Genomic DNA, 57,152 nt, shown 5'->3' with positions numbered 1-57,152 from the left:
ATACGATGCAATCGATTCAAAATGCTTGGGTACCGCTGTCTGCATTTGTCACTTCGCGGATGCGGTCATTTCAAGGAACTGCTCAATATCGGCAATCACCAGATTGGCAGCATTTTGCCAGAAGTCAGGCTGTGTCAGATCTGTACCCAGATGTTTCTGTGCAAGTTCTTCCACGGTCATTCGCCCGGTATCTCTCAGCAAATCATCATATTTATCCGCGAAGGCTGTACCTTCCTGCTGTGCTCTGGCGTATATGCCCGCACTGAACATGTAGCCAAAGGTGTATGGGAAGTTGTAGAAAGGCACACCGGTCAGATAGAAGTGCAGTTTGGAAGCCCAGAAGTGAGGATGATCCGATGCAAGAACGCCACAGAAGGCTTCCTGCTGAGCTTCAACCATCAACTTGGATAACTCATCTGCATTCACCAAGCCCTTTTTGCGCTGTTCATAGAAGCGGTTCTCAAACAGGAAACGGGCATGGATATTCATGAAGAAGGCAACGCTGCGCTGAATCTTATCTTCCAAAAGAGCAAGCTTCTCCTGTTCATCCGTCGCTGACTGTACCAATGCATCGGCCACAATCAGCTCGGCAAATGTAGAGGCCGTCTCTGCGACATTCATGGCATAACGTTGATTCAGTGCAGGAAGCTCTTCCATAATATGCTGATGGTAGCCATGACCCAGTTCATGCGCAAGTGTAGACACGTTGGATGGCGTTCCGGAGAACGTCATGAATATGCGGGTAGCTTTGCTCAGCGGCAAAGAAGTACAGAATCCGCCTGGACGTTTGCCTGGGCGATCTTCGGCTTCAATCCAGCGTTTCTCAAACGCCATCTCTGCAAATTTTGAGAGCTTAGGGCTGAATTTGGCAAATTGTTCAACGATATTGATTGCAGCTTCATCATAAGTCACTTTACCACCCGACTTGCCTACAGGTGCATCGATATCGCTCCAGCTGAGTTTATCCACACCCAAAAGCTCCGCCTTACGTTCCAGATACTTCACCAGTGCCGGTTTGGCTCCATTAATGACGTCCCACATCGTATCAAGCGTTTGGCGAGACATCCGGTTGATGGCCAGTGGTTCTTTCAGTATGTCGTCCCAGCCACGATTCTCATATAACTTGAGACGGAACCCGGCTAAATGGTTTAATGTATCGGCACAGAAGTCTTCCACGTCCGTCCATGCCTTCTCCCAGCTGGCAAAAACTGTTTCACGCACATTGCGATCGCTGTCGCTCAGCTTGTTGGCAGCCTGTCCGGCAGACAGCATGATCGTTTCACCATTTTGTTCAAATGGAATGTTCACCTTGCTGACGATTGTATTATAGAACTTGCCCCAACCATGGTAGCCATCCACGCCCAAGTCCAGCGCAAGACCTTCCAATTCAGGGGACAGCTTCTCACGAGCCTGTGTACGGCTCTCGTTCAACACAAAAGCCAGAGGCTTGATATCTTCGCGAGCTACCCACTTCTCCCATACGTCATCTGCTGTCTGGCTGAGGAGGTTGTCAAAACGGGACTTGCTGCTGTTCAGCATGGCCGAGAGAGAACTGATGGACCCTTGCAGCTGGGTAGCCTTCTTGTCCTTCTGATTTTGCGACGAAAGACAAGATACAAACGCAGAACCTTCCGAAATCCGAATGTAACAGCTTTGCAGTAATTCCAAGATAGCGTCGAAAGCATATGTTTCTTCAAGTGTCTTAGGTGCAGCAGTTTCAATCAACAGGGTTTGGAGTTTGCGTACATCCTGCTCCAGCCGGGCCAAGTACGCAGCGAATGATTCGGAGGAAGAACCCCCACTAAAAATGGACTCCAGATCCCATACGGGTTTTAATGGTGTTTTCATTTAATAAAGCACCTCTCTTTTTGGGATTCAAGGATTCGAGCTAAAATACTTCAATTAAAAACTGGTTTTATGAGTGCTCTATCTCTATACTAGAGAAATAGTTTAAGCCACTTTTTTTCAGGAGGTAAATGTGATGAAACCTTTACAAATATCGGCTGACACAGCCGTCAAATTAGCAGAATCCCTTGGCGTACCGCTTGAGCATCTGATGCACATGCCCCAGCACATCCTGCTGCAGAAGATTGCAGAGTTGGCCAAAGAAGAAGCATCCAAACCAGCCCCTTCGGAAGGCGAGCAGGAATGATCCCTTTTGAAAACAGCTGGCCCTATGATATTGTCATGGGGGACATCTATGTACAGCAATGCCCGTTCTGCCAAGCAAGCAATGTGCTGCTGCCCCTCAAACCGAGAGAGCTTGTACGCATTCGTGAAGGCAAAAAGAAATTGCTGGTCTTTCCTTGTTGCAATGGAAGCATGACCGTTATTGATAACGACAGTGATTATCTGCTCTCCAGTAAACCTGTACGCAAATAATCGAAATTCACCTAGATGGGGCTGCGCTTAGCAGCCTCTTTATCTACTTCAATCATTTCTTCAGGCAGTTCCATCTTGCCGGAGATCATCTGTTCCCTCAGCACGGCCCACTGCTCTCTGGATGCCCGAATCATGGCCGCATCCGTGATCCGTTTATCGTGAATCACACGCCCGAACCATTTGACTGCCTCGTGGAAGTGGCCTGTTCTGCGATTCAGCTCACCAAGCAGGTACAGCAGCCTTGCTTCATTGCTGCCCGCGCCTTCCCGCTCGAACACTCTCACATAAGCTTCCAGACTGAATTCCAGAAACCGCCGTTCCTGCTCATGATCTTCCCGGTAACGATACAACCAGGCGATATGGTGCAGCAGTCCTGCTACGACGCGATCCTTCTCCTGGATCACCTGAGCACATAACAGCCCGAGCTTGTACGTAGCCAGGGCCTGATCCAATGTCCGCGCACCGCTGTAGTCCCGTTTCTCCCAGCGATTGCCGATCTGTTCCTTGAACGCAAGCCGCTGTTTGTCGCTTAGTTTGTCTGTTGAATTTTCTGTTGAAGCAAATCCGCATTCAGGACAGATTCGCACAACATAGAAATCCGGATTCTCCAGCTTATAGTAGGCACAAAAATCGGAATCTGTCCGATAGGGCCGCTTCAAGCTCGGTCTGACTCTGGAGGTTTCAAACTCGGTTTCGCAATAATGACATGTTATTTTTACCTTATATAGAGGCTCTAATTCCACTCGTTTCCATCCCTCTCCCGTTTACCTGTATTCGGAGTTACGGCGTATTCACAAAATGATGTGCCGGCCCCGACAAACGCTGCAGGATAAAAGAATGCAACGGCTCTTCCACACCGATCTGTGTCAACGCTTGATCCATGCATGCCAGCCAGGCATGTGCCCGTTCAACGGTCACTTCAAAATGCATATGGCGGGCACGCATCATCGGGTGACCATACGCCTCAGAGAACAACGCAGGTCCACCGAAAAACTGAGACAAAAACATGTATTGCTTGTCCATAACCGGCTGTAAATCTTCCGGAAATAGAGGAGCCAGTTGTTCATTTTGCTGGACGATAGGGTAAAAGGCTTCAACTAATGCCCGAACACCCTGCTCTCCGCCCAGATTTTCATAAATACTCAGATTGGGATTCATTCATCTAACCCTCACTAGTCATGTCGAATTTTGGCACATCTTACACATCAATGCTTAAATGTGAAAACAAAATTGAGATCAGGTTGCCATCACCTTTATCTTCATTCTATCAAAAAAATCCCAAAAGTCCTATCTAACATCGGCAAGTCAAGATGTCTTCGATCCTTTTTCTCTAGAGCCTCTTCACTTCGGAAGACACAAAAAAAGCACCAATCGCAAGATTGGCGCACCATATATTCCATTAATAACTTCGCCAGTCCTCTTCTTCAGAGCGTACAAGCGAGGCACGTATCACATAGACAAAAGCACAGACCAGGATTCCGGTGACAAGACTCATAATCATCACTCCATCCGATTTGAATTTCACCTTATTGGACAAATAGGTGACGTTCAGGCGTTTTTATCATTTTAGCATACATCGTTTAAAAATACAGCCATTTTTGCAAGCGCTTTCCGGATATTAATTTGTACTGTTTGTCCGCTTTTATTCATATATTGATGGCACAAGCGACACGCACTGCAGCAAAGCTTATCGACCATTATAAAATAAAGGAGAGGTATGCATGGCTGCTTCATACAAACTTACCCATGTCCTGATTACACTCGCTCTCCTGGTTCTCTGTTTTCTTATGGTCCTGTTCCCTGCAGAGACCTGGCATGCAAGTGTAAGAGGGCTCTCCATCTGGTGGGATGTGTTATTCCCCTCTCTATTTCCCTTTCTGGTTCTTTCCGAGCTGCTGCTTGGTTTCGGCATTGTCCATTTTCTTGGGACCCTACTAAATCCACTCATGCGTCCCCTGTTTCGGGTTCCGGGAAGCGGCGGTTTTGTATTCGCGGTCAGCTGCGCTTCAGGCTATCCGACAGGAGCGAAATTAACCGCCCAATTGTGGGATCAAAAGCTGGTTACGCGGGAAGAGGGTGAGCGGCTCGTGGCCTTCACCACCTCATCAGATCCGATCTTCATGATCGGTGCAGTTTCCGTCGGTTTTTTCCACAATGTAGCCATTGCACCCGTTCTGGTCGCTTCCCACTACGCCGCTGCCTTCATCGTTGGACTGCTCATGCGCTTCCATGGAAGGGCAGCTAGCTCATCTTCTCCATCCGCTACGCCTTCAACCACATCCGAGAAGTCCGGACGCAGCAGACTCATTCAGGCTATCCATGCCATGCATGAGGCACGAATGGCGGATGGACGGGCATTTGGAGAACTACTGCGTCAGGCTGTCTCCTCATCCCTTCGCCTTATTATTATCGTAGGTGGGCTTGTTGTATTCTTCTCTGTCATGATGGAGCTGCTCGTTCAGACCGGATCGCTTGGCCTGTTATATCAAATGACCGAACAACTGCTCACATTCATGAACCTGCCGCCGGCTTTATCGCAGAGTCTTGTAGGCGGTTTATTCGAAGTAACGCTTGGAGCCAAAGAAGCCGGAGGAGCAGGCACAGCCGTTCCCCTTGTTTATAAGGCTGCTGCTGCTGCATTTGTTTTGTCCTGGGGAGGATTGTCGGTACATGCCCAGATTATGAGTATCCTCAGCAATACACCGATGAGATATGGACCGTTTCTGTTTGCGAGAGCCATACATGCTCTAATCGCACCTGTACTTGTTTTATTACTTTGGGTACCTTTAATGGGTCAATCCGCATGGCCTGCCATGAGTGAGACCAGTGCTTCACCTGTAGCTACAGCTATATACTCACCAGATGCAGGACAAATTATATTTTTTGGATTCATGATACTTGGAAGCGTACTGCTCATGCTGCTGTTCTTTTCCCTGCTTCGTGCCCTGCTCTTCCCTGGAGGGATCCGAAAATAAGCCCCGATGGTTGTCTATATTTCAAATGAAAATCAATCCAACGTTGTGTTCTGCTCTGGAATTGATTATCATCGGTAATATAATGACCACAAAGGAGCTTTCATCTTGAGATACTATGTTCAAGACCGCGGAGACCAGTTATCGATTGATCTGAGTCAGCAGTTTCATGCGCTGGCGAAGGAAGAAGGGTTCAAGCTGGATGCAGAATCGCCGGAGATCGTCATCTCCATCGGAGGCGATGGTACAATGCTGCAGGCATTTCACAATTTCATCGACCGGATCCCGGACATTGCTTTTGTTGGGGTTCATACAGGCCATCTCGGCTTCTATGCCGATTGGAAGAAGGACGAATTGCAGGAACTGGTAAGATTGATGAGCGGCAAAGGAGATCCCGAACGCCTCAAACCCCGGATTGTAGAGTACCCGCTGCTGGAGCTTGAGATTCGTAAAAAATCGGGTAACACCTCCTATATTGCCTTGAATGAATTTACGTTAAAAGGTGTGGACGGTACGGTCGTAGCTCAAGTCGACATTAATGACGTGACCTTCGAGATGTTCCGGGGGGACGGGATCTGCGTATCCACGCCTTCAGGCAGTACAGCCTATAATAAGGCCCTGGGTGGAGCCATGGTGCATCCGACCATTGAGGCAATTCAGATTGCTGAAATTGCTTCGATCAATAACCGTGTCTATCGGACACTTGGTTCACCGGTTATTTTGCCCAAGCACCATCACTGTGACATTTTCTCGCGGAAGGATCAAAGGCTACTGCTCACAATCGATCATGTGAATGTCATGGTGGAGGATCTGATCTCCGTCCGTTGTCAGGTAGCACGTCACAAGGTAAGCTTTGCCCGTTATCGTCCCTATCCGTTTTGGAATCGGGTTCGCACCGCTTTTTTGGACTAGCCTGGTTTGGAAACAAGCTAATTTGCATGCACAAAGAGTACACACGGATATAATAACGCACAAAAAAAAGCGGCCCTTCTCAGGAGCCGCTTTTTGCTTTGGCTTGGGGCTGCTCTTTGCTCTTCTGAAGAACAAAGTAAGCACAGCCAAAGTTGCAATATTCATTGATATAATCCACCATGCTTGAGATGGTGGAATCTTTCGTGGCTTTGGGATGGTTGTCTCGATAAAAGCCTTTGAGCCGCAGCTGACTGTAGCCCCAATCCCCGATAATGTAATCGTAGCGTTCCAGGACTTCACTGTAACGGTCGCGGAAGACTTCCGGATTCCAGCCCTCTTTATGATTCTGCACGATCTCATAATTTTTCCCGTTTACCTGAACGATCACTTTTTCCTGTACTTTTTCTTGTGGTTTATCCTGAGGCTGGTCCTGGACCGTGTCCTGAACCTGCTCAGTGCTATTTTCTTCTTCCAATCCAGTGTCCTCCATTATGCGTGTGTTGCCGCCTGTTCCGCATGTTTTGCAGCCGATTTCACCTGTTCATGCGCATGGTAGGAGCTGCGCACCATCGGGCCGGATTCGACGTGGCTGAATCCACGCTTCAGTCCTTCCTGCTTCAATGCAGCGAACTCTTCTGGCGGATAATACTTCTCAACAAACAGATGTTTCTCCGACGGCTGCAGGTATTGACCAATGGTCATGATATCACAATCCACAGCACGCAGATCATCCATGGTTTGCAGAATTTCCTGATATTCCTCACCTACACCCAGCATAATGCTGGATTTGGTCGGAATGTTGGGCTGCATCTCTTTGGCACGAGCAAGCAGTTCAAGCGAACGCTTGTATTTGGCCTTGGCTCTAACTTTGTCTGACAGTCGTTCCACCGTCTCAATGTTGTGATTGAGAATGTCAGGTTTGGCATCCATCACAATTTTCAGGGAATCCCGGTCACCCAGGAAGTCTGGAATCAACACTTCTACACTGCATAAAGGCAAGCGGCGACGAACCGCCTTCACCGTCTCTGCAAAGATGGTCGCTCCTCCATCCTTCAAATCGTCACGAGCCACGCTTGTAATAACACAGTGCTGCAGGTTCATCTGCTCCGCTGCTTCTGCAACGCGTTCTGGCTCCTGCAAATCAAGTTCCGTCGGCAAGCCGGTATTCACCGCGCAAAAGCGGCATGCCCTTGTGCAAATGTCGCCCAAAATCATAAAAGTAGCTGTTCGATTGGCCCAGCATTCATAAATATTCGGGCATCTTGCTTCCTCACATACTGTATGCAGCGTTTTGGAACGCATCATCGTTTTCATTTCCTGATAGTTATCGCCGGTTGTCAATTTGATCCGAATCCAGTCCGGTTTCGGTTCCTTAACACGTTTAGCCAATGCGTAAACCCTCTTTCTAATGAAGTTAGGCTGTTGCTCGGAACATATTATACCATGAAAGCGATGGAAAAACCCCCATTTATCACATCTTGTGCAATCCTGCCTTACACGGATAAATTAAAGACTTTTGAAGAACGCTACGTTATAGCTTGGTTCACCGGGCACTCTGTGCATCATCTCAACGGAAAGGGGGCTGCTTCCCTGTGCAAGATCGCAATAGAACGCGTTTCACTCACTCTTTTTGGATTAAAACCCTACTCGCAGGCACATTGCTTCTCCCATCCTTGCCTGTTGATGTTCATGGTGAATCCTCCGCTGTACCGTCCAAAACCGAACCTGCCGAAATGAAACCTGCGGAGATTTTAAAAGCACGCCGAAGTTTATATGAAAGCATTGAACAGATTACCGGCATCCCCTGGTTCAGACTCGCAGCCATCGATCAATATGAACGGACGCTGACGCGTGCTCACCCCAAAGACCGCAAGCACCCCGAGCGATTGACCGGGATTTTCATGACGTCTCCCGCCTGGAGAGGCTGGCTTAACCCGGATGAGACGGATCAACAGCCGGGGTCCATCGCTTTTTTTAATGGATACGGCCGTGATGGTTCGGGAGATGGATTGGCGGATGCCAACAATGATCTGGATGTGCTATACAGCATGGCGAACGTGATTCAGAGATTCGGGACCCGTCAGGAGGACTTCAGCATTGCCCTGTGGGAATATTATCATAATACCCGGGCCGTGCAGCGTGTTCAGCAGTTCGCGAAATTATATGAGCATTTTGACAGCATTGATTTGTTTGGTCACGCATTTCCCGTTCCGCTCGGAACCAATTATTCCTATCGCAGCACATGGGGGACCAAACGCAGCTGGGGAGGATATCGTATCCATGAGGGAACGGACATTTTTGCTCCTCAAGGACTTCCTGTGCGCAGTACCTGTTACGGAGTCGTGGAGATTAAGGGATGGAACCCATTTGGCGGCTGGCGGATCGGTATACGTGATTTGAACAACCACTATCACTACTATGCTCATCTATCCGGCTTTGATAAAAATGCCCATATTGGCGAAGTCGTAAGCCCCGGTCAAGTCGTGGGCTGGGTAGGCAGCTCGGGCTATGGTAAACCGGGCACACAGGGTAAATTCCCTCCTCATTTGCATTACGGAATCTACCGGGATACCGGACTGACGGAATGGTCGTTTGACCCATATCCGCTATTAAAGCATTGGGAACGGGAAGAACGCGAGCAGAAGAAGGCTAAGGCCAAAGCCAAAAGCAAATAAAGAAAGAAACGGGACCTCTTAGAAGAGGATCCCGTTTTTTGTTGACTGGTTTCTTCATTCGATTCAATGATTCACGTCTGTATCAAGTGGTGAACCACCGTTTTCACCTGAAAGATCAGGTTCAGGTTCCAGTTCCAGCTCCAGCTCATCTCCCTGCAGATGACCTCCTGGTGTCTGCTGCTGATTCTGCCCGGAAGGGTTCGGCGTCACCCCAGTACCCCCGGAAACGCCAGGCTGTCCTGATGGCAGCGCAATGGATGGTGCACTGCTGCCGTTGCTGCCTACAGGCTTGCCCTGGTTATCGTAATAATACATCGGCACATCCCCGACTACGAGCAGGTAGGATATCGGTATTTCGGTATCTACCGTCTCGGGCTCCATGTCGAAGGGAACCACGACAGCCACTTCGGCAATGATATGAATGTACACCTCAACCAGAATCATGTTAATTCCAGCATTCTGCTGCCTGGTGTTCAGATCCACCTTTACCGCTCCCTGAGGTTCGATACGAACGGGGATATTCGGGCCAAAGGATGCCAGTACAGGACTCCCCAAGGCCTGACCAAGGGGAATTTTTTCTTTTAACATATGCACATTCTGTAAAGTGGACTGCACAATATTCATCGTACTTGCGGTAATTCGCATGTGCTCATCATAGTTCAGCATGAAACCGGAGACCTTACCGGCAGTATCGGTTTTCCAGTCAATCAATCCTTCGGTCGATTTGCCTTCCGCTACCTGTGCGGTAATGGCCTTGTTGATCGCTTCCGTGGCAATCTGCTTTACCCGGATTTTGGCCAAATGCATAATTGGAGGCTTCATTTTTTTATCCACATAGGCAAAACCCTGCATCAAGCAAAATACCGCTACCAGTAAAATAATCAGCCACATCTTGCGTTTACCGCTTGGCGGCTTCCGTCGTCTTCGGCTCCGCCATTTTTTTCTCATCATCGGGTGTCCCTCCCCCTGCGGGATGAGCTATAGGGTTATATGTTATCCTTATGCACTGTTGCCCCGAAAAAGAAGGACAGCACCCGTGTGACAGGGACATCATCCGTTTATTAAATAGGATAGGCTCTGAATTAGCCATTTCTCCCTTCTTTCTTCATAAAAGAAAAAGCCCTCACCTGCAGATGGCTCTGCAAGGTGAAAGGCTATAATCCAATATATACTCTTATGCTTCATAAGCAAGATAAGTCTGCGCAAAATCATTTAGGAACAGTTTCCCAGTCCTTCAGGAAGCGCTCGATGCCACTGTCTGTCAGTGGATGTTTCCACAATGTCGGCAGGAGCGATCCAGGAATCGTCGCAATGTGCGCACCGGAAAGGGCAGCATCTTCAACGTGTTTGATATTGCGGATGCTTGCTGCAATGATCTCGGACGGCATATCATACATATCCAGGATCAGACGCAGATCACGAATCAGCTTCATGCCATCCACCGCAATATCATCCAGACGGCCAACGAACGGGCTGATGTAAGTCGCTCCAGCTTTCGCTGCCATCAGGCCTTGTGCTGCCGAGAAGATCAGGGTTACATTGGTTTTGATTCCTTTTTGCGTGAGCTCATGACAAGCATACAGCCCATCTTCGGTCATCGGTAGTTTAATGACTACATTCGGTGCCCATTCAGCAATTTCATAAGCTTCCTTCAACATATCTTCGGCTTTGAGACCGATGACTTCAGCACTGACCGGGCCTTTAACAACGCCACAGATCTCCTGAATCACTTCTTTAAATACTCGGCCCTCTTTGGCGATCAAAGAAGGGTTAGTCGTGACTCCATCCACCAGACCAAGACGTTCAATCCGTTTGATTTCCTCAACATTCCCTGTATCCAAGAAAAATTTCATGATATGTTCCCTCCACTTGATGAATTTTTAAACACGATGATATTCATTACCCGAACAACCTTATATGTTAACAGTTATATATGAACTTAATTTTTTTCTACAGCGTGGCCGCCAAATTCGTTACGCAGTGCTGCTACCACTTTACCTGTGAAGGTATCAGTCTCCAGGGAACGGTAACGCATCAGCAACGACAATGCGATAACCGGTGTAGCGGTTTGCAGGTCAAATGCCGTTTCCACCGTCCAGCGTCCTTCGCCGGAAGAGTGCATTACCCCTTTGATTTCATCGAGATTCGCGTCTTTGGAGAATGCACGCTCTGTCAGCTCCATCAGCCAAGAACGAATAACGGAACCGTTGTTCCATACGCGAGCCACTTTTTCGAAGTCGAAGTCGAAGCCGCTTTTCTCGAGTACGTCAAAGCCTTCACCGATGGATGCCATCATACCGTACTCGATACCGTTGTGCACCATTTTAAGGAAGTGACCGCTACCTGCTTTACCTGCATACAGATAACCGTTCTCTACTGCAGTGTCTTTGAATGCTGGCTCAACAATTGCCCAAGCTTCAGGATCTCCACCGATCATGTAACATGCACCGTTACGCGCGCCTTCCATACCGCCGGAAGTACCTGCATCCATGTAGTGGATACCGGATGGTTTCAATTCCTCGTAACGACGGATCGACTCTTTGTAGTGGGAGTTACCTGCTTCAATGATGATATCGCCTTTGGAGAGCAGCGGGCTTACTTCAGCCAGTACAGCATCTACCACATTGTGAGGAACCATGATCCAAAGTACACGTGGGGATTCCAGTGATTCAACCATTTCTTTATAAGAAGAAACGCCTTGTGCGCCGTATTCTTTCATTTCGTTTACTGCTTCAGCATTCAAGTCAAAAGCAACCACTTCATGTTTGTGGTCAATCAGGTTTCTGCCCAGGTTCAATCCCATTTTGCCCAATCCAATAAGTCCAAGTTTCATGATAAATCCTCCTGTTATGAACAATTATAAGTTTATCTATATCAAAAATTTTTACGGCCTTCCGGCGAGCACCGGAAGGACTTATGCAAAATTGGAACGGTATGTCTGGTTATTAGTTGTGCTTACCACCAACGGTAGCCATTCTCTGCAGTCAGACGATCTGCGGATGCAGGCCCTTGCGATCCTGCGCTGTACGTATCCAGCGGTACGCTGCCATCCTGGAAAGCTTCCAGAATCGGTTGTACCCACTTCCATGCCAGCTCCACTTCGTTCCAGTGAGCGAAGAATGTGGAATCTCCACGCATGGCGTCAAAGATCAGGTTTTCGTAAGCTTCCGGAATATTGCGTTTGCCTGATGCGAATGTCATGTTAATTGGCTCCACTTCACCGTGGTTCAATGGATTTTTCGCATTCAATTGCAGTGAGATGCTTTCCCCCGGACCAATTTCAATGGTCAACAGGTTAGGCTCTGTTGTATTTTCAGATTCATGACCTGTTTTGAGCGGTGCCTTGAACTCAACGACGATACGGGTGGATTTCTCGGCCAGGCGTTTACCTGTACGAATGTAAAAAGGAACCTCGCTCCAGAATGGATCATCGATCCACAATCTCGCCGCAACATACGTATCATTCTGGGAACCAGCCGGGATACCAGGCTCGTCCAGATAACCAACAACGGAATTCCCTTGCAGCTCACCTGCTCCGTATTGGGCACGAACCACTTCAGAAGCAATGTTTTCTTTTGTCAGTGGACGAAGAGCTTCAGCGATCTTTTGCTTTTTGAATTGAATTTCTTGCGGTGTGCAGCGTTTTGGCAAATGCAGGGCAATCATCATCAGTAATTGAAGCATATGATTCTGGAACATATCGCGAACTGCACCACTTTGGTCATAATACGCAGCACGTTCTTCAACGCCTACCGTTTCACTAGCCGTAATTTGTACATTGGCAATGTACCGGTTGGACCACAATGCCTGAATGACCGGATTCGCATAAGTGAGGGTTTCCATATTTTGAACCATCGGTTTGCCCAGGAAATGGTCAATGCGATAAATTTCTTCTTCAGCAAAGGTATTGCTGAGTTTCTCATTCAGTTCACGTGCAGATTGCAGATCGTGTCCGAATGGTTTTTCAATAATCAGCTTTTTCCAGCCTTTCGTGTTACCCAGGCCGCTTTCCTGAATGTTCAATGCGATTGGCTCAAAGAATTCTGGTGCAACCGACATGTAGAACATTCGATTTTCCGGAATGCTCAGTTCTTGTTCACGCTGCTCGACAATTTTCAGCAATTTGGTGTAATCTTCAAGCTTCGTATTGTTCAGAGAACAATAACGGAAAGCTCCAATGAAATCACGTACCTGGGATTCTTCTTCAGGCGTTTGCCGTGAGAATTCATGCAGTGACTTTTCGACATTCGCCTGGAAGTCAGCATCCGACAATTCACGCCGTCCAAGACCGATAACGGAGAAGGATTTAGGCATTTTTTGATCCATGTACAAATTATATAATGCAGGGTAAATCTTGCGTTTGGCTAAATCGCCTGTTGCCCCGAACAGGACAAATGTCATTGCGTCCATTGGAGTGCCTCCTGTGATCTGTGCAGTATAGTATATGATGGTGCAAAATGTTCAAATCCAAGCATGACAAAAGACGGAATAAGTGGGTGCGTTGACCCGCCTTGCCTCCGTTTATATAACATACCTGAATTTAACCATGGAACATTCCTTCTCTCCACAACCTTAAACCAAGGTTATAAATTGTAACCATTTGAATTAACGTTACCCATATTACACCTGTCGTCACAATTCGTCAACAATCGTGTCTAACGTGTGAACACCAGTGTTTACAGGGTTTTTATTTTATGTTAACGCTTTATGTGGTAAGATTATAAACAATTGGTATGTGATATTTTATACATAAGGCTTATAGACGGCCAGGTTACAATAAGTATACTAGTGCTATAATAAGCATAACTAATTCAAAGGAGTACAATTATGAGCGATGATGAGAATGCCAAGCAAATATGCGAAAAGGTGGAACAGTCTTATCAGATCATTGGCCGGAAGTGGGTTGCCCTCATTATTCATGCGTTGATGGAAGAGCCCAAACGATTCAGTGAAATTCACGCTTATATCCCTGACCTGAGCAAACGCGTCCTGAATGAACGAATGAAGGAACTGGAGGAAGAAGGTCTGGTCGTGCGCCACGTGGTTACAGAGCGACCAGTTCGGACAGAATATATGTTGTCCCGCAAAGGGACCGAGCTGGGAAGGGCATTAAGTGCCGTGGAGCGATGGGCGGATAAGTGGCTGTAATGCTTTTCGACAATTTGCGCCAAACTTGCAAATAACATTCCCTTTCGATCCCCGGAGGGCGTTTTCCTCGTTTAAGTGGGTTTGGCTATAACCGAGAATAGGATAAATTTTTTCACCAAAGCATATCATGTTGTTTAGTTAAGTCACATTACATGTCACTTATAATATTCCCAAATGTAAGATCAGGACATCCCTGAAGAGAACTTAAGTAGTCTATCTATTGTCCATAATCATGGTAGGTTAGATAACATATATGTATGGGTTACAGATCTAGAAAAAAAGATGCCGCCTCACTTTATCATGAGACCTTGGCATCTTTTTGCTAATCATTCCTTTTGCTAATCATTCCTTTATTCATTCGGATTCCAACTTGCTCCCAAGTGTAATACCCAAATCTTCGAAGTTCTCGACCGCCGTCTTCTTTTCGTAAAAGTGCACCGCATGCTGCATCATACCCTCACGTGTGTAGAACGCATCCCCTGATTCCAGAGGAAAGGTAACCTTCTCTCCCGTGCTCGCGGACTTATAGATCCCTACGATCAGTTCAAGTGTATTCCGCCCACTCCGTCCATCTACCAGTAGAGGTGATCCGATCTCGATGGCATTTAGCACATTCTCGACCTGACCAGCGTGACCGACATGAATGACGTCCGGCAATGCGTCGGCCTTGTTCTGTATCTGTTGTTCCAGTTCCGGATTCGGTTGCGGGAATCCATTACTGCGTGCTGTAGAGGCAACCACTTTCCATGGTGCAGATACCCGGGCCTCTTTGCCTTGAAAAATTAACTGCTGCTCCTCTCCGTGATGCACCACGGAACTGGTAATCATGCCGAGCGCTCCTTCGGGGAACCGGAGCATCGCCATTGATACATCCTCCACTTCAGCATTATCATGCGACGTATTAGCCATCATGGCCTGCAGCTCCACGGGTGGACCCATCATCCAGAGCATGGCATCAATATGATGCACTGCATGATTAAGCGTACAGCCGCCGCCTTCTTTTTCCCAAGTGCCACGCCACCACAGATCGTAATAGTTAAGTCCCCGCCACCAGAATGAATCCACTTGTACATGTACAATCGGACCCATAAGCTTACTATCCAGCACGCCCTTAAGCTTCATCATCGGTGTGGTAAACCGATTCTGGGCCACAATCGATAGAAGTTTCCCACTCTGTTCTGCTGCTTTCAGCATCTGGTCAGCTTCCTCTAGAGAGGAAGCCATCGGTTTTTCCACCAGTACATTGGTACCCGCATGCAAAAAGTCACACGCAATGGGAGCATGTGTATACGGCGGAGTACAGACAGAGACCACATCAATATTTTGGCTCAGCAATTCTTTGTAATCCGCTACTGCCCGTGCATTCTCCAGTCCATGTTCATTAATTCGTTTCTGGGCTTTCTCAGGATACATATCAACCACAGCTACAATCTGACATCGATCGGGAAATGCCAAATAGGCTGAGATATGCGCTCCACTGATTGCACCAGCTCCTATAATCGCCACTTTTAACATCTGAACATACCTCCCTTGTTTCCTACACAATACACAATTATTAAGCGCTTTTATGCGTGTATCTTGTGTTAAAATAAAAGGATCTTGCGCTCATGCTGAGGGAGGAAATGACGTTGTCCATGTTAGGCAAGGAGCAGTTCAACCTGGCTTGCCGCCGCACAGCCACCACGACTTTTCGTGAAGTATTTCATGCCCATTCCCAGATGGAAGTAACCTATATTCATGATGGGTATGGTCAGTTAATTACGGAAGGCCAGGCTTTCCCGCTTAAACCCGGAACGCTGATGATTTTCCGCCCTTTTCAATTGCATCAGGTACAGATTCAAGTTACGGATGAGCATCCTTTTGTCCGCAGTGTACTCATGTATGATCTGGAATTGCTGAAGGAATCCTGGCAGCATTTTAGCACTTCGCATCATTTTGTACAGGAACTGCTGGGACAGCAGTCACCTATTGCACCGTCCATCCTGCCTTCTTCTTCAATGCTGGTTCAATTTATGGAACAGTTTGGGCAGCATCATCCCAACATATTAGAGAGAGAAGCGGAAGAGGAGGCGATTCGGCTCTTTTTACTGAACCTGCTCGTTCAGATAAAATATGTATGGGAAGAAGGCAAGCAACGCCCCTCCCAATCCGTTCATCCAACTTCCACCAGTCTCCTTCATCCCCATGCCGAAGCCGTCATGCAGTGGATTGAAGAACATTACCAAGAACCTTTTCTTCTTAAAGATCTCGCTGCAGAGCTGCACATGTCTCTTTATCATCTGTCTCATGTATTCAAAAAGGCCACGGGAACGACCATTGTCGCATACACCCAAGCCACCCGTATTCGTCATGCTTGCGTATTACTTGCCCGTACATCTTACAGTGTCCCGGAAATAGGCCACCGTGTGGGCATGTCCACCCCATCCTACTTCTGCAAAGTATTTCGTAATGTAACCGGCACAACTCCGCATCAATACCGGTTGAACCTGCAAGGGAGGGGATGAATTCAGAATACGTTACATTGAAAAAAAGCGAAGGAACATGCCCTCCGCCTCCAACTATTTTGTATCTGAGTTAGTTTTATGTATTATTCCTACCTATAAGAAAAAAAGCTCATCCCTATCTCTTCACAGAAGTAGGAATAAGCCGAATTATGTCCTTTTGGAACCTTGTCCTATATGGTACTTGCATTCAGTTCAGCATAATGAGTACATCTTACACCATCCGCTGTCTCATCGCTTCAAACAAGAGGATGGTGGCCGCCATTGCGGCATTCAATGATTCTGCTTGTCCCTGCATCGGTATCGTAATCGCATCATCTACGAGCCTTGCCGTAGACTTGGATATCCCTTTGCCTTCATTGCCGATCACAAGCCAAACCGATTGTGTGAAATCATAGCTATAACATGAATACTCTGCCTGCAAAGAGGTACTTACGAGCTTCACGCCCGCTGCTTTTGCTTCCGGAAGCAAGGATTCCAACTGGCCTTCCACAATGGGCAAATGAAACAGAGATCCCATCGTTGAACGAATGGTCTTCGGATTATACACATCGGCAGAGCCTGCACCGAGCACTACACCGGCTGCTCCGGCTGCATCAGCACTGCGGATGATCGTCCCCACATTCCCTGGGTCCTGCACTCCATCGAGCACCACAACAAGCCCGCGTGCTCCAGATGTCAGAATTTCCAGTGACTCACGGCCTTTACGGACAATGGCAAAAACAGGCTGCGGTGTCATCGTATCTGTACATTTGGCAATCACAGCAGGAGATACGCTAATCCATTCTATACGTTGAAGTGGTCCTTCAAGTCCCGCCAGTTCAGCTGGCACACCTTGTTCCCCATCGTAGACAATGCATTCCAGATCAGCCTGTGCACGCAGTGCCTCCTGTACCAGGTGAATGCCTTCAATGATATATTTATGCTGACGGGTACGATGCTTTTTCTCCAGCAGCTGTGCCCATTCCTTCACGCGTGAATTTTGCGGTGATACTATATCCATCTTTCCATCCTTCCCGTCTGCCGTTCAATTTACTTCAGGTAACTCTGAAAGATCACTTCGGATAGGCGAGCTCCATTTTCGTCAAATGGTCTTTGTGACCCACAATGATCAACACATCCCCAGCTTCGATCCGATCCTCGGCATACGGAGAGATATTCATGGAATTCCCGCTGCGGATCGCCATGACGTTACAGCCGAAGCGTGCACGGATGTTGAGCTCCAACAGGTTTTTGCCAATCATTTGCTCGGAGGCTCTCATCTCCAAAATGCTGTAATCTTCAGACAGCTCAATGTAATCCAGTATGTTTGGGGAGGTCAAATGATGGGCTACCCGCAGCCCCATATCCCGCTCAGGATAGATGACCTTGTCCGCTCCAATTTTTTGCAGTACTTTACCATGAAGCTCATTTTGTGCTTTGACGATCAGAACAGGTACACCCATATCTTTCAAAATCAGGGTCGTCAAAATACTCGCCTGAATATCTTCACCGATTGCCACAACGACAACGTCGAAATTTCGTATACCCAGCGCTCGCAGCGCTTCTTCATCCGTTGAATCTGCCGATACAGCATGAGTCACCACATTGGACATTTCCTGGGTCCGCTGCTCGTCCGCATCAATAGCCAGCACATCGAATCCCATGCCACTCAGCGCATTAGCCACACTTGATCCGAACCGCCCCATGCCAATTACGGCATACTGTTTCTTAGCCATTAGGGTCTTAACCTCCCGCTGCACTTCAGCTCTTGCGCATCCTTTCGGATGTCAATGCTTACTTAAATATCCTTCGTAGTATACCACAAAGCCGGATAAACTTGAATGCGCTCACGCTTCCCAGGGAACAGTATAGGAGCAGCCGAATATACGAGGAGGGAATTGCGATGCCAATTACATTAAGCCTGCGTGAAGCGATTGTTCATAAAGTTCATGACAAGAGTGATGATCAGCTCCGGGAGATGATTGAAGGTTCTGTGGATGGACCGGAAGCTGCACTGCCAGGACTTGGCGCCATTTTTGAAATGATCTGGAAGAACACTGATTCTGCGAAGCAGGATGAGTTGATTCAAGTCGCGCAGGAGCATCTGCACACCATCCCCGTTCAACCGCTTCGCTAAATCGAGGTATGGAGAGGGATCGGTAACCGTCATCACGTTTGTTCTGTCTGCAAAAGAAAGCTTTCCCTTATTCGGCTGGATCATACCCGCCACATAAGTAAGGTGCGAAGCAAACAGATCCCCCCGCCAGACGGCGGAGGGATCTTTAACATTGGTGTATTAAGCCTTATACTGCTTCAAATTACGAGATTGCTCCGAGATGAGCCTCACTTATGGAGCTGTCTCGAGGAATTGGGCAGTCGGGTTTTTGTCGATTGCCGTTCTCATCGCATACTCGTTCTCGAACAGGACAACATAGTTCCCCTTTTTATCCCTCACCAAGGTAGAGTTAATCCGGAATTTGCTCGGATCCAGATTCTCGTCCACAATCCAGCGAGCAAACTGATAAGGCATGCGCTGCAACTGTACATCTACCCCATACTCGCCTTTCATCCGGTATTCGAATACCTCGAACTGGAGCTGACCTACAACACCGAGCAGTGTTTCATCGAAACTTACGGTGTTAAAGACCTGAATCGTTCCTTCTTCCGTCAACTGGTCGATACCCTTTTGGTACTGTTTATGTTTCAATGCATTTTTGACGGTTACTTTGGCAAAAATCTCTGGCGAGAAGGTTGGCATTTCATCAAATATAACCTCACTTCCCTGACTAAGCGAATCGCCAATCCGGAAAATACCCGGGTCAAATAATCCGATGATATCGCCAGCATATGCCTCTTCTACGATATCCCGGTCCTGAGCCAGAAATTGCTGTGGTCGGGACAGTTTAATCTCTTTCCCCACACGGTTATGCTTAACGCTCATCCCCCGTTGGAATTTACCAGACACGATCCGCAGGAACGCGATACGGTCACGGTGTGCCGGGTTCATGTTTGCCTGGATTTTAAATACATATCCGCTGAACTTCTCATTCGTCGGCTCGATCTCACCCGCGGTACTGTGACGCGGCTCAGGCTTAGGAGCCAGCTGCAGGAAGTTCTCCAGGAATGTCTGCACACCGAAGTTGTTGATGGCACTGCCGAAGAATACCGGTGTCAGCTCTCCACGTTGTACCTTCTCCATATCGAACTGATCTCCTGCAACATCCAGAAGCTCCAGATCCTGACACAGCTGATCATGAAGATATTCTCCCGCCATCTCGCGGATAATCGGATCTTCGTAGCCATCTACTTTTTGCACTTTAATCGTGGAGTGGTCGTCCCCTTGGAACAATTCCACCTGGTTTTTCATCCGGTCATACACGCCGCACAGATCGCGTCCTGTACCAATCGGCCAGTTCATCGGTACGGAGCGAATACCCAGTACGTTTTCGAGCTCTTCCATCAGATCAAACGGGCTTTGTCCTTCACGGTCCAGCTTGTTGATGAACGTGAAGATCGGAATGCCGCGCTTCGCACAAACCTGGAACAGCTTGATGGTTTGTGCCTCGACACCTTTGGCCACGTCAATCAACATGACTGCACTGTCTGCAGCCGTCAGTGTACGATAGGTATCTTCACTGAAGTCCTGGTGACCCGGCGTATCCAGAATGTTTACACGATGACCTAGGTAATCGAACTGCATGACGGAAGATGTAACCGAAATCCCCCGCTGTTTCTCAATTTCCATCCAGTCACTTGTAGCGTGCTTGCTTGCTTTCCGCGCTTTTACCGTACCGGCGAGACGAATCGCGCCCCCGAACAGCAACAGCTTCTCGGTCAATGTAGTTTTACCCGCATCCGGGTGAGAGATAATGGCAAACGTCCTGCGTTTGTCCACTTCCTGTTGAAGAATGTTATCTGTTTTGCTCATAGGTTCTATCCCTTTCGTCCGTTCATTCAACGTTAATTACCGGCCTGGCCGGTCTAATCTCAATCTTTTATGCAATCCGGCGATACCGGTTGATTGTTTCCTTCGATTTTTGCACATTAGGTTTAATTTTACACATTTACAACGGAGTTCATCCTCCCTATTCCTGTGCTGCTATAACAAACCGTTAACCTGCTTCTTACCCAACTCTCCTATTGTACCATAATCTTTACCGAAAATAACCGATTACCTGCAACGGATTCTTCACTTTTCCAATCGCAAAAAAAGAGCACCTTTCAGCCAATAGATTGGCATCCAGGTACTCCTAATTCACGTTCCTAGCTTACTTAGAATATCAATGCATCCAGCGCGTATTGTCCTCCACCAGTCAGAGCCAATGCCACACCGATCACCAGGATCGCGAGATTATACTCAAAACCGTTTTGTGTAGACCAGTATCCATTCGCACCATGAACTTTCACAATCGCTATCACCATGGTCAGTGCAATCAGAATGCCACCTACTGGAGTCAGCAGACCCAGAGCCAGCAGCAAGCCGCCACCGAATTCCGCCAAACCTGCCAGCAGTGCAACGAGAGCGCCAGGCTTCATCCCCATGGACTCAAACCATCCGCCTGTACCCTTGATCCCATAACCCCCGAACCAACCAAACAATTTCTGTGCACCATGAGCCATAAACGACAAACCGATCACCAAACGAATCAACAAAATTCCTACATCCAACATGTCCTTTTCCTCCATTCAAATAGTTACAAAATAGTATTCTTAGATTAAAGATATTATGCTAAAATGTTCCTTCATGAATGTCCTCGTAACCCCTTCACCTGGTTCAAATTTCATCTCATGAATAATCTATAGGTTCGAAGAACTCCTTAGAACTCCTTCGTCCGTTTTTCTTTTTGCGTAATTCTTTAACTCTTGAGTTGAGTATAAGTTATTCACTTACTTTTTGTCAACAACTTAATTTTACTTATTATTTCATCATCATTCTCTTCCCTCTCTGTCGCAAAAAAAAGCCCGGAAGAACGCGCACTCACGTCCTATCCAAGGCTTTTGACCACAAGATTTACTTGATTAGTTGTTCACTTGCCAAATAACACTATCTTCGTCCTGCCCATTTACAGGCCACCAGTGGAAACCATCCTGCTCCAGCAGCTTCCCTGTTGCTTCCGGTCCCCATGTGCCTGCTGGATACGTGTACAGCTCTCCATGATTCTCAGCCCATGCCGCAGCAATACGGTCGACAAAAGACCATGCCGTCGCCACTTCATCCCAACGGGTAAAATACGTGGAATCTCCTTCTGCCGCATCATGCAGCAGACGCTCGTACGCTTCTGGCGAGTTGATTCCGATCATGCAGCTCTGACAGAAGTCCATTGCAAGCGGCTGAATTTCGGAGTCGGAGCCCGGTTTCTTGGCATTGATTTTGATATAGATGCCTTCCATCGGATTCACTCGAATCACGAGCAGATTCGGTTCCAGTTTATATTTTTTGCCCAGATATACATTGTTCGGCATGGATTTGAATTCAACCACGATCTCAGTCGTCTTCACCGGGAGACGCTTGCCTGTCCGAATGTAGAAAGGTACACCTGCCCAGCGGAAATTATCCACAAATACACGTGCAGCAAAATAAGTCTCCGTATTCGACTCCGGATCAACCTTGTCCTCCTGACGGTACCCTGGAAGCTGTTTTCCCCGGTACTCGCCTTCCGTATACTGCCCACGCACAACGTTGCTGCTTACCTCTTCATCGGACGTGAATGGTCGCAAGGAACGCAGCACCTTAACCTTTTCATCCCGAATATCCTCGGGAAATAGGCGGCTTGGCGGCTCCATGGCAATCATCGTCAGCATCTGAAGCATATGATTCTGCCCCATATCGCGCAAGGCACCGGAATGATCGTAGTAACCCCCACGCTCTTCCACACCAACGGTCTCGCCAAGCGTAATCTGAACATTCGCAATATGCTTGTTATTCCAGAGTGGTTCAAAAAATGCATTACCAAACCGAATCACTTCAATATTCTGCACCATTTCCTTACCCAGATAATGGTCAATCCGATAAATTTCCTCTTCACGGAATACTTCACGGATCTGCTCATTTAACTGCTCTGCAGATTGCAGATCATACCCGAATGGTTTTTCAATGACAAGCCGGTTCCAACCGCGGCTTTCCAGCATCCCTCCATCACGCAAACTATAGGAGACACTGCCGAATAGCTCTGGTGCCAGGGCCAGATAGAACAGCCTGTTCCCGGGCGTTTTGAACTTCGCTTCCAAGCCTTCTGTTTGATCCCGCAGCTCTCTGAAGCCATCCACATTATTAATATCAAGAGATTTATACTCAAAATGTTCGACAAACGCATTCCACTCACCAGGTTCCCCTGCCGGATAGCGGCAGAACTCCTTAATAGATTCATGGATGTCTTCCCGGAATTGTTCTGGTGTCCTAGGACGTCTGGCTACACCAATAACCGCAAAGTCTTCGGCTAGCTTGCCTTCGCGGTATAGACTATAGATTGCCGGAAACAGCTTCCGTCGGGCCAAATCGCCCGTTGCTCCAAAAATGAAAAATACTGCGCCAGGCGTCTGCACCTCATCTTGCATTTGTTTTTCGACCATGGGCTCCTCTTCCTTCCGGGAAGACTCATTTCTTAGGCTCTTCCCGAGCTATGTAATGGTGTTATATATGCACAACATACAACCGACAATTACCAGCAACTTCCTCTTGGATGTGATGCCATTTTAGCATATTGCCTGAGTGGTTGCACTAATTTTCCTGATAAAGGTTCTCGTTATTCCTCCAAAATCCCCCCGGAAAATTCACCTATACATACTCATAATCAAGATGATATTTACACGTAAAATATCATCTCAATATTCGATCGTGATTACCGGAAATCCTAACGTAATACGATTGCTTCCTTTGTCATGATCCTGATGTACGGCGATCTGCATGTTCAGGACATCTGAGCCACTTTGGATTGCCGTCGGCAGCTCAGGTACTCTGTAGGATACACTTGCTGTGTTGTCGTCCGTGTAACGTTCTGCTGCATGCATACTCAGCCGCCCAGACAGCTTAACTTCCGTCTCTTCTAGTTGATGGCTGACAGATGCATCCGTTGTTCCTGTGCCTTGGACTGCAAGGTTCCATGTCGCTTCCACCTCAGATCTTGCAAGAAGCTGATCTACCTGTTCGTGCAGAGAAATGAGTTCACTTGATTCAGTTAAACGACTTCCCGCCAACTGTACAATGACATAGTATCCGTTTTCTCCAGTCACGACCGCATTCACCAATATTCCTACATGCTGCCCTTCAGCCTGAATCTCACTGCGATACACATCATGACCTGTCAGCCGACCCAGAACCGGTTGCGGCAGTCCCAATTGCTCCGACAACCGAGCTGCTTGTTCCTCTGCACTCCCTGTCCCTTGTCCCTGCCATTTGATAATCATGCGTTCCACCTGATCCATCGCCGCGTTTGAAGTATGTATTAGCTGTTCCAACTTGACGCCCTCTGACTCACTTTTCTCTGCATACACCTTAGTCATGCCTATAACAATAATAAGTGCCATGGCCACTATACCTGCAGTCATCCATCGGTTTAACATGCCATATCCTCCGCTCTCTCTTTCAATTCTATCAATCTATCAACAGCATGCCCCTTTTCCGTATTTGCTAAACTTCTTTAGACATCACAAAAAAGGCCCGTTCCACCATCACATGGTAGAGCAGGCCTTCCCACTTGCTTATTTATGTTCTCCGAACTCATTAAGTGCGGCTTTTTTGCTACATTATTTTGCTAGATGAAGTCGCTCATATACAGTTCTTCTTACTCTGCCAGACCATTTTTATAGGCATAGATGGCTGCCTGTGTACGGTCGTCCACGCCAAGTTTGGCAAGTATGTTCGTTACATGGAACTTAACTGTTTTGATTCCGATGATCAGATCATCGGCAATATCCTGATTGGATTTGCCCTTCGCCAGTAAACGAAGCACATCCATCTCCCGGTCAGTAAGGTCTTCATGCGCTGGCGCTGCTGCCTGTGGCTGCCGGAACCGATTCATCATTTTGGAAGCAACCTGCGATTCCAGAACCGATTGTCCGCGTGCCGCAGCACGAATGGCATCTGCCACTTCATTGGCTCTTGATGTCTTTAACAGATAACTGAAGGCTCCTGCCTCAATAACGGGATACATCTTTTCATCATCCAGGTAGCTGGTTAATACGATGACTTTGCATTCCGGATACATTTTGAGCAGCTGCCGGGTCGCTTCGATCCCGTCCATGCCTTCCATGACAAGGTCCATCAGAACGACATCCGGTTTATACTCCTGTGCCAGCCGAATGCCTTCCTCTCCACTTCCCGCTTCACCCACAACCTCAATCCCGTCCTCCGTATCGAGCACGGCTGCGAGGCCGATCCGTACCATTTCATGATCATCCACGAGCAACACTTTGATCGACGTTTCCGTCTCCGTTTCTACTTCCGGTTCCATTGACATGTTCTTCCTCACTTTCATCGCTCATCAAAGGTATCGTAATCTCAATACGTGTTCCCTTACCCGGTGCCGTTACGAATTGAATGGCTCCGCCGATTTCCGTAACGCGTTCCCGCATGTTGGCCAGACCATAGGAAGCCTGCTTCTGATCATCCAGATCAAAGCCCTGGCCATCATCACGAATAAGCACCCGAATCGCATCGGTCCGGCGCTGCAGCCGAATTTCCATTTTTTCTGCCTTGGCATGGCGCAATGTATTGGACATCGCCTCCTGAATAATACGGAACAGATGATTCTCAATGCCTTTGACCAGATGGATATCTTCATCCATCTCTAGCACAATGTCCATGGGTACTTTTGTTTTTAATTCCATGACAAGATCCTTCAGACCTTGTTCCAGATGTTTGCCTTCCAGATATACCGGCCGCAAATGCAGCAGCAACGCTCGCATCTCGGACTGGGCTACCGAAGCCATCTCCTCAATCAAAGCCACCTGCCGTTGGGCACGTGCGAAGTCCTTTTCCATTTTCCGACCAACCGCTGTGGCTGTCATCGAAATGGCGAACAACTGCTGCGACACGGCATCATGCAGCTCTCGTGCTAATCGCTGCCGCTCTTCCACAATTGCCGTTATTCGGGCTTGTTCCGCGAGCTGCGCGTTATTGGTCGATAATCGTTGCAGCGAGGTAACCTGGTCTTCCCACTTCTTGCCGATCCGCCCGAGCTGTTCGCTTAAACGGCCTACATCGTCGATCCCCAGATCGGGTACGGTGCGCGATAGAGATCCCTTTTCCCATTGTAAAAGGGTTTCCCGCAGCAATTCAAGCCTGCGCTTGACCCGGTAACTCTGATAAAAGCCAAAAGCCGCTCCAATGCCAATCAGCAATAACACTAGTGCTAAGCCAGACTGAATCAGATGCCTCCATCCAGCAAACGGAGCTAGATAACCATATGTATACAATACATACAAGATAACAGCGAGCACAATGAAAACAAGGAGGATCCCTTCACCCATACTTCGGGTTACCATGTCGGTATGTCGTTTTGTCTTCAACCGGGTCTCCTCCTTTTCTTCACTTATTAACTTATTACGGATTACGAATGCTTAGGTCGCCAACAATATAAGAAATAACAAATTTTGCTTTATGTTCACTGGTTTCATAACCAGGCGTTCTCCATATCAACTTGTTCATCATGCCACTGTCTTTTTCCCCATTTAGACTAATTCGTCCAAACATGACGGAAGCCTCAATCTCTACACCGTAATCTTCAGGCAGTGTCAGGCGAACATTCCCCATAACCCCTTGTAACAATACAATGGTCTGTTTTTCTTCCGGAATGGAGAGAGACAGATCTGCATTGACTTCACCAATAGCGTGCCATAGGCTCATGCTTCGTAACGTCCAAGGCACCTGATCCCAGTAGTAACGGGCCAAAAAATTCTGTTTGCGCATAACATCGTCATGCAGATGCATCTTTTTGTTTTTGGAATAAAAATAAGCTAGTGAAGCCAGTACAATTAAAAATACAATCATCAGGTTCCCCAGCAGCAGAAGACATCCACCAATCGCCAAATAGCGGTGACCTTTGTGCGTGTCTCCTTTGCGAACCTGGACCATTCCAATCGTTAACAGGATCAGTGCGGCAGCCGTCAGCAGATTAATATGCTGATTCAATAGCATGATTATACCGATAATAATGATCGCAAATGCAAGCCATTGTTCTTTTTTGTTCATCTCTGCCGCACCCCCTCTGCAAGTTGATTTTCCCTATTCGATGGAAAAGCCATACCAGGCGATAATGACCTGTATGGCTTAACCTTTGTTCTACAAACCGTTCTTTATTCACGATTTATAGAATATCATATTGTCTGCTGAGCGAACAGTTATTCTTTTGAAGTACCGCCCGTTTCATTTTTCGATCCGCTGCCCAGTTTGTTTTTCAGGGCTTGCAGTTGTTGATCTACCTTGAATTGTTTTTCAACATCTACAGGATTGGTATACGTAGATTGTGTGTTCCGGTAAGGTGCACGGGATACGTCTGCTTCTGCTTCCAGTTGCATGATTTTCTCTTCCATGCGATGGAATCCAAGCGATGCACTACCACTTTCAATTGAATGCAAGCTGTTGATGGAAGACATTTGCTTTTTGGCTTTGGCCATTTGGGCACGGGATACGAGCTCATTGCGTTTGTTACGCATTTTGTAGAACTCGTCTTTCATGTCATGGAGCTGTTGCAGCAAGTCTTTGGCTTGTGCTTCAGATTGTGCGTGCAGTTCACTGTACTCCGTAATTTTTTGATCAAAGTAGATTTTCTCTTCCAGCAATTTGCGGGCTACTTCTTCCTGACCATTAGCCAGAGCAGCTTCAGCTTGGGACTCGCGTTGTACCGATGTACGCTCTGCTTCGTCCAGACGTTGTTTCATGCGACGCTCGTTTGCCATTTGTTTGGCTACGGTTACTTCAGCCTCATGAATTTCGGCCTCCATGTCACGCAAATACTGGTTCAACATTACAATCGGGTCTTCTACTTTATCCAACATATCGTTTACCGACGCTTTAGTCATATCCTTAATCCGTTTAAATACTCCCATTTTACTTTTCTCCCTTCTCGTAACGAGATAATTTTTGGCGAAGCTCTTCAACTTCTTTTTTCAATGCTTTTTTCTCAATATCTTTCATCATGGAATCCAGTTCACTTTCTTGCGGTGCACCTGCTCCATAGCTGTTATTATCGTAAGAACGTGGACCCGAATGCGGTCTGTTATTGTATCCTGGGCCGGGACCGAAGCCACCTTGACCTTGATTATTCCCCCGGAAAGGGCCTCTGTTCGGATCATGGTCATAGCTGTTGTACCCTCTTCCATGACCGGGGCCAGGGCCGGGACCGTAACCGTAAGGGTCATAAGGCGGGAATGGTTCTTTCGGTACTACCAGGGCTGCGATAAAGTAGATTAACAACGCTGTGCCGCCTGTTACGAAGATACTGATGACGAAGATGATCCGCAACAGCGTGGAATCCATTCCAATGGATTCGGATATCCCGCCGATCAAACCTGTTAGCATCCGGTCACGCGTTGAGCGGTATAATTTGCTCATGTGCTTACTCCTTTCGTTTACTTATATCCTGTTACGGAATCGTATCCGTATGGATCTCCAGGATAGGGTTCCTTCGGCACCACTAATGCAGCGATGAAGTAGATCAGCAATGATGTACCTCCCGTAGCGAAAATACTGATGAAGAAGATAAGACGCAGCAGCATAGAACTTAATCCAAGATTCTCAGAGATGCCGCCGATCAAACCAGTCAGCCTTCGATTACGCGTTGAGCGGTATAATCTATTCATGTGACTACTCCTTTCTGTCATTGTTTAGCTTCTGCTTCAGGCGCTCCAGCTCTTTATCTAAGGCTGAGGAGGACATACTGCCTGCTGTTCCTGAACCATCCTGGCTCATGCGACGAATATCTCTCAGACTTTGTGCCTCATATTCAAGATCCGAAACCTGGTCGTCCAGACGATTGAACATCCGGGGTACATTCTGATTATTGTAGTGACCTCTTTGATTCATTCGTTGCTGCAACTGAATGGTTTGCATACGAGCGTAGTAGTATTGACGTTTGCTGTACACATTCTGATACTCCACTTTCAGTTGGTCAATCTGTTCATCAAGTTCCTGTAATGCTGCATTGCTTTGGGCATACAGTTCATTGTATTGTTCCATTTTTTCCTCATGGAGAATTTTCTCCTGCAGGGCCAGTTTCGCAAGATGCTCTTCTCCTGCTTTCAGAGCCATAGAGGCCTGCTCTTCACGTTTGTGCACCATACTTGCTGCCTGATCGGCTTGCTGCTTCATTTGTCTCGTATGGCTTGCATATTGATGACGAAGCTTCTCGGCTTCGCCAATGTCTTGGCGGGTCGAGACCAGAAACTGATCAATCAGTTTGACTGGATCCTGACTTTGCTCCAGATGTTCATTTAATGTAGCTACGGTAATATCCCGCATTCGACGAAATACACTCATTATGTTCTGTCCTCCTTTTCAAGATCGTGATAACTTAGTAGCGGCTACGACGACTGCGATTGTTGCTGAGCATTGAGACACCGAAGATGATTAATCCGATGGCGATAATTGGTCCGATTAACCAAGCCAGTTTACCCATCAATGACAGGATACCGATGATTAGGACGATCCAACCCAGCATCACATTTCCTCGTTTAACCCCGTAATAACCAAGTGCAATCATCAGAATCGGAATCAGATACCCCATCAGGTGCCCAAGAAGCGGAGTTAACTTTCCGAAAAGGATGAGAGCTCCCAGCGCGATCAGTACAATCGCCCAACCATTTCCCTTATTCCATCTCATAATTTTTTCACCACCCTTTCGGTTTGTATTTTGATTTGTTTATTTGCTCGTTTGTGTTTGTTGTTTCTTGTTCAACCTTATGTCTTTATTCTAGGGTAAACGGGGACTTTTCAAAACAGACCGCGGACGGTTTTTCATCCTAGACTCAGGTCGGGGATGGGGTTGGACCTCCGTCTGTCCTTGCATCAGACCTCTGTCGTCATATCATGAGCCTGAAATCGGGATACCTCATATTCCCGCTATCCAAACTAGTGCGATTTACCTTAGCTGAGCTAGTGCAACCGCTTTTGATACGATCTGCTCTTAACTCTTATGTACGTTTGCAACCGTCATTCGTTTCCCCAAGATCATGCACGTTGAACGAAGGGTTCTCACCAACCAAGAATCACATACTTTTTTATCCAGATAAACAAATTTATGTTGTTAATAATGTAAGCGTTTACTAAAATAGAAGCAGTACGATCCTAATTCAGAAGTTAGGAGTGGGGCTGTGCGATCCATCAGTTATCTTCATAAAATGATCTTGTTTGGCATTCTGCTCAGCACCTTGCCTATTCTGCTGGCCGGAATAGCAACAATTCTGTATTCCATGCATCAAACGGAGCTGCATCGCATGCAGGCGAATAAGCAACTTCTTTTACAAATGCAGTCGAGCGTCGAGCATAAGCTTAACACCGTCAGTTACATGCTGGATCATGCGACTCGCTCTCCAATTACACTTCAGTCCCTGTCGGCTACACTTCCAGGTACATTAACGACTGCGAACCAGCTTCAATCCGAATTTCAACATATGCGATCCTGGGAACCCTTAATGGATATTACGCTGGTTAACCAAACGCAGGATTGGCTGGTTGATTATGCGGGGCTGTATCTCAACACAGATTTCCCTTTGGCTCTTCCCATGCGGGATCTCTTGTCCAGGACCCTAACCTCTGGCTGGCAGCTGATTCCTTCATCTGTCTTTAAACATAATGAACAGGAATTACAGTCCGGATGTAACTATCACATTGTGCTCGGCAGATCCATCTCGATTATGAATGCACCCTCTGACTCGGCTTTAATTGGCGGAATTCCTGCATGCTCATTGCATCACTCAGTTGTACCTGAATCTGTTGACATGGATATGTCTGCTTCAGAATTGATTATCGTGAATCGGGAACAGCGCATTCTTGTTCACCCCGACCCTATGTATATTGGACAACCATTATCGGCCATAAACATTGAAGATATTGAATCTAAAGTGGACATGAGCGAGTTGCTCTCTCCAAATACGTATGCTGCACCAAAGGAATATCACGAAGTTCGGATCACGGGTACAGACTATGCCTTAACCTACACTAAGACACCGTTAAAGGGATGGACTTATATTTTGATTACACCCATGAATGTCTTGACCCAAGAGTATGTCGAGATTGCACTATACACCTTGACTATCGGCATCTTACTCCTTTTACTCTCCTTATTGTTTGCATGGTTAGGTTCAAGGCGCTTGCATGTCCCCATTCGAAATCTGCTATCACAGCTTGGGATCAGTGACAGAGTCTTGTCGAATCAGAATTCGCAACATTCCTTTTTACCAACTCAAGATGAATTTGAACAAATTAAGACCCGTATTACTCAGCTTTCAGCTTCTCGATCCCAGATGGAAAACAAATTGAACCAGTATGTGTTGCAGACACGCACCCAGTTTATGATGAATATACTTCAAGGCAAAAGCTCACTGGACACGCTGCAACATAGTTGGAGCGAACTAGGATACAGCGACCATCTTATTCAATGGCAACAAATGGCCGTACTAGCCCTGCAGACCGATTTGGCAAGTCAAACGAAGTATGATCATCACGATCTCGATCTCCTGCTATTTGCCGTCCAGAACATATTGGAGGAATTTATTGATAAAGAGCAACAAGTATCCCCCATTGTTTTGGACGAAACTGTAGTAACGATAATAGGAAGTGTAGAAACGGACAACAAGGTGTTTTCAAAAGAACTTTACAATATAACGGAGCGATTACATCATCAAATTGGTGAAGTTTTGAATCTTCAGATGAATATCCATTTCAGTCAACCGTACACTTCCATATCGGAGATACACCTGGCATATGGTGAAGCCATGAGGGCATTGCAGCAGCGGATGAAACCAGGGTTAGGCGTCAAGCAATATGAGGCAGAGGCAATTTATCCTTCCATTGGGACGCTACCATACCCTGACTCACTGGAAAATAGACTTATCCACTCCATTCAATCTGCAGATGAGGCTGAAACTTCCGTACTATTACAACACTTGCTACAGCATGTGTATCGTATGGAATGGACCGAGGAAGAGTATCAGTTTGCTTTGACTCGATTACTGATGCATATATTAGAAATGATGCAGGACTCCGGTATACGACTTGGGCAGATCTCTTCAGGACACAGCCCGATGATCAAGGAACTGCTCGCTCTGCAGACTGCTGCTGAAGTGGAACAATGGTTTATTTCCCGGATCATCAGGCCGGTTATTGGCATTTTCAGAGAGAGGCAATATGTACAGCATCAGCAGATCTCGGAAAGAATGATTGCCATAATCCATCAAGAATACGATACCGACCTAACACTTGACGAGTGTGCTTATAGGCTCCATTATAATGCAAGCTATTTGAGTACTGTTTTCAGCAAAGAAACAGGCTACGCATTCAGTGAATATTTATCACAGTATCGGTTCAAGATGGCCCGAAAGTGGTTGGATGAAACCGAGCTAACGGTTAAGGATATTGCTGCTCGGCTTCGTTACAACAACCCGCAGAACTTTATCCGTTCATTTCGAAAATGGGAAGGAATGACTCCGGGCCAGTATCGTGAACGTAGAGAAAGGTCCTCGCTCTTCCATGAAATAAAATCTAATGTAGGTAAGCCAAAAGGGAGCAGGTGATCTGCTCCCTTTTTAACGAATCAACCTTGGTTATATTTTTTAGCTTCAGTGGTTCGAACAGCCTTCATGTTCTGCTGATCCAGTTGAATTAAAATTTTACCGAACCTGCCGCCACGTAAGAAGGTAATCACGCCATCTGGATAGGCTCCTCTGACATAATGCTCTGCTATGTATAGTGAGTCTGCATCCGAAGGCAATCCATAGGTGTTTAGCCATTCCTTTAAATGATCTACAACTTGCTGAACAGACATCTCAATGGTGTTGACTTCATTTGTAATTAACGACGTATACGCGTAACCCTTCAAGAATAACAGCTGTTGTATGTATCCCATATCTCCCGAACGGTATGGTGGATTAACCTTAAGGACCTCTTTTAACTCGTCAATTAACGAATGCACTCTCGGGCCGGCCATGGCACTAATATACACATATTTGCGTGCACTTTGAATCGCCTGTTCGACTGTTTCCCAATCAGACATCGCTGGGCACATGGAGGCAAAGGCAAAATCGTATTTCTTTTCCCAGCCTTTCTCCTGAATCGATATTTCTTCAAAACGTTCGGAAATAATCTCAATATTGGACGCTAATGCGTGTGGGATTGTTTCTTTCATCAGAGAAATGAGCAGTTCAGAAGGTTCGACTGCAGTGACAGTTGCCCCCTTTTCTGCAAAAGGAATTGTAAAAATGCCTGAAGCCGCTCCAATGTCCAATACGGATAAATCACTAAAGTCTACACCCTGGTTCTCAATCCAGCTCATGATGCGCTCGGAACGCTTCTTACCTTCTTCTGTGAAGGATTGATGGTGATAATCTCGTGCCCAGCGTTCAAATGCTTCTTCCGTTTCGAACGGCGCACTCTTCTTCTTGTATTTGGGATTCCTCGGCTGCTGCTTCCACGCCTCTTCCCAGATGGACAGATCAAATAATATTTCTGAATAATGAGCTGAATTGATTTTCTCAGACACTTTACCCTCAGACATTTCGTTTCACTCCGTTCTGTGTATTGGATTGTAGATTTACCAAAGATCACTTTTAAAACTAAAGAAGCAATCCATTATCATGTAGCCAATCTCTTATTTGTACGATGTTGGACTTAAATTAGTTAATATTATAGACTTTATTTATCTACAATATATTTAATTTATCCACACGTCAACCGCCTATATTACATCTCTACAGTATCGAGAGGAATAATCATCAAATAAAAATAACCCTGTGAATTGTCTAAGCAATCCACAGGGTTATACGTTATACCGGCGAGAGGACTCGAACCTCCACGGTTTCCCACTCGATTTTGAGTCGAGCGCGTCTGCCATTCCGCCACGCCGGCATATCATGTTGTAGTATATTTTCTAAAAATATACTGGAGGCGCCACCCAGATTCGAACTGGGGATAAAGCTTTTGCAGAGCTGTGCCTTACCACTTGGCTATGGCGCCATATTTTGGAGCGGACGACGGGAATCGAACCCGCGACCCTCGCCTTGGCAAGGCGATGCTCTACCGCTGAGCCACGTCCGCATAATGGCTGGGGATATAGGATTTGAACCTATGCATGACGGAGTCAAAGTCCGTTGCCTTACCGCTTGGCTAATCCCCAATAAAAACAAAGGGGCGATCGAGGGGAATTGAACCCCCGAATGCCGGATCCACAAACCGGTGCGTTAACCACTTCGCCACGATCGCCATATGCATTATTCACTAAAAAAGTTAATTGGCAGGGGCAGCAGGAATTGAACCCACACCAACGGTTTTGGAGACCGTTGTTCTACCTTTAAACTATGCCCCTAAAAACTGGTGGAGGATGATGGATTCGAACCACCGAACCCGTACGGGAGCAGATTTACAGTCTGATGCGTTTGGCCACTTCGCTAATCCTCCATAGTGGTGCCGGCGAGAGGACTTGAACCCCCAACCTACTGATTACAAGTCAGTTGCTCTACCAGTTGAGCTACACCGGCGTATTAAGTTGTGATGAAAATGGTGGCTCGGGACGGAATCGAACCGCCGACACGAGGATTTTCAGTCCTCTGCTCTACCGACTGAGCTACCGAGCCATAATAAAGTCTAATCATGAAACGTTGCACTTTATCCAAGGCGTCGGTGCCATATAACAGACTTAGTGAACAGATTCCTCATGTAGAGTAAAAATGGCGGAACCGACGGGATTCGAACCCGCGATCTCCTGCGTGACAGGCAGGCATGTTAGGCCAACTACACCACGGTTCCAAAGCACTTTCTGTAAAGAAAGTATAATATTGCGGGGGCAGGATTTGAACCTGCGGCCTTCGGGTTATGAGCCCGACGAGCTACCGGGCTGCTCCACCCCGCGTCGTTATAAAAAATAAAATTATATGGTGGAGGCTGAGGGGCTCGAACCCCCGACCCTCTGCTTGTAAGGCAGATGCTCTCCCAGCTGAGCTAAGCCTCCGAACAACACATTTATGATCTTAACATAAAACTGTTGTTAAAATCAACCTCTTTTTTTGAGGTGAAAATAATGACCCGTAGGGGATTCGAACCCCTGTTACCTCCGTGAAAGGGAGGTGTCTTAACCCCTTGACCAACGGGCCTTACTATGGCGGAGAGAGAGGGATTCGAACCCTCGAGACGCTTGTGGCGCCTACACGATTTCCAATCGTGCTCCTTCGGCCAACTCGGACACCTCTCCATATGGCTCCCCGAACAGGACTCGAACCTGTGACAACTCGATTAACAGTCGAGTGCTCTACCAACTGAGCTATCAGGGAATATTGTTCAGAGATTATTCTCTGAAAACTAGATCCGAAACGAAATGTGCGACTAAAACCTGCAATTTGGATAAGCCCTCGACCGATTAGTACTGGTCAGCTCCATGCATTACTGCACTTCCACCCCCAGCCTATCTACCTCGTCGTCTTCAAGGGGTCTTACATACTGGGAAATCTCATCTTGAGGGGGGCTTCACGCTTAGATGCTTTCAGCGCTTATCCCGTCCGTACATAGCTACCCAGCGGTGCTCCTGGCGGAACAACTGGTACACCAGCGGTACGTCCATCCCGGTCCTCTCGTACTAAGGACAGCTCCTCTCAAATTTCCTACGCCCACGACAGATAGGGACCGAACTGTCTCACGACGTTCTGAACCCAGCTCGCGTACCGCTTTAATGGGCGAACAGCCCAACCCTTGGGACCTACTTCAGCCCCAGGATGCGATGAGCCGACATCGAGGTGCCAAACCTCCCCGTCGATGTGGACTCTTGGGGGAGATAAGCCTGTTATCCCCAGGGTAGCTTTTATCCGTTGAGCGATGGCCCTTCCATGCGGTACCACCGGATCACTAAGCCCGACTTTCGTCCCTGCTCGACTTGTAGGTCTCGCAGTCAAGCTCCCTTATGCCTTTGCACTCTTCGAATGATTTCCAACCATTCTGAGGGAACCTTTGGGCGCCTCCGTTACTCTTTAGGAGGCGACCGCCCCAGTCAAACTGCCCACCTGACACTGTCCCCGTACCCGCTAAGGGCACCAGGTTAGAACCTAGATACGATCAGGGTGGTATCCCAACGGTGCCTCCACACAAGCTGGCGCTCATGCTTCAAAGGCTCCCACCTATCCTGTACAGATCGTACCCAAATTCAATATCAAGCTGCAGTAAAGCTCCATGGGGTCTTTCCGTCTTGTCGCGGGTAACCTGCATCTTCACAGGTATTAAAATTTCACCGGATCTCTCGTTGAGACAGCGCCCAAGTCGTTACGCCATTCGTGCGGGTCAGAATTTACCTGACAAGGAATTTCGCTACCTTAGGACCGTTATAGTTACGGCCGCCGTTTACTGGGGCTTCGGTTCACAGCTTCGGATTGCTCCTAACCGCTCCCCTTAACCTTCCAGCACCGGGCAGGCGTCAGCCCGTATACTTCGCCTTACGGCTTCGCACAGACCTGTGTTTTTGCTAAACAGTCGCTTGGGCCTTTTCACTGCGGCCCCCTCGTGCTATTCACACTACCGGGGCACCCCTTCTCCCGAAGTTACGGGGTCATTTTGCCGAGTTCCTTAACGAGAGTTCTTCCGCGCGCCTTAGAATTCTCTTCTCGCCTACCTGTGTCGGTTTGCGGTACGGGCACCTTCATCTGGCTAGAGGCTTTTCTTGGCAGTGTGAGATCATGACCTTCGCTACTGTAATTTTCACTCCCCATCACAGCTCAGCCTTATGGTTAGCGGATTTGCCTACTAACCAGCCTCACTGCTTGGACAGACATCCATCAGTCTGCGTCACTACCCTACTGCGTCCCCCCATCGCTCGTAACGATTTACGGTGGTACAGGAATTTCGACCTGTTGTCCTTCGACTACGCCTTTCGGCCTCGCCTTAGGTCCCGACTTACCCTGAGCGGACGAGCCTTCCTCAGGAACCCTTAGGCTTTCGGCGGATCAGATTCTCACTGATCTTTTCGTTACTCATACCGGCATTCTCACTTGTATAATGTCCAGCGCTCCTTACGGTACACCTTCAACCCTTATACAACGCTCCCCTACCCCTGATGCAAGCATCAAGCCATAGCTTCGGTGGTGTGTTTAGCCCCGTTACATTTTCGGCGCAGAGTCACTCGACCAGTGAGCTATTACGCACTCTTTCAATGGTGGCTGCTTCTAAGCCAACATCCTGGTTGTCTGTGCAACTCCACATCCTTTCCCACTTAACACACACTTGGGGACCTTAGCTGATGGTCTGGGCTGTTTCCCTTTTGACAATGGATCTTAGCACTCACTGTCTGACTCCCGGAAGTAAGTCTATGGCATTCGGAGTTTGACTGAGCTTGGTAACCCTTGCGGGCCCCGCACCCAATCAGTGCTCTACCTCCACGACTCTGTTTTCCGAGGCTAGCCCTAAAGCTATTTCGGGGAGAACCAGCTATCTCCGAGTTCGATTGGAATTTCTCCGCTACCCCCACCTCATCCCCGCACTTTTCAACGTGCGTGGGTTCGGGCCTCCAGTGCGTGTTACCGCACCTTCACCCTGGACAGGGGTAGATCACCCGGTTTCGGGTCTACGTCCACGTACTAACTCGCCCTATTCAGACTCGCTTTCGCTGCGGCTCCGGCTCTTCACCTTAACCTTGCACGGGAACGTAACTCGCCGGTTCATTCTACAAAAGGCACGCCATCACCCCTAAAACGGGCTCTGACTTCTTGTAAGCACACGGTTTCAGGTTCTATTTCACTCCCCTTCCGGGGTGCTTTTCACCTTTCCCTCACGGTACTGCTTCACTATCGGTCGCTAGGAAGTATTTAGCCTTGGCAGATGGTCCTGCCGGATTCATACGGGGTTTCACGTGCCCCGCACTACTCGGGATCCGTCTCGGAGGGAACAGACTTTCAATTACAGGGCTTTTACCTTCTTTGGCGGGCCTTTCCAGACCTCTTCGTTTAACCGGTTCCTTTGTAACTCCATGTGAGACGTCCCACAACCCCAGAGAGCAAGCTCTCTGGTTTGGGCTGTTCCGCGTTCGCTCGCCGCTACTGACGGAATCACTATTGTTTTCTCTTCCTCAAGGTACTTAGATGTTTCAGTTCCCCTGGTATGCCTCTACATAACCTATGTATTCAGTTATGAGTAACTGGATATTACCCCAGCTGGGTTTCCCCATTCGGACACCCCCGGATCAAAGCTTGCTTACAGCTCCCCGAGGCAGTTTCGTTGTTCGCCACGTCCTTCATCGGCTCCTAGCGCCTAGGCATCCTCCGTGTGCTCTTAGTAGCTTAACCAGTTGCTCCGGTTTCGACTGCTCACTTCCCTTGTTTTGCTTGCGCAAAGCCAAAAGTCGCTCCCATTCGATACCATCGCAAAGCAGTTTTCGCTATTATTTGAAACTTGTTTAACACAAGTTCAGCTAAAAGGAATGTTCTAATTCGCATTTTTCGTTTCGATATCTAGTTTTCAAAGAACAAGCTCCATGCAAAAGCAAGCTGTTTTGAGAGTTTGAGCTCTCAAAACTGAGCAACGAGTGAGTACGTTTTGCAGATCTAGTCTGCTATTTGAATGTTTCCACTCGGGAAACGATTCTCCATAGAAAGGAGGTGATCCAGCCGCACCTTCCGATACGGCTACCTTGTTACGACTTCACCCCAATCATCTATCCCACCTTCGGCGGCTGGCTCCTTGCGGTTACCCCACCGACTTCGGGTGTTATAAACTCTCGTGGTGTGACGGGCGGTGTGTACAAGACCCGGGAACGTATTCACCGCGGCATGCTGATCCGCGATTACTAGCAATTCCGACTTCATGCAGGCGAGTTGCAGCCTGCAATCCGAACTGAGACCGGCTTTTTAGGATTCGTTCCACCTCGCGGCTTCACTGCCCGTTGTACCGGCCATTGTAGTACGTGTGTAGCCCAGGTCATAAGGGGCATGATGATTTGACGTCATCCCCACCTTCCTCCGGTTTGTCACCGGCAGTCACCTTAGAGTGCCCATCCGAAATGCTGGCAACTAAGATCAAGGGTTGCGCTCGTTGCGGGACTTAACCCAACATCTCACGACACGAGCTGACGACAACCATGCACCACCTGTCTCCTCTGTCCCGAAGGAAAGGTACATCTCTGTACCGGTCAGAGGGATGTCAAGACCTGGTAAGGTTCTTCGCGTTGCTTCGAATTAAACCACATACTCCACTGCTTGTGCGGGTCCCCGTCAATTCCTTTGAGTTTCAGTCTTGCGACCGTACTCCCCAGGCGGAGTGCTTAATGTGTTAACTTCGGCACCAAGGGTATCGAAACCCCTAACACCTAGCACTCATCGTTTACGGCGTGGACTACCAGGGTATCTAATCCTGTTTGCTCCCCACGCTTTCGCGCCTCAGCGTCAGTTACAGCCCAGAGAGTCGCCTTCGCCACTGGTGTTCCTCCACATCTCTACGCATTTCACCGCTACACGTGGAATTCCACTCTCCTCTTCTGCACTCAAGTCACCCAGTTTCCAGTGCGATCCGGGGTTGAGCCCCGGGATTAAACACCAGACTTAAATGACCGCCTGCGCGCGCTTTACGCCCAATAATTCCGGACAACGCTTGCCCCCTACGTATTACCGCGGCTGCTGGCACGTAGTTAGCCGGGGCTTTCTTCTCAGGTACCGTCACTCCTTGAGCAGTTACTCTCAAGGACGTTCTTCCCTGGCAACAGAGCTTTACGATCCGAAAACCTTCATCACTCACGCGGCATTGCTCCGTCAGGCTTTCGCCCATTGCGGAAGATTCCCTACTGCTGCCTCCCGTAGGAGTCTGGGCCGTGTCTCAGTCCCAGTGTGGCCGATCACCCTCTCAGGTCGGCTACGCATCGTCGCCTTGGTGAGCCGTTACCTCACCAACTAGCTAATGCGCCGCAGGCCCATCCTCAAGTGACAGATTGCTCCGTCTTTCCAGCTTCCTTCAGGCGAAGAAAGCAAGTATTCGGTATTAGCTACCGTTTCCGGTAGTTGTCCCAAGCTTGAGGGCAGGTTGCCTACGTGTTACTCACCCGTCCGCCGCTAACCATCAGAGAAGCAAGCTTCTCTTCAAGTCCGCTCGACTTGCATGTATTAGGCATGCCGCCAGCGTTCGTCCTGAGCCAGGATCAAACTCTCCAATAAAGTATTGAAAAGAGCGATTAGCTCATTTTGAATCTGACGAGATTAAAAATCTCATTGTTGTTCCAGTTTTCATACAGCCAGATGGCATGTACCAAAAACCTTCACGTTCATCCTGTAAACAGGATAATTACTCACTCGTTGTTCAGTTTTCAAAGATCAAACTTGACTCTTGTGATCCTCTTTTTTCGTCATCCGCATTTTCAGCGGCGACTTAAATAATGTATCACATTCTGTACCTTTTCGTCAAGAACTTTTTTTTGATTCTTTTTTAAATCATTTTGTTCTTCACTTGTTCCTCACGAGTCTTTTACGATAAGCCCGTTTGGGGAACGAAATATAATGTATCACATTCCATAAGTGAGAGTCAACCTGTTTTTATTAATTTATTAAACAAACAAAAAAGGAAGGTTTCCCCTCCTTTTGCCTAACCATATCAATGGGCTAGCGGGCCATGTTCAGGCTTCAATCCAATATCGGATTTCCCGCCCCTCGCCTCCTATCAGGGACGGCCAACCGGCCGATTCCTTTATAATAGAACGAAATACCAGTTTCCGCAGGATTAACGGGAGATCTTCTCCTACAAATTTTAATTGTGGATGATGAATCAGTTCGTCTACGCTCCATGCTTCCTTCCGGCTTCTAATTACCCGTAGAAGTAATTCCGAGCAATCCCCCATTTTGGACATGACCGAAAATTCACAGGCAAGAAGAACAAGCTCCACCCGTTGCTCCAGCGTCTCCGAGCTTACCGTCAGCTCCTGGTAGAGCTTCCAGAGTGCCCGGTCCAAATTCTGCACATGGGTCCAGACAGCATGGTCCGGATACACTCCCTGCTCAATCAACACAATCCTGGCCCAGTTACCCAGAGCCTCCAGTACGCTGTAATAAGCATCTACTACATGTCCCTCCTGGATGTGTCGCTTGGCCTCCACATACATTCTAAGAAAGCTTGCGAATTCATGCAGCAGCTTTTGTTCCCGTAATTCCATTCCAAAGGCGGATAACTCTTTCCTGAGGTCACTTAAAGCACCGTCTGATTCCCAGATGATCTCGCCCTCAATCAAGCATTGCATGAGATTGTTATTATCGCCAGTTATTACACTGCTCTGCAGTTGATGGCGTCCCGCGTAAATCATTTGATATCGCAGATCACCATAACGGTAATGCCCAACCTTCGATATAATCTGATCCGTATCACAGACAATGAGAACAAGCAATTCGAAATCCTGAATCAGGGAGCCGTGGAATCGCTCACCCGGATGGGAATAAGCGATAGCCCCAACTGCCCCCGACTCTTCCGACTGTCCGGACAAAAAAGCTAGGTTCATTAATTCCACGATTCCCTCCATACAATTCATGGCAGTTAAGCGCCAAGTCAGTTATAATGTAATTCTACAAGCAGACTGAAGTTTCCTTCTTTTCCAGGTCCGATACTACTCATACGATAGGAGCATTTTTCATGATTTTTAAATCAGCTAAAATTAATGCTTTTCGCACTTGGGGATTGTTGCTCACCATGCTAGGCATGGGGCTAATGGTACTGGGAACTGCCGGAATCGTGTTTTGGGGGCATGCAGGCAAGGTGTTTGCAGCCGTGGGACTCGTCATTGGACTCGTTGCCATGATGGCTAGTCTGGCCATCTACTTCTGGGCTGGAATGCTGTCTACGAGCGCTGTCCAAGTGGATTGCCCTGAATGCGGTAAATTGACCAAAATGCTCGGCAAGACGGATCGTTGTATGTTCTGTCATACCATCCTCACTCTGGATCCCAATCAAGCGAACACAAACCGCCCTCATCTGAAAGCGCCTTCTCCATCAGTTTCTGATACGGATCACCGTATTAGTCCAAAAGGCTAGCGTCACTCACTCACTTCTCCATCTATCATCAATGAGTAAACAACAAAAAGGCCCGGTATCTTGACCGAGCCTTTTGCGTTTTTTCAGACAATGAATCGATTCATATATAAAATGATAAGTTCAGTAAGCGATTTTTTCTAACGACTCACCTGTTGTAATGTCTTCCATGCGGATGCGTTGGCAAAACTACGATTCCATGCAGCTACACCACCCAGTTTAAGTGATTCAATGAGTTCTACACGGGCCTGTAAGGAAACAGCATCCTCTATCCAGATCTTTTTGGTTGCCCCGTCTACAGCAAATTCCACATAGTTCTGACCACTTTCCGGATCCAACACAGGTTTAAGCTTCTTCTCCTTGATCAAATCAGCAACGGTATCCATACCGACCGCTTTCGAAGATACTTTAACCTCGCCCTGCTCGTCTTTTTCCTCTGTCCAGATTCGTGTATACAGTGGAACAGACATGATCAATTTGTTTGAAGGCACTTCATCTTCTTCAAGAATTTTTCTCATAGAGGCCTCTGTCCAAGGCAGAGAAGCGACGGAACCAGCCTTGGGACTGGCAGCCCAGTGCTCGTCATAGGCCATAACCATCATATAATCGACAAAGGAACCAAGTGAACGTCGATCCAGAAAAGCGGACCACATTTCACTATTGGATTTTGGAGTTACATCAATGGAGAGCATAAGTCCATGTATACGTGCCACTGCCTTAATCTCACGAACAAATTGAGTAATATTGGGTCCATCATCGGTATACACGTTCTCAAAGTCAATATTAATGCCATCCAATTGATACGTCTGTGCGTATTCCAGCATCTGTTCGATGATATGCGTGCGGGTCTCGTAGGAGGCTACCGCTTCTTTTGTAATACCCGGATCGAAGCTGTTATCCATCAGTCCCCATACTTCCATTCCGGAACGGTGAGCCCAGTTAACGTACGCTTTATCGGCTTTGCTCTTCACGTTGCCCTGGCCGTCCGTAATATGGAACCACGTTGGGCTGACCACATTAACACCCGGCATCTTGCCTATTGAACCGACATCTGGCTGGCGGTTGTATACCGCCTCCCACACTAGATTTACCGTTTTACTCTGCCACTTCTTCTCTGCTGCAGTCAGAGTGAATTTGGGCTTGTCCAGCTCCTTTTTCTCAGTAAGGGATACGTATTGATTATCCACGTAACCGGCATAGCCGTTATCCAGCTGAACAAAACTCTGCTCAGCACCCGTCTGCCATACCCGTACCCGGGCGTTCTGTTCCATATCCGCAATAATCGGGGAAGACTCTCCCCCACGTTTGTACAAAGGAATGGTTTTATCCGCTTTGGATGACAAGGTGTCAATCTCCGCATATTGAATGGTGTCTCCTCCACGCATCAACAATACTGCACCCGTAGTCGTATCTTCCTCTACGGCTATCCCGTAGACTTCCTTCAAGGGTTTAAGGGGGATGTATGCCTCTCCTCCAATAACCTCAGGCTCAACTGGCATCGGATAATCCTTATGATTAAGCTCAGCCTTGGTGCTGCCTTCCTTCATATGAAGGACACGTTGCGGAGTCGCAATAATAATATCCCCCGTGTCCGCTTCGTAACGTATGCCCGGATCAATGGCCTCCTGCAGTACGTTCACAGGCAGCTTAAGCTGTTCCCCTGTTCCCGAAGCTTCGCCATCCATCAACTGACCATCCACAAAAACAGGCTGATTCATTCCGATCCAATCGGGGTCTTCGTGAACTTGGTTCAGCCAAACATTCGTTATAAACCAGTAAGCCCCCCCTGCAATAAGGCAAGCTCCCAAAAAACCAGGCCAAAACGAGCGCCTCTTCTTCTGTCGTGTATATCTGCTTTTTCTACTCAAACGCCTACCTCCGTTAATCATGCTGAATCATGAAGATATAATTGCCGCGTGAAAATCATGCATGTATTCCTTTGCCCTAAAAAAACAAAAAACGTGTAGAATCCAAACTGAATTCTGCACGCTAATATTGTAATTCAACTCTCTTAATCCCTGCAACTTTTACAAACACCATAAACTTCCAACCGGTGTCCGTGGACTTCAAATCCGGTACTTGATTCCGCCTGGAGCTCAACGCTTTTGAGCGAAGGATAACTGAAATCTTCAATTTTACCGCATTTATCACAAATGACATGGTAATGATCCGTCACATTGGCATCGAAGCGGCTGGAGTTATCTCCGTATGTCAATTCCCGGACCATGCCGGCCTCCAGAAACATCTTCAAATTGTTATATACAGTCGCCACGCTCATACTGGGAAATTGGGGTTCAAGCGCACGGTAAATTTCATCGGCAGTCGGATGCCCCATGGATTCCATCAGATAATTCAATATGGCATGGCGCTGGGGTGTAATACGGACACCGGTCGTTTTCAGATGCTCCAACGCATGTTGGACACGTGTTGCCATAAAACCCACCGCCTTACCTTTCATTCTCCTGAAGTAACAAGACTCATTATCATCTTATTCAACAGAGTTGATTCTTGACAAGGAACAGGACTTTTAATCTTTCCTGCCGTGTAACCTTGCCATATATTATTTTATTGTACGGCGATTGTAAGTTTATTGTCAACGCGGCAGTTACCGAACTTCAGACGTATTGTCCTGGGAATTCTCCCCGTTACCTTGGTTCTGCTCCGAATCGTCATCTGTGTCTTCCGGGTTAGAAGTGTTCGCATCAGCCGAAGGTACATCCGGGTTTCGATTAATGGTAAGGTCGCTGTTCCCTTCGATTTTAACCGTATATTCTCCTTCGCCAAGCTGGCCTTCAATCGTTTTATTTTGCACTGTAAACGGCAGGTCCGTCTTCAGATCACCATAACTGCTGGACCCGCTCAGACTGTAATCCCCCTGATGAGGCAATAAAATGCTGATTGCACCAACAGCACTGTATACATCCCAATCCCCACCTACTTTGGAGGAAACGATGCTGATGCTGCCATTCAGGGATTGAGCCCTGATCGCAAGGTTTGCGCCATCCAGCGTAATATTTCCGTTCCGTGTTTCAGCGGTAAATTCACCGATTGAATCCGTAATGCTAATGCTTCCTACCTGTGTCGTCAGATCTACATCCCCTGAAACTCCGCGTGCTTTCATATCTCCCCGGTTACTATCCAGATCGACATTCCCCATCGCATTGGCTACAATGACATCGCCATTCAACGTTTTGCCCGTAATGTCACCTACCGCATTCGTAATCCGGATACGTCCATTCCCCGTTTCAGCCAAAATGGTGCTAATTGCCTCTGGCCGATTTAGTAATATGGCTCCGTTGGATGTGCGAATGTCCAGATTAAATCGCCGGTCATCCGGAATCGTAATCGTCATATTCATTCGTGGCTGTGTTTTATCGTTTTCTCCGTAAGTCTTGCCCGTTGCCGTTATGTGAATAACCTTAGTACCATCCGTTTCAACAAATGATGCATCTGCCACGGCCTTTGCTTCTACTTCGGTTGTCTTATCTACCCATACTACAGTTCGTACCTCAATCTCTTCCGTATCTCCGCGCTGTACCGAGATGTCCCCATTAACCCCCTGTACGACAAGATCGGAAGTATTCATACCAACAGGCACACGGATCGTACCCTTGTCTTGCATGTACCCCGCTGCCTGGCTATAGTCCATGGAGGCTGCTCCCAGATTAAGGCTCACCCTGTTCCACAAGTGCATGTAGTGGTCCTGCTCTGTCACAATAAATACGGCAGCCGTTAGCACGAGGGAAGCCAGAATGCCTTTCGCATCCGGCCTGAAACGCATCTTCACTTTCTCATCCTGCAGCTCATCTGCTGATGTCTTTTTCTTGCTGCGCGTCCACAGAAATAACAGTATGTATTCCACACCCAATGCGATAAGCAGCAATGGCCACCAGTCGACCATTTCATATACGTAGTCAGTTCCCCACCGTTTATCCAAAATCAACAGCACACCGACCGCTACGATTAAGGCGGCAGCCGTATAGCGACCGACCCGGACTTTACGGTTCATCACTTTCCCTCCTCAACCCTTCTGATCTAGACTTTCTTTTTGCGCAGCATAACCCAAATCTCACGTCCGAACAGGATCAGCCCTACAATAATCAGCAAACCTGCAAAAACATATCCTCCATATAGAGCGAGCATTTCCTGAAACCAGCGAGGTTTGCGGAAGAACATAACCATCAGTCCGCCACCCACAATAAGCAGCAGTCCAAACGAAACCCCTCGCTCCCACACCATAAAGGCTTCACCTACAGCCCGCTCGTTCATTAGAGGCTTGTCCATATTTCCATGAGTTGCAGCTCTACGCCTCCGCATCATGACCCAATCCGCGGATTGCAGTACATCGAATACATTGTAAAAGTAGATCACCGGAATGAACAAAGCGAGCAAAATTAAAAGGGGCACGTTAATCTGTATGCCAATAGACGAAAAATACAAAAGTGCCGACAGATCGAGCAGTACAAGCAGCATGAAAGTCAGACCTCTCATATACAGCCGCAAATAGATATGACCCAGACCAGGAATGATCGCACTCAATAATCCGGCAATAAATTTATGTGTCCGATTTCGGAGCGGCTTGCTTTTGGCCGTTTGTCCTTTTTTCCCGGAAGGATGTTTTCTTTTCATGACTTGCTCCTTTCTTATGAAATAGCATTCCCGCTCTTCATGCATTTGGTTAGATAGTACCCTAAAGAGCCCGGAGAGTAACTGGAAGAAATATGGATATGACCAAAAACCCTCCGGCACAGCAGGCCTGTGAAGGGTTTTTATTGATTCATTCAATAGATACTTTGGTCACATGGTCCCATTGTCTTAGCTTGGTTACCAGCTGCACTGTATTGAGTTCATGCGGGACATGCACGTGGAGTACAATCTCAATCTTTCGTTCAACCGAAATGACTTCGGCAAAAGCCAGATCCTGCTCATTGACTGTGATTTTGCGTATTTTAATCTTCTCTTGCTCCATGAATGAAGACACCTGTTCCAGGAAGCCAGGTTCAGACAAAGTATGCAGTGTGACGACATGCAGCTTGTTTCCTCGTATATACCTGAGCTCCAGCTTGTTGAACACCCACAGGTTGAGCAGTACCAGAACCGTAGATACGATGGAGGCAAAAAAGAACCCTGCGCCCGCGGCCAGTCCAATGGCTGCTACAACCCAGATCGAAGCCGCAGTGGTGAGTCCTGTAATGGACTTTCCGGTAAACAGAATCGTACCCGCTCCCAGGAAGCCGACACCCGTAATAACCGCTGTAGCCAGACGGGCGGGATCAATCCGCACATTTAATTCATTGGCAAAATCTTTAAAACCATAAACAGACAACATCATGATCAGTGCAGACCCGAGACAGACCAGAATGTGGGTACGCAGACCAGCAGCATGATTGGAACGTTCACGCTCCAGACCTACAAGTCCTCCAAGCAGCATGGCTAGTAATAAACGTAATAAAATGTGCCACTCATCGATAAACCAAGGATTGCCCAAAACTGGTATTCCTCCTTCAAAAAATTCACATGATTAATGTTTATTCTTATGAAATGTCGTTAATTCCACACCTGGTGCAATCTGTGTAACCTCCACGGGTATAAAACCGAATTTGGTATATAAATTGACAGCCGGTTGGTTCAGTGTACCTGTTGATACAATATACCGCGGAAGATCCGGATACTGCTCGAACACATGTCTCATCAATGCGGCTGCAATTCCTTTGCGAAAATGCTCAGGGTGGACCATCATGCGTGTTATCGTCAATGTGTCCTTCTCTTCCTCCGCCACTGCAACGGCACCCACGAGTTCTTCGTCATCATCCAGACAACCGTAAAAAGTCTCTCCGCAGCTTTGCAGGGATTCGATCGTATCCATTAAAGGCGGAATTTCCTGAAAACCGATCATCTCCGCTTCCAGGCGATAAGCTACATGCTGAAGCCGCCATAGCTGTCCTGTCGTCTCCAGATCATTTAATGACAGTAATTGAATCTTCATCTCCGTCCTCATCTCCTTCGTACGCAACTGAATTCGATTACACGTGTACATGTTTACCTGATGTGTTTGCCTATAAAAAAGAAAAGAGGCTGTCACAGGGACGAGCCTCCTTCTGTCCGGCCTCACCGGATGGATTAGCGGTTCAGTACATCTGCAAGCAGTTGATTAACCAGACCCGGATTAGCCTTGCCTTTACTTTCTTTCATAACCTGGCCAACCAGGAAGCCGATTGCTTTCTGTTTTCCTGCCTTGTAGTCTTCCACGGATTGAGGATTGTTTGCAACAACCTGTTCTACAATCGCAAGAATGGCACCTTCGTCACTGATTTGCACAAGACCTTTTTCCTCAACGATCTGCTGTGGAAGCTTGCCGCTCTCCAACATTTCCTTAAAGACCGTTTTGGCGATTTTGCTGCTGATCGTGCCTTTCTCCAGCAATCCGATCATCTCACCGAGCCCCTGACCCGTCAGAGGCACCTGAGACAATTCCAGGTTGCTGTTGTTCAGATAACCAAGCAGGTCGCCCATAATCCAGTTGGATACGGCTTTGGCATCCTGCGTATATTTCAGGCTGTCTTCAAAAAGATCAGCAACTGCTTTGGATGAGGTAATCACCTCTGCATCATAATTCGGCAATCCGTAATCAGCGGTATAACGTGCTTTGCGCTCGTCAGGAAGCTCCGGAATTGAAGCTTTGATCCGCTCCTTCCAGGCTGCATCAATATGCAGCTTGACCAGATCCGGATCCGGGAAATAGCGGTAGTCATGCGCTTGCTCTTTGCCGCGCATCGTCAGCGTTTTTCCTTGCGCCTCATCCCAGCGACGCGTCTCCTGAACCACTTCACCGCCGTCATCCAAAATTTCAGCCTGACGGAACTGCTCATATTCCAAGCCGCGCTGAACGCCACGGAAGGAGTTCATGTTTTTCAGCTCTGCTCTTGTTCCCAGCTTCTCCTGCCCATGCGGACGCAAACTGATGTTGGCGTCACAACGCAGGGAGCCTTCTTCCATCTTCACGTCCGACACATCGCAGTACTGCATGATCGCACGCAATTTTTCCAGATAAGCACGAGCTTCTTCCGGAGAAGAAATTTCCGGTTCGGATACAATCTCTACCAGAGGTGTACCCACACGGTTGAAGTCAACCAATGAAGCATAGCCGCCATCAACGTGAGTAAGCTTACCGGCATCCTCTTCCAGGTGAAGACGGGTAATGCCGATTCGTTTTGTTTCTCCGTTTACTTCAATGTCAATCCACCCGTTCTCACCGATCGGTTGATCGAATTGTGAGATCTGGTAGGCTTTCGGAGAATCCGGATAGAAATAGTTTTTACGATCGAATTTGCTGACATCAGCAATGGTACAGTTGAGGGCCATCGCTGCTTTCATGGCGTAATCCACAGCCTGACGGTTCAGTACGGGCAATACGCCCGGATGTCCGAGACAGACGGGACAAGTATGGGTATTCGGTGGTGCTCCAAAGGCCGTGGAACAGCCGCAAAAGATTTTGGAGTTTGTATGCAACTCCACATGGACTTCTAGTCCAATGACCGTTTCATATTTAGATGCAGACATTTCAATATTCCTCCGTTCCGGGCAGTCTACAGCTGCGGACGCTGCTTGTGGAATTCCGTATTTTGTTCAAACGCATGCGCAACGCGCAGTACAGTCGTTTCATCAAAGGCCTTACCAATAATTTGCATGCCGACAGGCAATCCATCCGAGAAGCCGCATGGGATGCTAACTGCAGGTACGCCTGCGAGACTGACCGGAATGGTCAGGATGTCATTGAGATACATGGTGAGTGGATCATCCACCTGAGAACCCAGTTTGAATGCGGTTGTAGGCGCAGTTGGTCCGATAATGACATCATATTTGGCAAATACGTCATCGAAATCCTGTTTGATCAATGTACGTACTTTTTGGGCTTTCAGGTAATAGGCATCATAGTAACCGGAGCTGAGCGCATATGTCCCGAGCATGATACGACGTTTCACTTCCGGACCGAAGCCTTGGCTGCGGGATTGGTGGTACAGATCAAGCAGGTTGTCCGGGTTATCTGCACGCACGCCATAACGCACGCCGTCAAACCGGGCCAGGTTGGATGAAGCCTCTGAAGAAGCCAATAGATAATACGTAGCCACCGCATATTCGGTATGTGGAAGGGATACTTCTTCCCAAGTGGCGCCGAGTCCCTCAAGCACTTTCAAGGCAGAGAGAATGGTCTCTTTGACTTGCGGATCAACACCTTCTCCAATGTATTCCTTCGGTACGGCAATGCGCAGACCTTTGACATCACCTGTCAGTCCGCTTAAATAGTCCGGAATCTCCACTTTTGCAGATGTCGAATCTTTCGCGTCATAGCCGGCGATCGCTTGCAGTACATATGCAGAATCTTCAACATTTTTCGTCAGAGGTCCGATCTGATCCAATGAGGATGCAAATGCAACCAATCCAAAACGCGAAACGAGTCCATACGTCGGTTTCATGCCGACAACGCCGCAATACGAAGCTGGCTGTCTAATGGAACCGCCCGTGTCTGATCCAAGCGTAAAGTACGCTTCTCCTGCAGCCACTGCAGCCGCAGAACCACCACTGGAACCACCCGGAACTCGATCCAGAGCCCATGGGTTTCGCACAGGATAAAAACTTGAATTTTCATTCGAACCGCCCATGGCAAATTCATCCATGTTCAGTTTACCGATCGTCACCGTATCTGCGGCTCTCAGCTTTTCGACAACGGTTGCATCATAGACTGGGTCGAAGTTGCGCAAAAACTGGCTGCCACATGTCGTGCGCAGTCCGTTCGTAACGATGTTGTCCTTAATTCCCACCGGCAATCCAAAAAGCAAACCTTTCTCCTCACCACTGACGAGCCGATCATCCAGCTGACGTGCGCGAGAACGGGCCTGTTCCTCATCCAGCGCAAGATATGCCTTCACTTTGTCTTCGCGTGCACTAATGTTCTGATATGCTTGGTCCACCAGGTCGCTGACCGATAATTCTTTGGCGTGCAGCTTGTTATGTAACTCAGGCAATGATTGTTCAAATAAACTCACGGTATTTCGTCCTCCTTCCGGTTTATCCGTTATTCCATTACAGCAGGCACTTTAAACTGCCCGTCTTCTTCTTCCGGTGCATTGCGCATCACCTGTTCAATTGACAGGCTTTCCTTCGTTTCATCTTCACGCATCACATTGCTGACGTGCAGAACGTGAGTCGTTGGCTCAATGTTCTCTGTATCCAGCTCATTCAGCTTCTCTGCATATTTTAAAATCGCGTTCAGCTGTCCTGTAAGTGTCTGTTCTTCTTCAGAAGTCAAATTGAGCCGGGCCAGCTTGGCCACATGCTGAACGTCATTATTCGAAATACTCATTTCCGGATGCCTCCTTCATTTCGTTCAACTTCCCGAAACTGCCTGAAACGAATCGTTCGTTTAACGGGCTAAAGTCCCAAGATAACTTTTTTCATTATAGGGGAGATGGTTCGACAATTCAATGCAAATGACCTGACTTGTCTAATAAGCAAAATAACCCCATTCCACGGAGTTCATGCAATAATCAAAAAAGAGCCGGCATCAGCCGACTCTCTAGATCCTAAATCCATGCACGCAGATTAACCTGCTTTATAAAATCCGCCTGTGACATAACATCGTTCGCGGTTTCCTCTTCCTCTTCCACAGCTTGAACCTCTCCGTTCATCAAATGATGAAACAGTTTCTCGTTGTGTGTCGCAAGGGCGTAATCTATCAACGCTTCTCGCTCGACCCGCTCAGCTTCCTGCTTCAGCAGAACCTCTTCCAGATCGACGTCGCCGGATGGAACAAAAAAGTTCCTGTTCACCTGCGGCACTCGAAGCACGTAATCGAACGCATTGTCCGGATTCCGGTCATAAGCGATGATGAAACCATATTCCCCCACAGGAAGATTCTGCTCAAACGCATCCGCGACGATGACAACCTTTTCTCCTAATCGCAGCATCGTCTAACCTCCTGGTAGTCTATCTTTCATATTTATTTGTATAGTCTACTAGAAAAGAATAACGATGTCTACGATTACTAGAATTAAACAACATATTTGTGCAAAATCCTTTTTTTATCAATAGAACGTTGTTCGTCCATTATAAAGGCTAGGACCGTCTGCGACTTGATCGAATAACCACGAACCAATATACAATAAGTGGTGTCGGGAATCCGGTGATCCCCCATAATCCCCATAACCAGGGGAAACGTCCGCGTTTTCGTGCATCCTGAAAAATCCATGTCCCCTGCACGAACAAAAGAATTGCAATCAAAATCAGCCAGATCGGAGAAATCTCATCCAACGAATAATGCATATTATTCATGAGGAGCTTCCTCCTTCCGATGTTTGCCTGCCCATATCATTGCTGCTGTCACCGCTGCCGCTACACCAATGGCCTGGATACCCAAATAAAGAGCTGGAGCAGACAGGAACAGCAATGCCCCAGAAGCAATAACCATCAGCCCGACAACCCAGAACAAAATCATTTCGATCAGGTTCTTACGACGATTGATTCGTCTTCGCTCCCTGACCTGCACTTCCAGCGAGGCTAATGAAGGTATACTCACAGGCTCATATGCATCATCCAGCACTTTCATCTGCTGCTGCAGTCGTTCCAGGAGCTCTTGATCATCTTGTTCATCCGTCCTGCTCATGCTTATCCCAACTCCTTTCTCAATTGACGAAGGCCATAGGCCGTTCGCGATTTCGCCGTTCCGGCTGGAATACCAAGCATTTCCCCAATCTCATCATAGCCATAACCATAATAGTGCTTCAATAGAACAGCAACACGATGTTCCGGCGTTAATCTTGTCATGGCGTCCATAACATCCGTCCATTCTTCATTCCGGCTCTCAAACTGCCATCGGAATCGTCTAATGGCCTCACTACGGATCATGTCCAACCAGCCATTTTCTCTTTTCTTGCGCCTTGTCTTGTCAATATAGATGCGTGTAGCAATGGTAATCATCCATGATGAAAAGGCAGACGAACCGTCATAACGGTGAATGTTCTCCATGCATCGGATCATCGTATCCTGAACTGTTTCTTCAGCAGCGTTTGGATCCATCGTAACCTTGACTAGATATTTGTACACGAAAGCATAATGACGTTGAAGCAGTGCCGCCAGCGCACGATCATCTCCTTCTGCTGCCCTGCGGACCTCTTCCAGTTCGGCTGCTTCCATCTGACTCATCACCTGCTTCCCGTTCATTCTTGTGTTAATACGACAGTCTCTGCAAAAACGTTCAAATGAATCACAAAAAAATCTGAAGCCGACAATTTCCCGGGCAATCAGACTTCATTCCGGTATTCCTGCAGCTTGTCGAACCAGGGCTGGTTGCGGGCTCCGCTGCTCAGAACTCGATTTCTCCATATATTTTGCTGCTGTTCAAAAGGTTCATTCATTGCCTTGCTTCTGTAGGTATGTAATTGAGGAAGCTCTGTCGCTAATTCAAGCTTGCCCTTATCCATCACGCGGCAGGTCTCTTCAATTGATGAATACTTGGCACGCTGTACAAAAGGTATAACTCGCTTCTTCTCCACTTCTTATTCCTCGCTCTCCTGTTCCTCATGCTTCATAAATTCATTTCTACGTTCTAAGGTTCAATACCATGCACTTGCTAATTAAAACCAAAAGCTATCTGACATTACATTGACTCTTCTTATGTAAGTTGTATCTGGATGATTCTTCACTTGCAAATGTTGCTGAAAACAAAAAAAGAACGCAAACCGGGTATAGACCACAGTCTGCGTGCTTCGCAAGTTAGGGTACTGCTATTCAAAGCTTCAGTTAGATGATGCCTTAACGCTTGTAACAACTAATTGCTATTCTAATGAAAAATTTGTCACTTGTCCAGACTTTCTTCACTTTAATGTCGATCATCTTGCGGAAACGTAAGGATTATTTTGCTTCTCATAACCGATGGTTGTTTTCGGGCCATGGCCAGGGTATACCTTTACTTCATTAGCAAAGGTATACAGCTTATTTTGAATGGAATCGATCAAGTCCCGTTCCCGTCCACCCGTCAGATCCGTTCTCCCTACACCCATACGGAACAGAACGTCTCCTGCAAACAAGTCATCACCACACAGCAAGCTTACACTGCCTGGGGAATGTCCCGGTGTATGATATACCTTAAATGTATGTCCAACAAAATGGAGGGTCTGTCCTTCATCCATCGCATATTCCGCAGGATCTGTCGAAAGAGGCGGTGAAGCCTGCGGCCAGTTCAATGATCCATTCAGTTTGGGAGAGGTGAGCCAGTCACTCTCCAAATCATGCAAATAGACTGGGCAACCTTTCAATTTGCGGATTTCGTCCACACCGCCCATATGATCAAAATGAGCATGTGTCAGCAAAATCGCTTCAATTTCCAGGTCTTGAATGGCTTTTAGCAGCGAACCCGGGTTCATGCCCGGATCAATGATAACGGCTTTGCCCGGGTCTTCACCTTGCAACAGATATGCATTCGTCTGGAGCGGACCGAGTGTAAATGTACGAATGTTAAGCATCTTGGATTAGTAACCCGAAATCAGTTCACGCAGCTCACGGATAATGACTGCATGCGATTCCGTTCCTTCCCCATAGCGTTTACCGATTTCCTGACGTACTACAGCCATCTTCTCCTGATAGTCAGCTGCATCGCGATCCGGATTTTGGCGTTTAAATTCAACCATGACTTCCTGTACATGCTGAGGACGCGGTCCCCATTGGCCCAGCACATGTCCGCCCGTATCGGCAAAAATAACGATAGGTACGGAGCGACCGCCCATCGTAAGGAATTCATCCATCACTTCAGGATGATTTTCCATAATAAGAACTTCGGTTGGAATGCCCGAGATCTCCAGTGCCTGGAATACGACAGGTATGTTGCGAACAACATCTCCACACCAGTCAGCAGCCAAAATCAAAACGCGCAAATCATCGCGGTGATTCAAGCTCTCGAAAAACTCGCGATCCTCTTCGCTTGACCATGTGAAGCTGTCATAGTTTGCCTGAAATTCGCTTTGGTTCTTGGTCATGCTCTCAATGAATTCCTTCGGCGGCAGACCTTTACCGAATTTGTGAGACAAGTTTGGTTTACCCATAACTAGACACTTCCTCTCTTTTTTCGAACATTCATCCATTTAATAAGCACATAAATAATCATAAGTGCGAGTGCAACGAGCAAAATCGGCATAATGTAAGGTGCTGCTTTCTCGTCAATATGTTCCCATTGGTCTCCGAGTACCATCCCTAAATATATAAACAATGCAGTCCAAGGTATAACAGCAAGTGTTGTCAGCAGAATGAACCTGCCTGTATGCATTTTAGATATGCCTGCAGGAATCGAGATGGCATGACGCACAACCGGAACAAAACGCGCCGTGAAAATGACACCTGTACCATACTTGCGAAACCACTCCTCGGAATGGTCGATGTGTTTTTTCTGGATCAGTATGTATTTTCCGTAACGTTCAAGTACCGGTCTGCCGCCATAACGGCCAATCCAGTAAATAAAGAGCTGGGCTATCACACCGCCCACTGTACCGAATATCATTGCACCTAAGAAATTGATATTGCCCTGTGAAACGAGAAATCCTCCATATGCCAGCACAATTTCACTGGGGATGACTTCGAGCATTAACCCCAGCATAATCCCAAAGTATCCAAGGCTCTGAATCCAGTCGAACAATTGACCGACAATGTTATGAATAACGTCCATCTCGACCCTCTTTCTTCATCCTGATTGGCGGTGCTCCGCAGCACCATGGATGTTCGTCCCTATTTTAGCACAGGGCTGCAGTTTGTTGCTACTTCCCCGAACCGGGTTAGTGTCCTGCAAGACACCCTTCGCATATGGTATCGGGAGAGGAGCGTGAGAAGATGTCGCCCAAGTCAACACCCGGCACTCCCCCGGTCAAACATAGCAACCCCGGCCAGAAGTTACCTTCCGCCAGAGGGATTCGCAGAGCTTGCAGCAAGGAGCTGTACCGGACAGCGAAACGGCTGAAAGTCTACATTTCTCCCGATCAGATGAAACAGGCGGAAGAACTCTATTATGGCAAAGTCATTGCCAATCTGCTCTGGATCGGTGAAAACCGGGACAATCGAAAGAAATTATGCGAGTGGTGGAACAATGATGTCAGCGCAGATATAGCTTCTCTATGGAATGTGGACATTGAACCGCTTCAGGCTGCATTTCAGCAGGCATTTGGCGGATATCGTCTGTAGAAATACAGGAAATTCAATGCATTTCCTATAAGAAGAAGCACGCACAGAAACAAGGAAATGTTCCTTGAGCAGACTCGCCATTATTCATGTCGAAGAGAAGCAGAAGCAAGAGTTACCGAGGTCGCTTGTCTGGTCCATTACTAAGGAACGGCAGTCGATGCGAGATTACGAAGATGAGCAATGTAAATGGCGGCATTGTCATCTAAGGTGAACTGGCGATCATTGCGCGCCTTCCCTGCAGTCACTTTGTCGTTCAACTGTTCGTAATACTCATACATTCGCACACCTGTGGCGGCGGTCTGCCGGGCTCGTTCCGTGTAACCGGCAGCCCATTCCTGCCGTGATGCCTGAACCATCCAGTACAAGGCAGCTGACTGAATAGGGGTATCATACCGATTCAATGCAATTGCTTGTTCAAAGTATGTGCCGGCCAGCGCTCCCTGCCCTGCTTGGGCTGCAAGTTTCCCCAGCTCCTGGTAGAGCCGCGGCTCTACCGGGGAGTGGGACAAGCTGCTCCGCAGAAGTTCCTCTGCATCATGTGCTGTAAGCGTACGTGAAAGAGAGATGGCAATATCCGGCCGATATGGATTCGCCTGATAAGCAGCCGTCAATTCTCCCCTGTGCTGCATCGTTTCTTCCGGTACAGACCTAACCAAGCGATACTGTACTTCCGCCAGAGTATTACGCCCTGCCAGCCAGACTGTTCCTCCAAGCCAAATCAGGATGGCCAGCCCGGTCAACATTGGTATTGTCCGCATTGTCCGCATAGCCTGATATTGAAACCCATTGGCAAGAGGCGATGGTTGTACTGATTGTTCGTTCGTATGAACTGCTGGTACCTGTCTCGCCTGGATTAAGGCATGCACGTCCGCAGTGGCTATACGTTGTTCATTTTTATATGCGTATGACCACGCTCCAAGCCATATAAACAGCATCCATACGAGTGTGAAGCTCCAGTCAAAATCCATGGTCCCATGCAAAACAAAAACAAGCATGGGGGGCATCAACCATGATGCGTATTTCATTGTATTACGAATGGTAAAAGCAAACCAGGCGCAGATCATTATTAGGCCGATCAGGCCCGTATCGAGGGCAATGTCGATCAGGCCATTGTGGACCTCGCCTCCGACATATGGCGAGGACTGGATGGCGCGGAACATGCTGCGCCATGTGTCTCCCC

At 47.6% G+C, this 57,152-nt stretch carries 55 protein-coding genes, 15 tRNA genes and 2 rRNA genes (1 of these 72 running past the window's edge); 11 read left to right on the top strand and 61 right to left on the bottom strand.

Annotated elements, in window-relative coordinates:
• Positions 1-48: 48 nt before the first annotated feature.
• The gene (locus ABGV42_RS20660; RefSeq protein ID WP_347383469.1) at positions 49-1,848 is read right to left on the bottom strand and encodes a M3 family oligoendopeptidase; all 1,800 of its coding nucleotides are present in this window, start codon (positions 1,846-1,848) and stop codon (positions 49-51) included.
• A gap of 133 nt (positions 1,849-1,981) precedes the next feature.
• Here ABGV42_RS20660 and ABGV42_RS20655 point away from each other — a divergent pair, with 133 nt between their 5' ends.
• Both ABGV42_RS20655 and ABGV42_RS20650 read left to right on the top strand, forming a co-directional pair.
• Positions 1,982-2,152 carry a YycC family protein gene (locus tag ABGV42_RS20655; RefSeq protein ID WP_095361228.1) on the top strand — a complete coding sequence of 57 codons (171 nt, stop codon included), beginning with the start codon at positions 1,982-1,984 and terminating at the stop codon, positions 2,150-2,152.
• Positions 2,149-2,382 (top strand): hypothetical protein, encoded by a 234-nt coding sequence (locus ABGV42_RS20650; RefSeq protein ID WP_095292183.1) that lies wholly within the window; start codon positions 2,149-2,151, stop codon positions 2,380-2,382. Before ABGV42_RS20655 ends, ABGV42_RS20650 begins: the two co-directional genes overlap by 4 nt.
• Before the next feature lie 11 nt (positions 2,383-2,393).
• Here ABGV42_RS20650 and ABGV42_RS20645 read toward each other — a convergent pair whose 3' ends face one another.
• Together ABGV42_RS20645 and ABGV42_RS20640 are read right to left on the bottom strand one after the other, a co-directional pair.
• On the bottom strand, positions 2,394-3,125 hold the full coding sequence (locus ABGV42_RS20645; protein WP_347383468.1) for a DUF2225 domain-containing protein: 732 nt from the start codon (positions 3,123-3,125) through the stop codon (positions 2,394-2,396).
• 37 nt (positions 3,126-3,162) lie between these two features.
• A complete protein-coding gene (locus ABGV42_RS20640; protein ID WP_347383467.1) occupies positions 3,163-3,540 on the bottom strand; it encodes a globin in 378 nt (125 codons plus the stop codon).
• A gap of 563 nt (positions 3,541-4,103) precedes the next feature.
• On the opposite strand from ABGV42_RS20640, the gene ylbJ reads away from it, so the two are divergent.
• Together ylbJ and ABGV42_RS20630 are read left to right on the top strand one after the other, a co-directional pair.
• Complete coding sequence (ylbJ, locus tag ABGV42_RS20635; RefSeq protein WP_347383466.1) at positions 4,104-5,357, top strand: sporulation integral membrane protein YlbJ; 1,254 nt, start codon at positions 4,104-4,106, stop codon at positions 5,355-5,357.
• A gap of 105 nt (positions 5,358-5,462) precedes the next feature.
• Positions 5,463-6,266, top strand: coding sequence for an NAD kinase (locus ABGV42_RS20630; RefSeq protein ID WP_347383465.1), 804 nt, complete (start codon positions 5,463-5,465; stop codon positions 6,264-6,266).
• Between the two features lie 79 nt (positions 6,267-6,345).
• Here the strand turns inward: ABGV42_RS20630 and ABGV42_RS20625 are convergent, their stop codons facing one another.
• On the bottom strand, positions 6,346-6,741 hold the full coding sequence (locus tag ABGV42_RS20625; protein WP_347383464.1) for a YutD family protein: 396 nt from the start codon (positions 6,739-6,741) through the stop codon (positions 6,346-6,348).
• Between the two features lie 14 nt (positions 6,742-6,755).
• Positions 6,756-7,655 (bottom strand): lipoyl synthase, encoded by a 900-nt coding sequence (gene lipA / locus ABGV42_RS20620; protein WP_110756964.1) that lies wholly within the window; start codon positions 7,653-7,655, stop codon positions 6,756-6,758.
• A gap of 203 nt (positions 7,656-7,858) precedes the next feature.
• Here lipA and ABGV42_RS20615 point away from each other — a divergent pair, with 203 nt between their 5' ends.
• A complete protein-coding gene (locus tag ABGV42_RS20615; RefSeq protein ID WP_347383463.1) occupies positions 7,859-8,941 on the top strand; it encodes a M23 family metallopeptidase in 1,083 nt (360 codons plus the stop codon).
• Between the two features lie 63 nt (positions 8,942-9,004).
• On the opposite strand, the gene yunB is transcribed toward ABGV42_RS20615, so the two are convergent.
• The 4 genes from yunB to zwf (ABGV42_RS20595) form a co-directional block, all read right to left on the bottom strand.
• Entirely contained in the window at positions 9,005-9,892 is an 888-nt protein-coding gene (gene yunB / locus ABGV42_RS20610) for a sporulation protein YunB (protein WP_347383462.1), read from the bottom strand.
• Between the two features lie 257 nt (positions 9,893-10,149).
• Positions 10,150-10,794 carry a fructose-6-phosphate aldolase gene (gene fsa / locus ABGV42_RS20605; protein WP_347383461.1) on the bottom strand — a complete coding sequence of 215 codons (645 nt, stop codon included), beginning with the start codon at positions 10,792-10,794 and terminating at the stop codon, positions 10,150-10,152.
• Between the two features lie 86 nt (positions 10,795-10,880).
• Positions 10,881-11,774 carry a phosphogluconate dehydrogenase (NAD(+)-dependent, decarboxylating) gene (gnd, locus tag ABGV42_RS20600; protein ID WP_192270693.1) on the bottom strand — a complete coding sequence of 298 codons (894 nt, stop codon included), beginning with the start codon at positions 11,772-11,774 and terminating at the stop codon, positions 10,881-10,883.
• Between the two features lie 122 nt (positions 11,775-11,896).
• Positions 11,897-13,351, bottom strand: coding sequence for a glucose-6-phosphate dehydrogenase (gene zwf, locus ABGV42_RS20595; protein ID WP_347383460.1), 1,455 nt, complete (start codon positions 13,349-13,351; stop codon positions 11,897-11,899).
• A 417-nt stretch (positions 13,352-13,768) separates the two neighbouring features.
• On the opposite strand from zwf (ABGV42_RS20595), the gene ABGV42_RS20590 reads away from it, so the two are divergent.
• Positions 13,769-14,089 (top strand): winged helix-turn-helix transcriptional regulator, encoded by a 321-nt coding sequence (locus ABGV42_RS20590; RefSeq protein ID WP_095292196.1) that lies wholly within the window; start codon positions 13,769-13,771, stop codon positions 14,087-14,089.
• A gap of 354 nt (positions 14,090-14,443) precedes the next feature.
• Here the strand turns inward: ABGV42_RS20590 and ABGV42_RS20585 are convergent, their stop codons facing one another.
• Positions 14,444-15,604, bottom strand: a complete 1,161-nt coding sequence (locus ABGV42_RS20585) for a Gfo/Idh/MocA family protein (protein ID WP_347383459.1) — start codon at positions 15,602-15,604, stop codon at positions 14,444-14,446.
• Positions 15,605-15,723: 119 nt separating this feature from the next.
• Here ABGV42_RS20585 and ABGV42_RS20580 point away from each other — a divergent pair, with 119 nt between their 5' ends.
• Positions 15,724-16,593, top strand: a complete 870-nt coding sequence (locus ABGV42_RS20580) for an AraC family transcriptional regulator (RefSeq protein WP_347384442.1) — start codon at positions 15,724-15,726, stop codon at positions 16,591-16,593.
• A gap of 211 nt (positions 16,594-16,804) precedes the next feature.
• Here the strand turns inward: ABGV42_RS20580 and ABGV42_RS20575 are convergent, their stop codons facing one another.
• Both ABGV42_RS20575 and ABGV42_RS20570 read right to left on the bottom strand, forming a co-directional pair.
• Positions 16,805-17,593, bottom strand: coding sequence for a TrmH family RNA methyltransferase (locus ABGV42_RS20575; RefSeq protein ID WP_347383458.1), 789 nt, complete (start codon positions 17,591-17,593; stop codon positions 16,805-16,807).
• Between the two features lie 52 nt (positions 17,594-17,645).
• Positions 17,646-18,308: a potassium channel family protein gene (locus ABGV42_RS20570; RefSeq protein WP_127538885.1), complete on the bottom strand. Its 663-nt coding sequence runs from the start codon at positions 18,306-18,308 to the stop codon at positions 17,646-17,648.
• 167 nt (positions 18,309-18,475) lie between these two features.
• Between ABGV42_RS20570 and sspI the strand changes: the two genes are divergently transcribed.
• Positions 18,476-18,709, top strand: a complete 234-nt coding sequence (gene sspI / locus ABGV42_RS20565; RefSeq protein WP_095292206.1) for a small acid-soluble spore protein SspI — start codon at positions 18,476-18,478, stop codon at positions 18,707-18,709.
• Between the two features lie 210 nt (positions 18,710-18,919).
• Here the strand turns inward: sspI and ABGV42_RS20560 are convergent, their stop codons facing one another.
• From ABGV42_RS20560 to ABGV42_RS20505, 12 genes are all read right to left on the bottom strand, one after another.
• Positions 18,920-20,500, bottom strand: a complete 1,581-nt coding sequence (locus ABGV42_RS20560; protein WP_347383457.1) for a peptide chain release factor 3 — start codon at positions 20,498-20,500, stop codon at positions 18,920-18,922.
• 344 nt (positions 20,501-20,844) lie between these two features.
• Positions 20,845-21,243, bottom strand: coding sequence for a DoxX family protein (locus ABGV42_RS20555; protein WP_239304100.1), 399 nt, complete (start codon positions 21,241-21,243; stop codon positions 20,845-20,847).
• Between the two features lie 348 nt (positions 21,244-21,591).
• Complete coding sequence (gene zwf / locus ABGV42_RS20550; RefSeq protein WP_347383456.1) at positions 21,592-23,142, bottom strand: glucose-6-phosphate dehydrogenase; 1,551 nt, start codon at positions 23,140-23,142, stop codon at positions 21,592-21,594.
• Between the two features lie 252 nt (positions 23,143-23,394).
• A complete protein-coding gene (locus tag ABGV42_RS20545) occupies positions 23,395-24,132 on the bottom strand; it encodes a YwmB family TATA-box binding protein (RefSeq protein WP_347383455.1) in 738 nt (245 codons plus the stop codon).
• A 221-nt stretch (positions 24,133-24,353) separates the two neighbouring features.
• A complete protein-coding gene (locus tag ABGV42_RS20540; protein WP_347383454.1) occupies positions 24,354-25,022 on the bottom strand; it encodes a response regulator transcription factor in 669 nt (222 codons plus the stop codon).
• Positions 24,964-26,079: a sensor histidine kinase gene (locus ABGV42_RS20535; protein WP_127538881.1), complete on the bottom strand. Its 1,116-nt coding sequence runs from the start codon at positions 26,077-26,079 to the stop codon at positions 24,964-24,966. The genes ABGV42_RS20540 and ABGV42_RS20535 overlap by 59 nt, the downstream gene beginning before the upstream one ends.
• Positions 26,080-26,113: 34 nt before the next feature.
• Positions 26,114-26,761 (bottom strand): cell wall-active antibiotics response protein LiaF, encoded by a 648-nt coding sequence (liaF, locus tag ABGV42_RS20530; RefSeq protein WP_347383453.1) that lies wholly within the window; start codon positions 26,759-26,761, stop codon positions 26,114-26,116.
• Between the two features lie 149 nt (positions 26,762-26,910).
• A complete protein-coding gene (locus ABGV42_RS20525) occupies positions 26,911-27,618 on the bottom strand; it encodes a PspA/IM30 family protein (protein ID WP_347383452.1) in 708 nt (235 codons plus the stop codon).
• Position 27,619: 1 nt separating this feature from the next.
• The gene (locus ABGV42_RS20520; RefSeq protein WP_347383451.1) at positions 27,620-28,123 is read right to left on the bottom strand and encodes a PspC domain-containing protein; all 504 of its coding nucleotides are present in this window, start codon (positions 28,121-28,123) and stop codon (positions 27,620-27,622) included.
• A 17-nt stretch (positions 28,124-28,140) separates the two neighbouring features.
• Positions 28,141-28,371, bottom strand: a complete 231-nt coding sequence (locus tag ABGV42_RS20515) for a PspC domain-containing protein (RefSeq protein ID WP_347383450.1) — start codon at positions 28,369-28,371, stop codon at positions 28,141-28,143.
• A gap of 4 nt (positions 28,372-28,375) precedes the next feature.
• Positions 28,376-29,047 carry a PspA/IM30 family protein gene (locus ABGV42_RS20510; RefSeq protein WP_239304095.1) on the bottom strand — a complete coding sequence of 224 codons (672 nt, stop codon included), beginning with the start codon at positions 29,045-29,047 and terminating at the stop codon, positions 28,376-28,378.
• Positions 29,048-29,081: 34 nt separating this feature from the next.
• A complete protein-coding gene (locus tag ABGV42_RS20505; RefSeq protein ID WP_347383449.1) occupies positions 29,082-29,390 on the bottom strand; it encodes a LiaF transmembrane domain-containing protein in 309 nt (102 codons plus the stop codon).
• A 490-nt stretch (positions 29,391-29,880) separates the two neighbouring features.
• Between ABGV42_RS20505 and ABGV42_RS20500 the strand changes: the two genes are divergently transcribed.
• A complete protein-coding gene (locus ABGV42_RS20500) occupies positions 29,881-32,301 on the top strand; it encodes a helix-turn-helix domain-containing protein (RefSeq protein ID WP_347383448.1) in 2,421 nt (806 codons plus the stop codon).
• 20 nt (positions 32,302-32,321) lie between these two features.
• On the opposite strand, the gene ABGV42_RS20495 is transcribed toward ABGV42_RS20500, so the two are convergent.
• From ABGV42_RS20495 to ABGV42_RS20405, 19 genes are all read right to left on the bottom strand, one after another.
• Positions 32,322-33,281 (bottom strand): class I SAM-dependent methyltransferase, encoded by a 960-nt coding sequence (locus ABGV42_RS20495; RefSeq protein ID WP_347383447.1) that lies wholly within the window; start codon positions 33,279-33,281, stop codon positions 32,322-32,324.
• Between the two features lie 271 nt (positions 33,282-33,552).
• Positions 33,553-33,631 (bottom strand) — tRNA-Leu (locus ABGV42_RS20490).
• 34 nt (positions 33,632-33,665) lie between these two features.
• Positions 33,666-33,739: transfer RNA gene (locus ABGV42_RS20485), tRNA-Cys, on the bottom strand.
• 6 nt (positions 33,740-33,745) lie between these two features.
• Positions 33,746-33,820 (bottom strand) — tRNA-Gly (locus tag ABGV42_RS20480).
• Positions 33,821-33,824: 4 nt separating this feature from the next.
• Positions 33,825-33,899: transfer RNA gene (locus ABGV42_RS20475), tRNA-Gln, on the bottom strand.
• Positions 33,900-33,912: 13 nt separating this feature from the next.
• A tRNA-His gene (locus ABGV42_RS20470) sits at positions 33,913-33,985 on the bottom strand.
• A 29-nt stretch (positions 33,986-34,014) separates the two neighbouring features.
• A tRNA-Trp gene (locus ABGV42_RS20465) sits at positions 34,015-34,088 on the bottom strand.
• A 6-nt stretch (positions 34,089-34,094) separates the two neighbouring features.
• A tRNA-Tyr gene (locus ABGV42_RS20460) sits at positions 34,095-34,180 on the bottom strand.
• A 4-nt stretch (positions 34,181-34,184) separates the two neighbouring features.
• Positions 34,185-34,260, bottom strand: a tRNA-Thr gene (locus ABGV42_RS20455).
• Between the two features lie 20 nt (positions 34,261-34,280).
• Positions 34,281-34,356, bottom strand: a tRNA-Phe gene (locus ABGV42_RS20450).
• Positions 34,357-34,450: 94 nt separating this feature from the next.
• Positions 34,451-34,528, bottom strand: a tRNA-Asp gene (locus ABGV42_RS20445).
• A gap of 29 nt (positions 34,529-34,557) precedes the next feature.
• Positions 34,558-34,631: transfer RNA gene (locus tag ABGV42_RS20440), tRNA-Met, on the bottom strand.
• Between the two features lie 23 nt (positions 34,632-34,654).
• Positions 34,655-34,730: transfer RNA gene (locus ABGV42_RS20435), tRNA-Val, on the bottom strand.
• A 70-nt stretch (positions 34,731-34,800) separates the two neighbouring features.
• Positions 34,801-34,872 (bottom strand) — tRNA-Glu (locus tag ABGV42_RS20430).
• A gap of 6 nt (positions 34,873-34,878) precedes the next feature.
• Positions 34,879-34,970: transfer RNA gene (locus ABGV42_RS20425), tRNA-Ser, on the bottom strand.
• A 3-nt stretch (positions 34,971-34,973) separates the two neighbouring features.
• A tRNA-Asn gene (locus tag ABGV42_RS20420) sits at positions 34,974-35,049 on the bottom strand.
• Positions 35,050-35,115: 66 nt separating this feature from the next.
• Positions 35,116-38,040: ribosomal RNA gene (locus tag ABGV42_RS20415) — 23S ribosomal RNA — on the bottom strand.
• A gap of 305 nt (positions 38,041-38,345) precedes the next feature.
• Positions 38,346-39,897 (bottom strand): 16S ribosomal RNA (locus ABGV42_RS20410).
• The 16S and 23S rRNA genes sit together here with 15 tRNA genes alongside, the layout of an rRNA operon.
• A gap of 455 nt (positions 39,898-40,352) precedes the next feature.
• On the bottom strand, positions 40,353-41,225 hold the full coding sequence (locus ABGV42_RS20405) for a nucleotidyltransferase-like protein (RefSeq protein ID WP_347384441.1): 873 nt from the start codon (positions 41,223-41,225) through the stop codon (positions 40,353-40,355).
• A gap of 131 nt (positions 41,226-41,356) precedes the next feature.
• Here ABGV42_RS20405 and ABGV42_RS20400 point away from each other — a divergent pair, with 131 nt between their 5' ends.
• Positions 41,357-41,755, top strand: coding sequence for a DUF2614 family zinc ribbon-containing protein (locus ABGV42_RS20400; protein WP_347383446.1), 399 nt, complete (start codon positions 41,357-41,359; stop codon positions 41,753-41,755).
• Between the two features lie 137 nt (positions 41,756-41,892).
• On the opposite strand, the gene ABGV42_RS20395 is transcribed toward ABGV42_RS20400, so the two are convergent.
• The 17 genes from ABGV42_RS20395 to ABGV42_RS20315 all read right to left on the bottom strand — a co-directional run bounded on the left by ABGV42_RS20395 (position 41,893) and on the right by ABGV42_RS20315 (position 55,463).
• Positions 41,893-43,641 (bottom strand): glycosyl hydrolase family 18 protein, encoded by a 1,749-nt coding sequence (locus ABGV42_RS20395; RefSeq protein ID WP_347383445.1) that lies wholly within the window; start codon positions 43,639-43,641, stop codon positions 41,893-41,895.
• Positions 43,642-43,763: 122 nt separating this feature from the next.
• Entirely contained in the window at positions 43,764-44,186 is a 423-nt protein-coding gene (gene perR, locus ABGV42_RS20390; RefSeq protein ID WP_024631328.1) for a peroxide-responsive transcriptional repressor PerR, read from the bottom strand.
• A gap of 171 nt (positions 44,187-44,357) precedes the next feature.
• Complete coding sequence (locus ABGV42_RS20385; protein ID WP_347383444.1) at positions 44,358-45,761, bottom strand: DUF4097 family beta strand repeat-containing protein; 1,404 nt, start codon at positions 45,759-45,761, stop codon at positions 44,358-44,360.
• Positions 45,762-45,787: 26 nt separating this feature from the next.
• Entirely contained in the window at positions 45,788-46,381 is a 594-nt protein-coding gene (locus tag ABGV42_RS20380) for a hypothetical protein (RefSeq protein WP_347383443.1), read from the bottom strand.
• A gap of 148 nt (positions 46,382-46,529) precedes the next feature.
• Positions 46,530-47,240 (bottom strand): MgtC/SapB family protein, encoded by a 711-nt coding sequence (locus ABGV42_RS20375; RefSeq protein WP_347383442.1) that lies wholly within the window; start codon positions 47,238-47,240, stop codon positions 46,530-46,532.
• A gap of 33 nt (positions 47,241-47,273) precedes the next feature.
• Positions 47,274-47,738, bottom strand: coding sequence for a GNAT family N-acetyltransferase (locus tag ABGV42_RS20370; protein ID WP_347383441.1), 465 nt, complete (start codon positions 47,736-47,738; stop codon positions 47,274-47,276).
• Positions 47,739-47,872: 134 nt separating this feature from the next.
• Entirely contained in the window at positions 47,873-49,312 is a 1,440-nt protein-coding gene (gene gatB, locus ABGV42_RS20365; protein ID WP_095292521.1) for an Asp-tRNA(Asn)/Glu-tRNA(Gln) amidotransferase subunit GatB, read from the bottom strand.
• A 26-nt stretch (positions 49,313-49,338) separates the two neighbouring features.
• The gene (gatA, locus tag ABGV42_RS20360; protein WP_095292518.1) at positions 49,339-50,796 is read right to left on the bottom strand and encodes an Asp-tRNA(Asn)/Glu-tRNA(Gln) amidotransferase subunit GatA; all 1,458 of its coding nucleotides are present in this window, start codon (positions 50,794-50,796) and stop codon (positions 49,339-49,341) included.
• 29 nt (positions 50,797-50,825) lie between these two features.
• A complete protein-coding gene (gene gatC / locus ABGV42_RS20355; protein WP_175395353.1) occupies positions 50,826-51,113 on the bottom strand; it encodes an Asp-tRNA(Asn)/Glu-tRNA(Gln) amidotransferase subunit GatC in 288 nt (95 codons plus the stop codon).
• 220 nt (positions 51,114-51,333) lie between these two features.
• Positions 51,334-51,717: an ATPase gene (locus ABGV42_RS20350; RefSeq protein WP_347383440.1), complete on the bottom strand. Its 384-nt coding sequence runs from the start codon at positions 51,715-51,717 to the stop codon at positions 51,334-51,336.
• Between the two features lie 148 nt (positions 51,718-51,865).
• A complete protein-coding gene (locus tag ABGV42_RS20345; protein ID WP_347383439.1) occupies positions 51,866-52,081 on the bottom strand; it encodes a hypothetical protein in 216 nt (71 codons plus the stop codon).
• Positions 52,074-52,412, bottom strand: a complete 339-nt coding sequence (locus ABGV42_RS20340) for a YxlC family protein (protein ID WP_347383438.1) — start codon at positions 52,410-52,412, stop codon at positions 52,074-52,076. Before ABGV42_RS20340 ends, ABGV42_RS20345 begins: the two co-directional genes overlap by 8 nt.
• A 2-nt stretch (positions 52,413-52,414) precedes the next feature.
• Positions 52,415-52,951 carry an RNA polymerase sigma factor SigY gene (sigY, locus tag ABGV42_RS20335; RefSeq protein WP_347383437.1) on the bottom strand — a complete coding sequence of 179 codons (537 nt, stop codon included), beginning with the start codon at positions 52,949-52,951 and terminating at the stop codon, positions 52,415-52,417.
• Between the two features lie 98 nt (positions 52,952-53,049).
• Entirely contained in the window at positions 53,050-53,301 is a 252-nt protein-coding gene (locus tag ABGV42_RS20330; protein ID WP_347383436.1) for a hypothetical protein, read from the bottom strand.
• 336 nt (positions 53,302-53,637) lie between these two features.
• Positions 53,638-54,270 (bottom strand): MBL fold metallo-hydrolase, encoded by a 633-nt coding sequence (locus tag ABGV42_RS20325; protein WP_347383435.1) that lies wholly within the window; start codon positions 54,268-54,270, stop codon positions 53,638-53,640.
• A 6-nt stretch (positions 54,271-54,276) separates the two neighbouring features.
• Positions 54,277-54,846, bottom strand: a complete 570-nt coding sequence (locus ABGV42_RS20320; RefSeq protein WP_347383434.1) for a thioredoxin family protein — start codon at positions 54,844-54,846, stop codon at positions 54,277-54,279.
• A gap of 2 nt (positions 54,847-54,848) precedes the next feature.
• Positions 54,849-55,463: a DedA family protein gene (locus ABGV42_RS20315; RefSeq protein WP_347383433.1), complete on the bottom strand. Its 615-nt coding sequence runs from the start codon at positions 55,461-55,463 to the stop codon at positions 54,849-54,851.
• Positions 55,464-55,624: 161 nt separating this feature from the next.
• On the opposite strand from ABGV42_RS20315, the gene ABGV42_RS20310 reads away from it, so the two are divergent.
• Positions 55,625-55,972, top strand: a complete 348-nt coding sequence (locus ABGV42_RS20310) for a dehydrogenase (protein ID WP_347383432.1) — start codon at positions 55,625-55,627, stop codon at positions 55,970-55,972.
• A 140-nt stretch (positions 55,973-56,112) separates the two neighbouring features.
• On the opposite strand, the gene ABGV42_RS20305 is transcribed toward ABGV42_RS20310, so the two are convergent.
• On the bottom strand, positions 56,113-57,152 hold the end of the coding sequence (locus ABGV42_RS20305) for an O-antigen ligase family protein (RefSeq protein ID WP_347383431.1). It continues 1,324 nt past the right edge of the window; only the last 1,040 of its 2,364 coding nucleotides appear in the window; its start codon lies beyond the right edge, outside the window — the gene reads right to left on this strand; its stop codon occupies positions 56,113-56,115.

Source organism: Paenibacillus pabuli (genome assembly GCF_039831995.1).
In the GTDB taxonomy this organism is placed as follows: domain Bacteria; phylum Bacillota; class Bacilli; order Paenibacillales; family Paenibacillaceae; genus Paenibacillus; species Paenibacillus pabuli_C.
The sequence above is the reverse complement of the archived record's forward strand: the minus strand, read 5'-3'. Positions and strand labels throughout refer to the sequence as shown.

What these genes read in the sequence shown, in the direction of transcription:
- ABGV42_RS20660 (WP_347383469.1), bottom strand. Translation starts at nt 1,848, where the DNA reads ATGAAAACACCATTAAAACCCGTATGGGATCTGGAGTCCATTTTTAGT.
- ABGV42_RS20655 (WP_095361228.1), top strand. Translation starts at nt 1,982, where the DNA reads ATGAAACCTTTACAAATATCGGCTGACACAGCCGTCAAATTAGCAGAA.
- ABGV42_RS20650 (WP_095292183.1), top strand. Translation starts at nt 2,149, where the DNA reads ATGATCCCTTTTGAAAACAGCTGGCCCTATGATATTGTCATGGGGGAC.
- ABGV42_RS20640 (WP_347383467.1), bottom strand. Translation starts at nt 3,540, where the DNA reads ATGAATCCCAATCTGAGTATTTATGAAAATCTGGGCGGAGAGCAGGGT.
- ylbJ (WP_347383466.1), top strand. Translation starts at nt 4,104, where the DNA reads ATGGCTGCTTCATACAAACTTACCCATGTCCTGATTACACTCGCTCTC.
- yunB (WP_347383462.1), bottom strand. Translation starts at nt 9,892, where the DNA reads ATGATGAGAAAAAAATGGCGGAGCCGAAGACGACGGAAGCCGCCAAGC.
- fsa (WP_347383461.1), bottom strand. Translation starts at nt 10,794, where the DNA reads ATGAAATTTTTCTTGGATACAGGGAATGTTGAGGAAATCAAACGGATT.
- gnd (WP_192270693.1), bottom strand. Translation starts at nt 11,774, where the DNA reads ATGAAACTTGGACTTATTGGATTGGGCAAAATGGGATTGAACCTGGGC.
- zwf (WP_347383460.1), bottom strand. Translation starts at nt 13,351, where the DNA reads ATGGACGCAATGACATTTGTCCTGTTCGGGGCAACAGGCGATTTAGCC.
- ABGV42_RS20590 (WP_095292196.1), top strand. Translation starts at nt 13,769, where the DNA reads ATGAGCGATGATGAGAATGCCAAGCAAATATGCGAAAAGGTGGAACAG.
- ABGV42_RS20585 (WP_347383459.1), bottom strand. Translation starts at nt 15,604, where the DNA reads ATGTTAAAAGTGGCGATTATAGGAGCTGGTGCAATCAGTGGAGCGCAT.
- ABGV42_RS20580 (WP_347384442.1), top strand. Translation starts at nt 15,724, where the DNA reads ATGTTAGGCAAGGAGCAGTTCAACCTGGCTTGCCGCCGCACAGCCACC.
- ABGV42_RS20575 (WP_347383458.1), bottom strand. Translation starts at nt 17,593, where the DNA reads ATGGATATAGTATCACCGCAAAATTCACGCGTGAAGGAATGGGCACAG.
- ABGV42_RS20570 (WP_127538885.1), bottom strand. Translation starts at nt 18,308, where the DNA reads ATGGCTAAGAAACAGTATGCCGTAATTGGCATGGGGCGGTTCGGATCA.
- sspI (WP_095292206.1), top strand. Translation starts at nt 18,476, where the DNA reads ATGCCAATTACATTAAGCCTGCGTGAAGCGATTGTTCATAAAGTTCAT.
- ABGV42_RS20560 (WP_347383457.1), bottom strand. Translation starts at nt 20,500, where the DNA reads ATGAGCAAAACAGATAACATTCTTCAACAGGAAGTGGACAAACGCAGG.
- ABGV42_RS20555 (WP_239304100.1), bottom strand. Translation starts at nt 21,243, where the DNA reads ATGTTGGATGTAGGAATTTTGTTGATTCGTTTGGTGATCGGTTTGTCG.
- zwf (WP_347383456.1), bottom strand. Translation starts at nt 23,142, where the DNA reads ATGGTCGAAAAACAAATGCAAGATGAGGTGCAGACGCCTGGCGCAGTA.
- ABGV42_RS20545 (WP_347383455.1), bottom strand. Translation starts at nt 24,132, where the DNA reads ATGTTAAACCGATGGATGACTGCAGGTATAGTGGCCATGGCACTTATT.
- ABGV42_RS20540 (WP_347383454.1), bottom strand. Translation starts at nt 25,022, where the DNA reads ATGGAACCGGAAGTAGAAACGGAGACGGAAACGTCGATCAAAGTGTTG.
- liaF (WP_347383453.1), bottom strand. Translation starts at nt 26,761, where the DNA reads ATGAACAAAAAAGAACAATGGCTTGCATTTGCGATCATTATTATCGGT.
- ABGV42_RS20525 (WP_347383452.1), bottom strand. Translation starts at nt 27,618, where the DNA reads ATGGGAGTATTTAAACGGATTAAGGATATGACTAAAGCGTCGGTAAAC.
- ABGV42_RS20520 (WP_347383451.1), bottom strand. Translation starts at nt 28,123, where the DNA reads ATGAGCAAATTATACCGCTCAACGCGTGACCGGATGCTAACAGGTTTG.
- ABGV42_RS20515 (WP_347383450.1), bottom strand. Translation starts at nt 28,371, where the DNA reads ATGAATAGATTATACCGCTCAACGCGTAATCGAAGGCTGACTGGTTTG.
- ABGV42_RS20510 (WP_239304095.1), bottom strand. Translation starts at nt 29,047, where the DNA reads ATGAGTGTATTTCGTCGAATGCGGGATATTACCGTAGCTACATTAAAT.
- ABGV42_RS20505 (WP_347383449.1), bottom strand. Translation starts at nt 29,390, where the DNA reads ATGAGATGGAATAAGGGAAATGGTTGGGCGATTGTACTGATCGCGCTG.
- ABGV42_RS20495 (WP_347383447.1), bottom strand. Translation starts at nt 33,281, where the DNA reads ATGTCTGAGGGTAAAGTGTCTGAGAAAATCAATTCAGCTCATTATTCA.
- ABGV42_RS20405 (WP_347384441.1), bottom strand. Translation starts at nt 41,225, where the DNA reads ATGAACCTAGCTTTTTTGTCCGGACAGTCGGAAGAGTCGGGGGCAGTT.
- ABGV42_RS20400 (WP_347383446.1), top strand. Translation starts at nt 41,357, where the DNA reads ATGATTTTTAAATCAGCTAAAATTAATGCTTTTCGCACTTGGGGATTG.
- ABGV42_RS20395 (WP_347383445.1), bottom strand. Translation starts at nt 43,641, where the DNA reads ATGATTAACGGAGGTAGGCGTTTGAGTAGAAAAAGCAGATATACACGA.
- perR (WP_024631328.1), bottom strand. Translation starts at nt 44,186, where the DNA reads ATGGCAACACGTGTCCAACATGCGTTGGAGCATCTGAAAACGACCGGT.
- ABGV42_RS20385 (WP_347383444.1), bottom strand. Translation starts at nt 45,761, where the DNA reads ATGAACCGTAAAGTCCGGGTCGGTCGCTATACGGCTGCCGCCTTAATC.
- ABGV42_RS20380 (WP_347383443.1), bottom strand. Translation starts at nt 46,381, where the DNA reads ATGAAAAGAAAACATCCTTCCGGGAAAAAAGGACAAACGGCCAAAAGC.
- ABGV42_RS20370 (WP_347383441.1), bottom strand. Translation starts at nt 47,738, where the DNA reads ATGAAGATTCAATTACTGTCATTAAATGATCTGGAGACGACAGGACAG.
- gatB (WP_095292521.1), bottom strand. Translation starts at nt 49,312, where the DNA reads ATGTCTGCATCTAAATATGAAACGGTCATTGGACTAGAAGTCCATGTG.
- gatC (WP_175395353.1), bottom strand. Translation starts at nt 51,113, where the DNA reads ATGAGTATTTCGAATAATGACGTTCAGCATGTGGCCAAGCTGGCCCGG.
- ABGV42_RS20350 (WP_347383440.1), bottom strand. Translation starts at nt 51,717, where the DNA reads ATGCTGCGATTAGGAGAAAAGGTTGTCATCGTCGCGGATGCGTTTGAG.
- ABGV42_RS20345 (WP_347383439.1), bottom strand. Translation starts at nt 52,081, where the DNA reads ATGAATAATATGCATTATTCGTTGGATGAGATTTCTCCGATCTGGCTG.
- ABGV42_RS20340 (WP_347383438.1), bottom strand. Translation starts at nt 52,412, where the DNA reads ATGAGCAGGACGGATGAACAAGATGATCAAGAGCTCCTGGAACGACTG.
- sigY (WP_347383437.1), bottom strand. Translation starts at nt 52,951, where the DNA reads ATGAGTCAGATGGAAGCAGCCGAACTGGAAGAGGTCCGCAGGGCAGCA.
- ABGV42_RS20325 (WP_347383435.1), bottom strand. Translation starts at nt 54,270, where the DNA reads ATGCTTAACATTCGTACATTTACACTCGGTCCGCTCCAGACGAATGCA.
- ABGV42_RS20320 (WP_347383434.1), bottom strand. Translation starts at nt 54,846, where the DNA reads ATGGGTAAACCAAACTTGTCTCACAAATTCGGTAAAGGTCTGCCGCCG.
- ABGV42_RS20315 (WP_347383433.1), bottom strand. Translation starts at nt 55,463, where the DNA reads ATGGACGTTATTCATAACATTGTCGGTCAATTGTTCGACTGGATTCAG.
- ABGV42_RS20310 (WP_347383432.1), top strand. Translation starts at nt 55,625, where the DNA reads ATGTCGCCCAAGTCAACACCCGGCACTCCCCCGGTCAAACATAGCAAC.